We start from the raw sequence: 42,443 nt of genomic DNA, 5'->3' as shown, positions 1-42,443 counted from the left end.
GACTTCTACCCGCTGTTCGCGGCCGAGAGCGGCGGTAAGCAGTTGGTGGAGGACGGCAAGGCGCAGTTCAACTCCGACGAGGGCAAGAAGGTCGCGGCGTTCTGGCGGACCATGTACGCCGACAAGCTCGCCTCGCAGGAGAAGTACACCGGTGACGCGTTCGTCGACGGCACCGCCGCGATGGCCGTGGTCGGTCCGTGGGCGATCGCGACGTACAAGGGCAAGGTCGACTGGGGTGTCGTCCCGGTGCCGACCTCGAGCGGCAAGCCGGCCAACGAGATCCACACCTTCAGCGACGCGAAGAACGTCGCGATGTACTCGGCCTGCAAGAACCGTGGTACGGCGTGGGACGTGCTGAAGTTCGCCACCAGCCAGGAGCAGGACGGCAAGTTCCTGACCGCGACCGGGCAGATGCCGCTGCGCAAGGACGTCGCGACCGTGTACCCGGACTACTTCGCGAAGAACCCTGACTACAAGGTGTTCGCCGACCAGGCCGCCCGCACGGTCGAGGTGCCGAACGTGGCGAACTCGATCACCATCTGGCAGACCTTCCGCGACGCCTACTCCAAGTCGGTCATCTTCGGCCAGCAGGACCCGAACGAGGCCCTCGACGGCGCAGCCCAGAAGGTCGACGAACTCGCCAAACAGTCATGAGACGAGGTTCGGTCACCCGGATCCTGGGTGAGCACCCGGTCGGCACGGTGTTCGTCACGCCGTACGTCGTGTTCCTGGCCGCGGTGTTCGCCTACCCGCTCGGGTTCGCGGTGTACATGTCGTTCCACGACTACTTCTTCACGGCGCCGGGCGCGATCGTGGACCGGCCGTTCGTCGGGTTCGAAAACTACGTCACGGTGCTGACGGACCCGGCCGTCCAGCGGTCGTTCGTGAACGTGCTGATCTTCCTCGTGATCAACGTGCCGCTGACCGTCGTACTGTCGCTGGGGCTGTCGACCGCGCTGAACTCGGCGATCCGGTGGCGGACGTTCTTCCGCGTCAGCTACTACGTGCCGTACGTGACTGCGAGCGTCGCCGTGGTCGGGGTGTGGCTGTTTCTGTTCAACTCGAACGGGTTGGTCAACTCCATCCTCGGCCCGCTCGCGCCGGACCCGTCCTGGCTGGTGAACTCGAAGCTGGCCATGCCGACGATCGCGGTCTACGTGACCTGGAAACAGCTCGGGTTCTTCATCCTGCTGTATCTGGCCGCGTTGCAGAACGTCTCGAAGGATCTCTACGAGGCGGCGTCGATGGACGGCGCCGGGCGCTGGAAGTCGTTCCTCAACGTCACCGTGCCCGGCGTACGGCCGGCGACCACACTCGTCGTCCTCGTGGCCACGGTGACCGGGGCGAACCTGTTCACCGAGCCCTATCTGCTGACCGGCGGTGGCGGACCGGACGGCGCGTCCGCGTCGCCGGTGCTGATCATGTATCAACGCGGGATCGAACAGGGCAATCCGGATGTCGGCTCCGCGATCGGCGTGCTGCTGGTGATCGGCGTCCTCATCATCGCTCTGCTCGAACGGCGCTTCGTGGGGAGGGAGGAGTGATGAAGGTTCGGTTCGTCGCCTTGCTGCTGGGAGCCTTCGTGTTCCTGTTCCCCTTCTACTACATGCTGATCGGCAGCCTGCAGGCCGAGCCGGATCCGTCCGTCGCCGGGTCGATCCCGACCGGGAACGTGACCCTGCACAACTACAGCGAGATCAACAAGGCGATCAACCTCGGGAAGTCGTTGGTCAACTCCGGCATCTTCACCGGCGGGGTGATCCTGGGGACGCTGGTCTTCGGTGTGCTGGCGGGCTACGCCCTGGCCCGGTTGCAGTTCCGCGGCCGGGGGCTGGTGTTCAACCTGATGCTGCTGATCCAGGTCGTGCCGTTCCAGTTGCTGACGATCCCGCTGTACGTGCTGATCGTGCGCAGCTACGGGCTGGCGGACTCCTACGGCGGCATGATCCTGCCGTTCCTGATCAACTCGACCGCGGTGTTCGTGTTCCGGCAGTACTTCCTGCAGTTGCCGGCCGAACTCTTCGACGCGGCCCGGATCGACGGTGCGTCCGAGCTCAGCATCCTGTGGCGGATCGCCGTACCACTGGTGAAGCCCGCCCTGCTGACCGGCGTGCTGCTGACGTTCATCGGCCCGTGGAACGAGTTCCTCTGGCCGTTCCTGATCACCAAGCAGCAGGACCTGCAACCGCTGGCGGTCTCACTGTCGAACTATCTGACCACTGTGTCGGCGCGGGCGGCGAACCCGTTCGGCGCCGTACTCGCGGGGGCGTGTGTGCTGGCCGCGCCCGCGGTGGCACTGTTCCTGATCTTCCAGCGCCGTTTCATCTCGACGAACATCTCGTCCGGGGTCAAAGGCTAATCCTGAAAGGTTTTGTGGTGACTGTTCCTTACACGCTCACTCGGGTCGGCGTACTGATGACGGCCGACCCGGGCAACGAGCTGGAGGCCGAGGGCGTCCTGAATCCCGCCACCGGCCACACACCGGACGGGCAGCTCTACCTGCTGCCGCGACTGGTTGCTACGGGCAACGTATCCCGCGTCGGCCTGGCCAGGGTCGAGGTCAAGGACGGAGTACCTGTCGGTGTCGAGCGCGAGGGTGTCGTCCTCGCGCCGGACGAGGGCTGGGAGCGAGGGCTGAACAACGCCGGCGTCGAGGACCCGCGGGTGACCTTCGTCCCGTCGCTCGGCCTGCACGTGATGACGTACGTCGCCTATGGTCCGCTCGGTCCGAAGCCGGCTCTGGCGGTGTCGTCGGATCTCCGTGAGTGGCGGCGGCTGGGTCCGCTGCACTTCGAGTACCAGCCCGACCTGGACACCGACCTGAATCTGTTCCCGAACAAGGACACGGTGTTCTTCCCCGAACCCGTGGCCGGCCCGGACGGCGAACCGTCGTACGCGATGTTGCATCGGCCGATGTGGGACCTGGGCTGGTTCCGTGAGGGCGAGGGCGTGCATCTGCCCGCCGGGGTGACCGACGACCGGCCGGGCATCTGGGTGTCCTTCGTGCCGGTGTCGGCGGTGCAGGAGGACGTCCGCAACCTCGTCCACCTGCGTCAGCACCGGCTGCTGGCGATGTCGGAGTACCCGTTCGAGGAGCTGAAGATCGGGGCCGGGCCGGCGCCGCTGCGGGTGCCCGAGGGCTGGCTGGTGATCCACCACGGCGTCACCGGTGAGCAGCCGGAGGGCTTCGACCCGACGACGCAGAAGGTCTGCTACGCGGCCGGTGCGCTGCTGCTCGACCCGAACGACGTGACCAAGGTGATCGCCCGGACCGAGGAACCGATCCTCGTGCCGGAGACCGAGGAGGAGAAGGTCGGAACGGTCGGGAACGTGGTGTTCCCGACCGCCATCGAGGAGGTGGACGGAGTGCGGTACGTCTTCTACGGGATGGCCGACGCGGCCATCGGGGTCGCCCGGCTGGATCGCCTGCCATGACCCCGACCCGCCGAACCGTCCTCGGCGGAGCGCTCGCTCTGACCGCCGCTTCCACCGTCACGCTGCCGGCTGTTGCTTCCAGCAACAAGCTGAGCAACCTCGCCCATCTCGACTTCCTCCGTACGTCGGTGACACCACCTGCTGTTGCCGGCCACAGCACCTTCGGCTCCGGCCCGATCGGGGTGCTGTGGACCTATGCGGACCGTCAGTCCGACGGCTCGTACAAGCGCATCGGCGGTGGCACGTACGACGCCGCCACCAACACCTACGGGCAGGGCGCGTACAACGCGGACGACATCGCCCGAGCCACAGTCGTCTACCTACGGCACTACCAGCAGTTCGGTGACGCCGCCTCCCGGAACGCTGCCCGCGACCTCCTCCGAGGCCTCACCTATCTCCAGTCCACGAACGGGAACGTCGTTCTGTGGATGCAGCCGGACGGGACGCTGAACCCCAGCGCCGACCCGGTCGAGCTCCCCGACCCCTCCGACTCCGGCCCGTCGTACTGGCTGGCCCGGACCGTGTGGGCGCTGGGGGAGGGGTACGCCGTCTTCCGGCGACTGGACCGTGGCTTCGCCGATTTCCTGAAGGACCGGCTCGAGTTGGCGGTCGCAGCGCTGGAGCGGCAGGTGCTGGTGCGCTACGGCCAGTGGAACATCGTCGACGGTCGTCGTCTCCCCGCTTGGCTGATCGTGAACGGCGCCGACGCGACGTCCGAGGCGGTTCTCGGGTTGTCGGCGTACGTCCGGGCCGGCGGGTCGGCGCGGGCACGTCGTGCGCTGACGCAGTTCGCCGAAGGTGTTGCCGCGATGAGCGCCGGCTCGACGACGCAGTGGCCGTTCCGCGCACTGATGCCGTGGGGCGAGTCGATCTCGGACTGGCACGCGTGGGGTGCCCAGATGCCGTCCGCGCTCGCCGCTGCCTCGTCAGCGCTCGAGTCCCGCCGCCTGCTCGACCCAGCCATCGGCGACACCGCCGGCTTCACACCGCTGCTCATCACGGCCGGCGGTCCCGACAACGGCTGGCTCCCTGCGCCGATCGACCGTACGCAGATCGCGTACGGCGTCGACGCCCGGCTGCAAGGCCTGCTGGCGGTCGGCCTCCCTGGCCTCAGGCAGATCGCCTCCTTCGTCGCGGCCTGGTACTTCGGCGCCAACCGTGCCGGCACCCCGATGTACGACGCGACCACCGGCCGCACGTACGACGGTCTGGCCGGTGACGGCGTGGTCAACCGCAACTCGGGAGCCGAGTCCACCATCCACGGCCAGCTCTCGATGCTCGCACTCGACGCATCACCGGCCGTCGCGCAGCTCGCACAGCAGTTGGGCAGCGCAACCCCGACGTACGACGGACTGAAGGTTGTCGAAGCAGAGGCCGCCACCGGTGGTGAGGTGGTCACCCCGCCATCCGCCTGGACCGGCGAATCCCAATGGAGCAACGGTTCCTACCTCTCATTGGCTGCCGGTACGTCGGCGCAGTGGACCCTGCCGTCGTCGTCTCAGGCACGCCTGGTGCTCCCGATCGTGAACCTCGTCGACACCCCGGACGCGGGTCACACCACGTGGACCAGTGGCTCCCGGCGGCTCGGCACCATCGACCACGGGGCGGGCGGCCCACAAGGCATCTCCGCCGCCCCGGGCGCTCTGCTGCCGATGACGTTGGCCACGCCGCTCCCGCCGAATGCGACCCAGCTCGCCGCCTCAGCCACCGGACCGGCCCAGGTGGACGCACTCCTCCTGATCCCCAGCATCAGCACTCTCCGGCTGGGGACCGCCACGTTGCTGACCAGCGTCGACTCGCACCCCCGTAAGGTCAACGCGACAGGCAGAATCGCCTACTCGTACACGTCGACGGGCAAGCTGCACTCGCAGGGCACGCCATCCCACGTTTCGGTGCAGCCCGGTGGCTTCACCGTCGTCCTCGGGTAAGAGCCTCGGCACACCAGGCTGCGACGAAGGCGAGGGCCTGACCGCGCTGGTGGTAGAGGCGCCGGCTGTCGGTCTGCTGGTGGTAGGCGTTGTGGGATGCGGCGGAGGCGCGGCCCAGCAGGCCCGGGAGGAACCAGGCGTACTTGACGCCTGAGGCCATCACGGCGAGGCGGACCTGGTCGGGGTCCCCTCGCCAGCCGGCCTCGTGCAAGCCGTCGAGGTAGTTGCCGATGCAGGTCTCGGCCAGTTCGCGCATCCGTTCAGCCGGCCAGAACAGGTCGAAGACCGCGTCCGGGATGTGGTTGCCGATGTCCTCGCCGAGGGCGCCGTCGCCGGTGAACGCCCAGTCCAGCAAGGCGATCTCGCCGGTCGGCCGCTGAATCACGTTGCACACCCACAGGTCGAGGTGACAGCGCGCCCGCGGCAGGCCCGCGACCAGGTCGAGCAGATCGTCGCGGTGCGTGAGCAGGTGCAGCCACGCCGACCGCAGTCCCGGCGGCCAGGTCTCGGCGATCAACGGCTGCTGCCAGGCCGCGTCATCGTCGGCCAGATGCCACGGCACGTCGCGACTCGTCGAGTAGTCGCGCAGAAAGCCGGTCGAGGTCCACGGTCGCCCGGCGGCGGGTCGCGCCTGCCACCGCCCGCAGGCCCGTGCCAGCGCGGCGTGCTCGGCCAGGCTGAACTCGGTCCCGGGCGTGCCGCCGATGTCCTCGAGCATCAGTACGGCGTGGTCGTCGTGCTCGGCGATCTGCGCGGCCGGTAACACCAGGCCGGCATCGGCGACCTGCTTGCGGAGTTCGTCGTCGGCGTACACCTCGAGCTCGCGGCGCCAGTAGTTCCAGTGCCGCGGATCGGTGGATGCGGCCCAGGGGCCGGTCGACTGGACCGGTTTCCGCAGTTGCTTGCGGATCACGGTGCTGCCGTCGGGATAGGTGAGGCGCTCGACCGTCGCCGTCACCGCGTTCAAGGGGTTGTGCCGCAATGTCGTCGTTCTGACATCGGCGTCAGCGGTCATGAACAGCAATGCTGACACGCCATCCGGCTCAGCGCAGCAGAAGAGTTCCCGGTGGGAGGCCGGTCAGTGCCTTCACGTCGCGGCTGAGGTGAGCCTGGTCGGCGTACCCATGCAGGGCGGCGACGTCGGCGAGGGCGGCACCGGTGCGGGCGTGGTCGAGGGCGACGTTCATGCGCAGGACCCGGTCGAGCATCTTCGGCCCGTAGCCGAACGCGTTCAGGCAGCGCCTGTGCAGCTGGCGCTCGCTCAGGCCGACGCTGCTCGCGAGGCTGATGACGCCGGCTCCACCGCGCAGCATTCCGGCGCGGATGCTCCGCAGTACGTGCGTGATCAGTCGGTCCGGCGGCTCCTCCGCCAGACTCGCGACCGCCTGGTCCAGCGCAAGGGCGGGCGCGGGCGCCGACCGCACCTGGTCCAGCATGCGCCGGCTTCGCGCAGGCGACCAGAGCTCGCGGAGCGGGACCCGCTCGTTGAGCAGTTCCCTTGCGGGTACGCCGAAGAAGTCCGGCGCGGCTCCGGGTGAGAACCGGATCCCCGCATACCTCGTCCCGGCGTCCGCGATACCGGTGTAAGCGCGACTGTCCGGCCCGGACACGACCAAGTCGTCATTCATGAACAACAGGTCCATGCAGCCGTCGGGCAGAATCCGGTACTCGCCACCCGCTGCCGTCCGGGTCCACAAGGCAGCCCCGGGCAGCAGCGCAGGACGCTCCCGGTACGGCTCACCAAGCTCACTCACCCCACCAGTCTGCAACGCCCCACCGACAGTTTTCAGTCGGGCGTGTTCCAGTTGGTGTCCGCAACTACCCGTAGCCGGTGGGCGAGCGGAACGGACGTGTCCTCGGGCTTGACGCTGCTGAGCGTGACCTGCCACCCGCCGACGTACGCCGAATGGAACTGCCCGTCGCGATGCTGTTCGGCCCATCGTGCGAGTTCGTCGCCCGCCTCGGTCTCGCCGGAGCCGAGCGCCGCGTTGCGCACGATCAGTACGGCGGCCGCTCCGACGACCACGACGATCACCGCAGTGATCAGCAGCCCTGCTCTGCGTGGGCGCGTCGTACCGGACCTGCGGATCCTTCCCGTGGGGCGAGGGGATCCAGGACACTAGCCCGCCCGGGTGTCACCCCGGTGGTACGACGTCCAGGACCTGCCCGCCCGTCGGGACATACTTGACCAGGGCAACGTTCTCGCGAAGACGCTCCTCGCGGAGGGTCGTGCCGGTGCGGCGATCGATCACCGTGCGCCAGATCTCGTTGCGGCGGAAGTAGTCCGCGCCGACCCGCAGGAAGCGCTCGCCACGGGCGAACACCCGGTACGACGAATCGTTCGGTGCGTCAGCGAGGATGTCGCCCTCGAGATAGCGCTCGCCGACGCCGACGCGCAGCTGGAACGTCCGGTCGGTGTCGTTGCGGAACTGCAGATCCACGTAGTTGTAGACGATGCTGCAACCCACGCCCCACGGCAGCACCCGGCCGTTGTCCGGGAATGGGTCGAAGCTGTGCGTCGACCGCTGCGTGACCGTCAGCGGCGAGTGCAGCACCATCCAGTGCAGCAGGTTCGCGAGCTGGCAGATCCCGCCGCCGATGCCGGGCCGCGCCTGCCCGTTCGACAACCGCATGCCTTTCACATATCCCTTGCGGCGCGTCGCGTTCCCCACCAGCTTGTTGAACGAGAACGTCTCACCGGGCCGGATCAGCAGCCCGTCCACCTGAGCACAGGCGAGCTTGAGGTTCGTCACCTTGTTGTGCTGCATCCACATCTCGGTCTCGCCGAGTTCCCGCAACAGCAGCGACTTGTGCCGCTTCACCCGCACCGGCAGGTCGTCCACCTGCCGCGTCTGCGCGTACGGCGTACTGGACCGCAGCCACTCGATCCGCCGCAGCACCCGGTGGTAGCGCACCGCCACCGGGTACAGCACCGGGATCCGCTCGGCCCATCGTTGCCGCCGCATCGCGGGCAGCACCCGCGCCCGCTCGGCGTCGCTGAGCTCCGCCAACCCGATCCGCCACGGCACACCCGGAGTCACCCCAGTGGACCCTGGGTCTGCCGAGTGGGCCCGAGAATTCGGCGTCCTGCTGAGAGTCGTGTCAGACATTCGTTCCCCCGAACGACGAAGACCGATCGTTCGACCGATCCGGTTAACGTACGCCGCGCCTGCGGCAACCACGTGACGGCAACACCACGATCCGATTGCGCTCGGTGAGACGTTCGTACTTCCACGAGAGTTCGCCTGATCACTCAGTCAGCCGAGCTCGAGCGCCGTACAGATCCATCGGTTGCGGCGGACCTCCATCCGCAATGCGATGGCGCGCGACCGGTCGCCGCGCCGTACGTGTGCCGCGACCTCGGCCACCCGATGGGCCGGCGTACACACCCGGATCGAACGGATCACACTGCGCTCGTGTGCTCCGCGCCCGGTGGCCGTCGTCGTCAACCCCAGCAGCCGCACCCGTCGGTTCAACTCCGCGAACACCTCCTCGTCCGCGAACCGCACCAGCTGCGAGATCGGCCGATCGCCGGCGATCACCTCCGACACCGCCTGCACCAACCGGGACGCCCACGCCACCGCATCCGGCATCCCGGGCCGGACCGTGGGGCGCTGGTGCTCAGGGTTCGGTACGGATCGCAGCAGCCGCACGTTCGACCGCGTTTCGGCGATGGAGTCCGGCCGGCTGACCGTTGACAGGTTGTTCATGTCAGTTCTCCTGGGAGGTGGGCGGCGTGTGAAGGACCTGGCCGGGGTGGATGAGGTCGGGGTCGGAGCCGATCAGCCGGCGGTTCGCGCCGTACCAATCCGGCCAGCGCTCTGCGATCTCCGCGTCCGTCGCGTGGGGTCCGAGCTCGTCGGCGGTGATGCGCCACAGCGATTCGCCAGGCCGGACGACTCGCACCGGCCGACCTGAGCGGACCGTCGTGTAGCGCGTGGGCGCTCCAGCGGTAGGGCGATCCGGTACGCCGACGCGTGCCGGCGACTCGGCCTCGGGCTGGATGGTGGAGCGCGGCTCCACCTGGGTCCAGGGGCGCGCCGTGCCCTCGACAGGGTCGGCGTGGGCTGTGGTGAGCGTGAGCGGAGCGACCGCAGCCACGCCCAGGGCGGACCGCAGGAGAGTGCGGGCGGTCGTCGAGGTGATCCGGCCGGCGATCGCGGACGCGGCGGCCCCGGCGACGCCGGGGAGCTGCTCGAGGATCGTCGCGAGCATCGCGAGGGCGAGCCACCCGTACGCGACCCAAGCGACCGTGCCGACCGCGAGGACCGCCATCGAGTCGAGATCGCGGCTGCTCGCCGCGCCGATCGAACCTGCGGTCGCCCAGCGCAGACCCAGGCCGACGCCGGCCAGCGTCGTCAGCGTGAACGCGCCCTTCACTCCCCGTGTCATCGCTTCCCTCGTGATCTATGAGTTTGCTTGAGTTTGCCTTGGTTAGATCACTATAGATCCCGGATCATGGCAGTTGGCAAGTGCTGCGGTAGGTTCGGGGGATGCGATGGGACGCGTTGTTCCAGGACCTGGAGTCGCAGTTCGAGGCGCTGCAGGAGGGAGACCTGTACGGCGAGGTCGCGGACCGGATCCGGACCGAGGTCGGCAAGATCACCGTGCTCGACCGCCTCCGCGGCGCCGTGGACACCGTCGTACGAGTCGAGGTGGCCGACGCCGAGCCCGTGCAAGGGCTGCTCACGCGAGTGGGGAAGGACTGCCTGCTGATCGAGGCGGAGCGGGCCGAGGAGTGGCTGATCCCGGTCGGCGCGCTGGTCGCGGTGCATCGGCTCGGTCCGTGGGCGGAGCCGGCGGTCGGGGCGGTGGCGGGGAAGCTGGGCCTGGCCCACCTGTTGCGCGGGATCGCGCGGGACCGGTCACCGGTCACGTTGTTCTGCGGGGGAGTCCCGGTCACCGGGACGATCGATCGGGTCGGCGCGGACTTCGTGGAGATCGCCGAGCATCCGCTCGACGCGCCGCGACGGCGCAGCGAGGTCTACAACGTCAGGCTGGTCCCGACGGCGGCCTTGTGCGCGCTGCGTCGCCGCTGACGTCGCCGCTGACTCAGTGCAGGTCCTCGGCCTGCTCGGCTTCCTCGCCGAACGGGTGGGCGTCGATGAACTCGCGGGTCTCGGTGTACAGCCGCTCGATGTACTTCTCCAGCTCGGTCGCCTCGACCCGCCACTGGCCGCGGCCGCCGATCTTGACCGCCGGGATGTCGCCGCGACGCACCAGCGCGTAGACCTGGTTCGCGGAGATGTTGAGCACCTCGGCGACGTCGGCGAGCTGGAGGAAACGCGGACCCGGCATCCGTCCTACTCCTTCACATCGTGGCTGGTTCCGTCAGTTTGCCATGGTTGGCGCCCGGATGACCGGGTTTGTCCCCAGCCTGTGACTGCCTGTGGATGACCGTGCACGGTGCGCCGCTGGACACGGCAGAATGTCCGCGCAGACGGATCGAGTGACTGGGGAGCCCGACGTGGTCGACACAGCAGTGCGGAGTGGGTTCGGAGCGCCGTCCGCGCCCGCCCAGCGCAACCGACGGGCCCGGTGGAAGGACGGCCGACTGCTCCTGGGCGTTCTGCTCGTCGCTGTCACCGGTCTGGCCGGCGCGAAGCTGCTCTCGTCCGCCGACGACACCACCACGATCTGGGCCGCCAAGCATGACCTCCCAGCCGGCACCAAGCTGACCGGCGACGACCTCACCACCGTGCGGGTGCGCTTCACCAGCAGCGACGACGCGAACAAGTACGTCGCCGCCGATGCTGACCTCAAGGGTCTCGTCGTCGCGCGGCCCGTCGACGCAGGGGAGTTCGTTCCACGCGAAGCCGCCGTACCGGAGGCTGAGAGCAACCGCACGGAGCTGCCGTTGTCGGTGGCGACCGGGCGGCTGCCGTCGGATGCGGCGGGCGGTGACCAGGTCGACATCTGGGTCGTCCCGAAGGCTCAGGACCAGGCGTCCAAGTTGATGTGGAGCGACGTCCGCGTGTTGCAGGTCGACGCGGTGAAGGGGGTCGCTGGTGGCTCGGCCCGCCGGCAGGTCCTGGTCGGCCTCGATCAGGACGATCTGCGACGACTCCCGGTGGCTCTGACCGCGATGAACTCGGGTGAGCCGGTGCTGGTCAGGCGGGGCAGCTGATGTCGGTCCCAGTGCTGCTCGCGGTGACCGGAGCACCGTGGGAGGCAGACGTCGTACGCCGGGCAGAGGGTGCACCAGGGATCCGGGTCGTACGGCGCTGCGTGGACATCGCGGATGTGATGGCGGCAGCCGCGAGCGGGCAGGCGCGCGCGGTGCTGCTCGCGGACGACCTGCCACGGCTCACGTCCGATGCGGTGGCCGCGCTGCATGCTCGTCGGATCGCCGTCGTCGCGCTTGTTGATCCGTCGGAGAACGGCGAACCGTTCGGCACCGAGGACCGGCTCAGCCGGATGGGCATCGAGCGGATCCTGCCGGCCGACGTCAGCCCGGAGGATCTCGGCCGCGCAGTCACCGACGCGGTGGACGCCGGACCGCCCATCACGGCTTCGCACTTCTCGGGCGGATTCGTGCCGGTGACGCCGGAGACGGCCGGCAACCCACCACCCGAGTACAGCAACGGCAGCGGCCGGATGATCGCGGTCTGGGGCCCGACGGGCGCTCCCGGACGAACGACGGTCGCAGTCGGACTGGCCAGCGAGCTTGCAGCCAAGGGCGTACCAACGCTGCTGGCCGATGCCGACGTGTACGGCGGGACCATCGCACAGCAGCTCGGAATGCTCGACGAGACGTCCGGACTGGCGGCTGCAGCACGGTCGGCGGCGAGCGGCGCCCTCGACATGCCGATGCTGGCGAAGCACGCGCGGCAGGTGGAGCCACGGTTGCTGGTGCTGACCGGGCTCAGCCGGGCGGACCGGTGGACGGAGTTACGGCCGGCGGCGGTCGAGTCGATCTGGTCGACCGCGCGGATGCTCGCGCCGTGCACCGTGGTCGACGTCGGGTTCTGCATCGAGAGCGACGAGGAGATCTCGTTCGACTCGCTGGCGCCGCGGCGCAACGGTGCGACGCTCGCAACGCTGGAGGAGGCCGACGAGGTGATCGTCGTCGGTGCGGCCGACCCGGTCGGGCTGACCCGGCTGATCCGCGCGATCCACGAGCTGCGGGCGGTGGTGCCGTCGGCGGACATCAGGGTCGTGGTCAACCGCGTCCGCTCCGGTTCACTCGGCAGTTCGCCTGCCGACGCGGTCACCGAGGCCCTCGATCGGTACGCCGGGGTCCCGGTCACCGCCCTGCTCCCGAACGACCAGAACGCCGTCGATGCGGCGATGGCCGCGGGCCGCACCCTGGCCGAGGCGGCCCGGTCCAGCAAGGTCCGCAAGGCACTCCAGCAGCTCGCTGCCGTGGTCGCCGAGGGGTTCCCGAGCCGGGCTCACCAAGACCCAAGACTCAGGGTCGGGTAGGTGGCGATCCGGGGGAAAACCCCACCGACACCGGTGCGGGGATGTGTCAGGGTGAGCAGGTAGGTGTCACACCCTGAGGGGGAAGCATGTCCCAGGTCCAAGGCCGGCCGACGAGCACGATGAGTCCCGAGCGGCGGTACGGGATCGCCATCTCCGTCGCGCTGATCCTGGGCGGGGTGTACTGGGCCCTGACCGGGCTCACCGAGGACACCAAGACGAGCCAGACCGGCTACCCCGTGCAGGGTGACTCACTGCTGGTCGAGGCCAAGTCGACGAACGTCGAGGTTCGCGTCGGTGACGTCTCCGACGTGCGGGTCGAGCGGCAGTTCGAGCGGAATCTGTTCGGCTCCGACCCGAAGGAGCAGTACGACGACGGCAAGCTGGAGCTGAAGGACACCGGCTGCGGGTTCCTGTCGTTCGGCTGCGAGACGCACTACATCCTCACTGTGCCGAAGGACCTCAAGGTGACGCTGGAGAGCTCCAGCGGCGACATCAAGGCCTCCGGGCTGCTGGACGGGGCGAACCTGAAGACCAGCTCCGGCGACATCGAGGTGCAGGACGTCGGCGGCTCGCTCTGGCTGGAGTCCAGTTCCGGCGACCTGGAGGCGAGCGGCCTGACCGCGACGTCGGTGACGACGAAGAGCAGCTCGGGCAGCGCCGAGCTCGAGTTCGCCAAGGCGCCGCAGTCGGTGGAGTCGGAGGCGAGCTCGGGTGACGTGACGATCCGGGTCCCGAACGACACCGTGGCGTACAAGCTGGACACCGAGACCTCGTCAGGCGACGAGTCCGCCACCGTCACGGCCGACCCGGCTGCCACCCGCACCATCGACGCCAAGACCTCCTCTGGCGACGTCACGGTCGAGTACACCCACTGACCTGACGACGCGTGTACGGCGAGTGACCGACAGGACCGGCAGCGTGAGGCCGCTCATGTGCTGAGTAGGCTTGCGCGCATGTCGGACGGGAAGGTCGAGCTGCGCGGGCTACTGGTGGATTGGGGTGGGGTGCTGACCTCCGGGCTGGAGGACGCGCTGCGCCGGTGGGCCGAGCTCGACGGATTCGACTTCGATTCCTACCTCCAGGCGGTGCTGGCCTGGCTGCCGGCCGAGAACCCGGCCGACGCCACGGCGGAGGCCGAGCTGAACCCCGTTCACGCGCTCGAACGCGGACAGATCGCCGTACCGGACTTCGAGCGCAAGCTGGCCTCGATCCTGCTCCGCGGCGACGGTACGCCGGTGCCCGCGGAGGGGCTGATCGAGCGGATGTTCGCGCACTTCGAGCATCAGCCGGCGATGTCCGCGCTGGTCCGCCGCGCCCGGTCGCTCGGGATCCGCACAGCGTTGCTGTCGAACTCCTGGGGCAACACCTACCCGCGGGACACCTGGGACGGGATGTTCGACGACATCGTCATCTCCGGTGAGGTGGGGATGCGCAAACCGGACCCGGAGATCTTCCTGCTGGCCGCCCGCCGGCTCGACCTGAAGCCGGAGGAGTGCGTGTTCGTGGACGACCTGGAGCTGAACGTCGAGGGCGCCCGCGCGCTCGGCATGACCGGCCTCCTGCACACCTCGTACGACGAGACCCGCCGCGCCCTGGAATCCCTGTTCGGAGCCGACCTGACGTGACCGTGACGACCACCACCTCCTCACCCCGCCCGCTCGCTGCACGCCGGGTCCTGATCGTGATCGCGGTCTGCGCGGTCCTGGTCGCGCTCGGCGCGTGGATCGCCGGTCTGTTCGACGGCATGATCGACCTCCGGGTGTACCGGATGGGCGGTTCGGTGCTCCTGCACGGCGACGCCCTGTACGACGCGCAACTGGCCGGATCCGGGCTGCCGTTCACCTACCCGCCGTTCGCCGCGATCGCCATGGTCCCGCTGGCCGCCGTGCCATGGGGCGTCGCGCTGGTCGTCTGGACCACCATCTCGGTGCTGTGCATCACCTTGCTGTGGCGGACCAGCCTGACCAAGACGTTCTGGTCGTTCGTCACCCAGCGCAAACGCACCGCCGTGCTGGCCGCGCTCACGGTGCTGTCGCTGCTGCTCGAGCCGGTCTGGCAGACGCTGCAGTTCGGCCAGATCAACCTGTTGCTGACGGCAATGATCCTGCTGGACCTGGTCCGGCCGGCCGACGCCAAGCTGCGCGGCTTCTGGCTCGGTGTGGCCATCGGAGTGAAGCTGACGCCGCTGCCGTTCCTCGCGCTGCTGATCGTCACCAAGCAGTGGCGGGCGCTCCGCAACGCGGTGTTCGGCCTGCTGGCCACAATGGCGGTCGGGTTCGCGATCGTGCCGCACCAGTCCTGGCGGTACTGGACCGACGTCATCCTCGATGCGAACCGGGTCGGCGGACTGGCCTACACCGGTAACCAGTCGTTCAACGGCTTCCTGCACCGGCTCGGCAACGACGCGAGCTGGGTACAGCCGGCGTGGTTCGTGCTCTCGGCCGTGTTCGGTCTGCTGGTGCTCTGGCTGTCCCGGCGCTACTGGCTGGCCGACGAGCGGGTCACCGCGATCTCCGTGATGGCGCTGGCCGTGCTGTACGCGTCACCGGTCTCGTGGAGTCACCACTGGGTGTGGATCATCCCGCTCGGCGTGAGCCTCATCCGAGCCGTGAACCGGGTCTGGGGTCTCAACCCCGCGGTGGTCGCCGGCGTGCTCTGGTACGGCCTGTTCGTGCTGCGTTCGATCTGGTGGGTCCCCTACCGTGACGACCGCGAACTCAACTGGACCTTCTGGCAGTCGATCCCGGGCAACTCGCACCTGATCCTCGGCATGCTCGCCTTCATCCTGCTCGCCGTCACCAGCCGCTCCCTCACGCGTCAGGACGAGAACAAGAGCAGCAAGCCACCCGCGGTGTAGCCGACCATCACGACCAGCAACGGGATCTGACCGGCCAGAGCCTTCTGCCGGGGGAACAGAGCGACGGCGCGGTCGTGGGCCGAGATGACACCTGCCAGGTGGCCGCCCACCACCGCAAGCACCTGGAGCACGGCAATCGCCGTGCTGTGGTTGGTGATGCCGGTGTTCACGGCCAGCAGTCCCGTGCCGAAGATGTTGGCGCCGTTGCTGAGCGGGTCACTCAGGTAGATGAGCGTCCGCTGCCCCTCGAGGATGAACAGCGTCAGGTAGTGCGCGACGACGTACCCGAGGGCGATCGGTATGACGGAGTGCGCGAACAGACGCGGCAGTGACGTCCGGGAGCTGTCCGACAGGCGCCCGGCCAGCAGAGTGGCGCCGGAGTACGTCACCAGCACGAACAGGATGAACACGATCAGCGCACAGGTGCCGAGCACGGTCATCGACACGTCCTGGTTCTGTGCCCAGCCGATCCACGCCGTCGAGTTCGAGAACCCGTCGTACGCCGTGGAGCCGAGCAGAGCGGAGACCATGCCGACGAGGCCAGGTAGCGGCTTGAGGCCGTCCAGGTTCTCCAGCGGCCGGCGGACCACCAGCGCTCCGTCGGTACGACGGCCCCACGGTGACAGCCGGGACATCAGGGTCGCGTAGACCTCGAACGGGTCGGCGGTCGAGAACCACCGGTCGCCGAACAGGATCGCGCCGAACATCGTGATGACGACGTACAGCGCCATCCACGCCTGCAGGACCGGGATGGTGGCCCGGTCCGGTGCGACCAGCTCGAGCCAGGTGAACGCGAAGATGCCCAGTGCGGCCGGCCAGAGCCCGAGCCGCGGCGAGAGCTCCAGCAGGCCCTTCGAGGGCGGCTGCCGCAACGCCTTGCAGAGCAGGAGGTGCAGGGTTCGCAGCGGGTTCAGCGTCCGCCAGACCGGGCCGAACACGAGCGAGATCGGCACCAGCCCGACCCAGACCAGGATGTAGATGAACCCGAAGATGGGATTGGTCAGCCGGTCCACGCCGAACACCAGCGACGTCATCGCGTAGAGGAAGGTCGCCAGCCCGACCACTCGGACCACCCAGCGGAACCAGCTGGCGTCGACGGTCCGGGTGATTGCGGCAGGCAACGGCTTGCCGGAGGCGTTGCCGCGGTACTTCGGGCTCCGCCAGGCCAGTGCGAGGACGACGAACGAGACCGCGACCGCGACCGCGGCGCCGCCGACCGCGAGGCCGAACGGGATCGGCAGGTCCTGCCTGCCACCGATCCCGTGCAGCGGGAGAAGAAGCGTGATCACGAGACGACGAGTTTGGCGACCAGCTTGCCGCTCTTGTGCGTCTCGATCTCGAACGTGCCCTTCATGTTCGCGGTGAACTTGACCGAGGCGGGCTTGCCGGGCGTCAGCTCCAGTTCCTTGTCGTAGCCGTGGATGTGCAGCTCCTCGTCGGCGTCGCTGACCGCGGTCACCAGCACGGTCTGGCCGGCCTTCGCCTTGACGCTCGCGCCACTCGGGTTCACCTTGCCGTTGGCAACGGTGACGTTGATGGTCACGTCGGCCTGCTCGCCGGACGGGTCCGCAGTGTTCGACGGGGTGGAGGTATTCGGCTTGCCCGGCGTCGCGGTCATGGTCGGCAGGTCGCTCGGCGTACTGGCCGGGGTGCTCGGCGGGGTGCTCGGACTCGCGCCGCTGTCGGAGTCACCGCCGCCGCAGCCGGCCAGGACCAGCAGGCCGAGGGTGGGGAGAAGAGCGGCGGCGGTACCGCGAGTGAGCGTCGAACGCATGGGTCGAGGGGCCTTTCAAGGGGTCTCTTCGGTTTCTCAGGACGCGGGACACGCCCTCTTGCCTGACGAACACAGATAGCTCAGTGTTCCCAGAGAGCTCTCTACGGCCAGTGTCGCAGCCGACTGTCGGAACCGGCCGCTAGGGTGACGAGACAAGCTTCGACTGCGAGAGGAAGGTGATCGGATGCCGGATCGGCTGACGTCGCTGGACCTCACCTTCCTCAAGGCCGAGTCGCCGGCCACCCCGATGCACGTCGGGACGGTCGACATCTTCGAGCCGCCGGTGCACTCCGGTGACGGGTTCGACTACGAGAGCCTGGTCGCGCTGATCCGGGACCGGATCGCGTTCGTGCCGCGGTACCGGCAGCGGGTGCAGCAGGTGCCCGGCCGGTTCGCCGGCCCGGTGTGGGTGGACGACGAAGAGTTCGACATCACCTTCCATGTACGGCGCTCCGCTCTGCCCCGGCCGGGGACCCACGCGCAGCTACTCGAGCTGGTCGCCCGGATCATGTCCCGGCGGCTGGACCGGGCCCGCCCACTCTGGGAGATGTACCTGGTCGAGGGCCTGCAGGGCGACCGGTTCGCGATCATCGCCAAGTCCCACCAGGCCCTTGTCGACGGCAACAGTACGGTCGACATCGGCCAGGTCGTGCTGGACGCGACCGCACATCCGCGGGAGACACCGACCGACACCTGGCAGCCGGACCATCCGCCGTCGGCTCTGGAGCTGCTGGCCGGCGTGTTCGCCGACGCCACCCGCCACCCGACCGCCGTGCTGGAGCTGGCCCGGGCCGAGATGGCCAGCCTGACCGGCTCCACGTCGGTCCGCGAGGTGCTCGGCGACGTGGTCGGCTCGCTGGCAGCGCAACGGCACGCGCAGGAGAGCTCACTGCACGTGAAGACGTCCGGTCAGCGCCGGTTCACCACTGTGCAGACCGATCTCGAGGACTACCGGACCGTCCGGGCGATGCACGGCGGCACGGTCAACGACGTGGTCCTCGCGGTCGTCGCGGGTGCGTTCCGGGCCTGGATGATGACGCGGGGTGAGGGCGTCGGACCGACCCGCAGCGTACGGGCGGTGGTCCCGGTGAGCATCCGCGACGACGAGGACGACGAGCCGACCTCGCTCGGTTCCCGGGTGATCGCCTCGACGGTGAACCTCCCGGTCGGCGAGAACTCCCCGGTCATGCGGCTGCACCAGATCTCGTACCAGACCAAGGTGCACAAGGACACCGGCCGCGCGGTCAGCGCCCGGTCCCTGGTCGGCATCGCCGGGTTCGCGCCGACCACCCTGCACGCGCTGGCCGCCCGGGTCGCGACCACCACGGTCCGGCCGATCGACGACGTGGTGATCACCAACGTGCCCGGACCGCAGTTCCCGCTGTACGCCAAGGGTGCGCCGATGCTCGCGTCGTACCCGGTGGTGCCGTTGATGCCCGGTCAGGGGCTGTCCGTCGGCGTCACGTCGTACGACGGGAAGGTCTCCTTCGGGCTGAACGCGGACCGCACCGCGATGCCCGACCTCGCTGTTTTCGGCCAATGTGTGACCGATGCGCTGGACGAGTTGCTCGACACGACCAAGGGCAGCCACAACCGGGCCTCCCGGGGCCGGAAGAAACCCCGCGGCACGACCAAGAAGGCGGGTACATGAGGGTCTACATCCCATCCACACTGCGGTTGCTGGGCGTCGCGTGCACTGCCGGCGAGATCGGCCCGGCGCCGCTGACCGCGTACGCCGTCACACCGGCGCTGCGGGAGTGGTACGCCGAGGGCGACAACGAAGAGCTCGAGTACGCCGCGATGACGCAGGCTGCTCGTGCCTCGGTCGGACTGCTCGCGGCCGACCCGGGCCCGGCCCGGCGCCGCGTCGTGGTGGCGGCCGAGGTGAGCGCCGTACCGCCGGCCGATGGTTCGGTCGAGCTGGGGGACGCCCGGCTGGAGCTGCACGTCGTGATCCCGTGGACGACGGTCGCGGCCGTGCACCTGGACGCCGCGGGTGCGGAGGCGGTGGTCGGGAAGGCCGCCGACCTGTGGGACGCGGCCCAGAACGGTGACGACGACGCACTTTTCGCCCTCGATTCATGCGAGGGTGAAGATCTGCTGTGGTATGCGACACAGGAGGTCCCCGATCTGCTCGCCGCGGAGAGATCCCGCGGCGGCGTGACGGGCCTGAGCTGACAGGGAGCTGATGGCGATGCAGGCGATCTGGAAGGGTGCCATCTCGTTCGGGATGGTGACGATCCCCATCAAGGTGTTCTCCGCGACCGAGGAGAAGGACATCTCGTTCCGCCAGGTGCACGTCGCCGACGGGGGCCGGATCAAGTACAAGCGGGTCTGTTCGATCGACGGCGAGGAAGTGCCGTACTCCGACATCGGCAAGGGCTACGAGATGGCCGACGGCCGGATGGTGGTGCTCGAACCGGACGACTTCGCCGACCTGCCGCTGTCCAGCAAGAAGGTCATCGACGTCCTCGAGTTCGTGCCCTCGGACCAGGTCGACCCGCTGTACCTGGGCAAGTCCTACTACCTGCAGGCCGACGGCGGGCCGGGCGCCAAGCCGTACGTGCTGCTCCGGGACGCCCTCGACGGCTCCGAGCTCTACGCGCTGGTCAAGGTGGCGCTGCGGTCGCGGGAGAGCCTGGGCCTGCTGCGGACGGTCGACGACATCATGGTGCTGCAGGTGATGCTGTGGCCGGACGAGGTCCGCGACGCGTCCTTCGCGGCTCCGCCCGAGGACGTGGAGATCCGCTCCCAGGAGAAGGCGATGGCGTCGTCGTACATCGACACGCTGCGGGGCGAGTTCGACCCGGACCAGTACCACGACGAGTACCGGTCGGCGCTGGAGAAGGTGGTCGAGGCGAAGGCGGCGGGCGTGCCGTTGCCGGAGACCGAGGAAGAGGAGACCGAGGGCGCCGAGGTCGTCGACCTGGTCGCCGCCCTGCGTGCCTCCGTCGAGGCCGCCAAGGCTCGCCGTGCGGGCGGATCCGGGGACGCCGAGCCGGCCACGAAGGCTCCGGCGAAGAAGGCGGCCGCGAAGAAGGCACCCGCCAAGAAGGCAGCAGCGGCCAAGAAGGCGCCGGCGAAGAAGGCCGCCAAGAAGACCGCGAAGAAGTCCGCATGACCGAGCAGCCCGGGATCCCGAACTCGCCGACCGGGGTCCCGGCGCCGCCGCCGACACAGACCGAGATCCCGAAGGACGCCTCGGAGATCCCGGACGATCCCAATGCGCCGCTGGTGAAGCCAGGCGCGTTCCTGCTCGAACTCATCCCAGTGCCGGTGACCGACATCGACCGCGCGAAGCGGTTCTACTCCGAGCAGGCCGGGTTCCACGTCGACGTCGACGTGTCACCCGCCGACGGCGTACGCGTCGTGCAGTTGACCCCGCCCGGGTCGTTCTGCTCGATCACTCTCCTGCAGGGGCTGCCGATGATGGACATGGAGCCGGGCAGCCTGCGTGGTCTTCACCTGGTCGTGAAGGACATCGAGGCCGCTCGCCAGGAACTGATCGGCCGTGGCGTCGAAGTCGGCGAGACCGAAGACCTCGGCGGCGTCTTCTACGCCTGGTTCCAAGATCCCGACGGCAACACCTGGACCCTCCAGCACATGCCCTGGCGGCCCTAGCGCACGCTCCGTTCGGCGACGAACTTCAGCAGCCGTGCGTTGAACTCCTCCGGGAACTCGGCCGGCAGACCGTGCCCGGCGTCCGGCCAGAGCTCTGTCTGGTTGTCGGGCAGCAAGGTCTGCGCCCGCCGCGCCGCCTCGAGCGGATTGTGAACGACGCTGCGCCCGCCGAGCAGCGCCAGTACCGGCAACCGGATGCGGCGCAACGCGTCATCGTTCCCGTACGTCGGCATCGGCAACTTCATCCGGTAGTCGCGCAACCCAGCCATCACCAGCCGCCCGGCCGGCTGCTCGATCGGCACCCCTCCGGCGACCCACTGCAGGTACCGCGTCCCAACGCCGTCCGGCAGACCGGGCACCAGCGCGAACCCGCCGAGCAGGAACCGCCAGGCGAACCGCGCGAACACGTTCGCCGGCTCGACCAGTGCGAGTGAGGCGATCCGCTCGGGCGCATGCAACGCCAGGTTGAACGCGAGCCAGGCACCACCAGAGACCCCTGCAACGTGTGCCTTCTCCAGCCCGAGCCCGGCGAGCGTCTCGTTCAACCACACCGCCTGCTCCGCGGATGACCTGATCGGCACGGTCTGCGCTCTCCGGCCCGGCTCCCCGAGTACATCGATCGCGTAGACCGGATGGCTCGAGGCCAACTCCGGGATGTTCTGCTCCCACATCACCGTCGTCCCGGCCCGCCCGTGCAGCAACACGATCGGCTCCCCGTCGTCGGGCCCGTACCGATAGACCCGCACCCGGCCGTACGTCGTACTGACGTCGAGAGACTCGCGCAGTCCAGGAATCCCCATGACCGTCACGTCGTACAGGCGCAGGTAGATCTCCTGAGCCTCAGCACTCACGAAATGCCCGACACCAGTCACATCCGCGAACTTACCGTCCCAGCGGACGGCGGCGGGGAATCACCTGCCGGTGGCTGATGCGCCAGCCGGCGGGGGTGCGAACGACGACGTCTTTGTACGTGAGGCTCGCGCAGCTGCCGTCGGCCATGATCCCGATGGCCTTCGAGAGGCCCACGACCTCATCCTGGCCCACCTCGGTCAGCACGATGTTGGTGATGTGGTGGCCGACCGGGTTGCCGTCGCCGAGAGTCAGCCCGGCCTCCCACAGTGCCGCGGTCCCGACGATCACGCCGCCGCCGAGGTCCGAGACGTCGTACCTCACGTCCGGGGTGAACAGCCGATCCGGCGGCTCGCCCGCGTCGACCAGGTGGCCGTGCATCGAGATCAGGTCGGTGATCGCGATCCGGTCGTCGAGATCCATGCGGTGCTCCTAACTGGGGAGATCCCCGGTTCTGGTTCGTCGGCTAGTCTAACCAGGGATGTCCCCACTTAAGCCATTGCGTGCCGATGCCCAGCGCAACCGCGACCAGCTCGTCGCGGTCGCGCAGGCCGTCTTCGTCGAGCTCGGCACCCAGGCGCCCCTCGACGAGATCGCTCGGCGGGCCCGGATCGGCAACGCGACGCTGTACCGCCACTTCCCGACCCGTGACGATCTGATCGTGGCCGTGTACGCCGAGGAGGTCGCCGAACTGTGTGCGGTCGACGACGGCGTCGACCTGTTCGACTGGCTGGAGCGGTTCGTCCAGCACGTGGCCGAGAAGGGGGATCTGGCGCGCAGCCTGGAGCCGTCGGCGCGGCGGTCGGAGCTCCACGAGGGGTGGCATGCGGCCATGGTCGAGACAGTTGGCCGGCTGGTCGGGCAAGCCCAGCGAGAGGGGCGACTGAGGGCCGACGTGGACCCGGTCGACCTGCTGGTCATTGCGGCCGGAATGGCGACGGCGGAGCCTGCTCGAGTGAAACGTATGCTACAAATGTTGAGGCGCGGGGCGGGTGCTTCCTCACCTGACCAGTAGAGCTCCTGGTCGGGTCTGTGGTCAGGTTCGTTCCAGGTGGTCGGTCGTGGCACCATGCTCGTATCACCAGCGAGCGCGCCGCCCACCCGCACGGCGTACCCGCACGATCCACACCACCAGATCGAGGAGCCCGCAGCATGGATGCCGTCACCGTCGTTCCGACGCCCGCCAACGAGAAAGTGTTGGGGTATGCCCCCGGATCGGCCGAGCGCGCGAGCCTGGAGGCGAAGCTCAAGGAGTTCACCTCGGCGGGGGCGATCGACCTGACCTGCACCATCGGCGGTGAGCAGCGGCTCGGTGGCGGTACGTCGATCCAGGTGGTCCAGCCGCACAAGCACGCGCACGTGCTCGGCACTCTCGGCAACGCGACCGAGGCCGATGGCCGATCGGCCGTGGTGGCGGCGCTCGCGGCTGCCCCGTCGTGGCGGTCGCTGTCCTTCGACGACCGCGCCGCGATCTTCCTGAAGGCGGCCGACCTGCTGTCCGGTCCCTGGCGCGACACCCTGAACGCGGCCACCATGCTCGGCCAGTCGAAGACGGTGCAGCAGGCCGAGATCGACGCCGCCTGTGAGCTGATCGACTTCCTCCGCTTCAATGTCGCGTTCGCGCGGCAGATCGTCAGCGACCAGCCGATCTCGTCGCCGGGGGTGTGGAACCGGGTCGACTACCGGCCGCTGGAGGGCTTCGTCTACGCGATCACGCCGTTCAACTTCACCGCGATCGCCGGCAATCTGCCGACCGCGCCCGCGCTGATGGGCAACACCGTGGTCTGGAAGCCGTCGCCGACGCAGCAGTTCGCGGCGCACTGGACGATGCGGCTGCTGGAGGCCGCTGGGCTGCCGGCCGGGGTGATCAACCTGGTCACCGGTGACGGCCTCGAGGTGAGCAAGGCCGCGCTGACCCACCCGGATCTGGCCGGTGTCCACTTCACCGGCTCGACCAAGACGTTCCAGTCGCTGTGGGGCACGGTCGGCACGAACATCGCGTCGTACAAGACCTATCCGCGGCTGGTCGGCGAGACCGGTGGCAAGGACTTCATCCTGGCGCACCCGTCGGCGGACCCAGCGGTGCTCAAGACCGCGATGGTGCGCGGCGCGTTCGAGTACCAGGGCCAGAAGTGCTCCGCCGCCAGCCGCGCGTACGTCGCCCGCTCGGTGTGGGACCGGATCCGCGACGACCTGGTCGCCGAGACCGAGTCGCTGACCATGGGTGACGTCACCGACCTGTCGAACTTCATCGGCGCGGTGATCGACGACCGGGCCTTCGCCAAGCACAAGGCGGCGCTGGACCGGGCCGCGGCGACCGATTCGATCGAGGTCGTTGCCGGTGGCACCTATGACGACAGCGAGGGGTACTTCGTCCGGCCGACGCTGCTGGTGTCGGCCGACCCGACCGACGAGATCTTCAGCACCGAGTACTTCGGCCCGATCCTCGGCGTGCACGTGTACGACGACGCCGACTACGACAGCGTGATGCGGGGGATGGAGCACTCGGCGCCGTACGGGCTGACCGGTGCCGTGATCGCGCAGGACCGGCACGCGGTCGCCGAGGCTGCCGAGTACCTGCGGTTCGCGGCCGGGAACTTCTACGTGAACGACAAGCCGACCGGTGCGGTGGTCGGGCAGCAGCCGTTCGGTGGCGCGCGCGCGTCCGGGACGAACGACAAGGCCGGCTCGATGTGGAACCTGATCCGCTGGGCCAGCCCGCGGTCGATGAAGGAGACCTTCGCGCCGCCCACGGACTACCGGTACCCCCACCAGGGCTGAGGGAAGGAAAGCAAAGACAGTAGTGGTGGGCCGCACCAGGGCTGAGGGAAAGTAGTGGTGGGGCCGCACCTGGGTTAAGTCACCAGGCCTCGGCGGACGGTGATGTAGAAGGTGGTCAGGTCGTCGATCAGGGTCTCGATCTGGCGCTGGTTCCTGAGGTTCGCATCCACCAGCCAGTCCGAGATCAGGTCGAACAGGCCGCCGACGAGGCCGATCGCAACGCTGTGACGAACCGCCCGCTGGTCGGAGGCATCCCGGCCGGTGGGCGGTCCGTCGTACCGGTCCCAGAGCTGCTCGAGGAAGCCGGCCGCCCAGCGCCGGTTCGCCCGCCGCTGCCGCTCGACCAGCTCGGAGATCCCGGACGCCATCCCGAAGGTGACCTTGGTGACGCGCGGGTCGTCGACGAGCTCGTGCACGAAGGTGGCGAGCAGCCGCGGTGCCTCCTGCCGCTCGTTACCGGCCGCCTGTGCGGCGACGCCGACCATCCGCTCCTCGAGCCGTTCCGAGGTCCGCCGCAGTAAGGCGACGTAGCACTCCTCGCGGCTGGAGAACAGCTCGTAGAAGCTCTTCGTCCCGATGTACGCCGTACTGCAGATCTGCTCGATGGACGTACCGAGATAGCCGTTGGCGGCGAACAGATTGAGCGCCGCATCCAGCAGCTGCTCACGTCGTTCGGCCCGCCGTTGCCCGGCGTCCAGTCCCCGTATGGTGCGACTCATGCGCTGGACGTTACCCCGCGTACTCGACTCGTAACCGAGGGAACATGTTCCGAACATGAGCACTTGTTTGTAACCAAGGGACCATGCTCTACTGCCCGTGATCCGACAACTACTGAACGATACAACCACGGGGAAAGCACCATGCCAAATCGACTGCGTCGCGCCGCCGCCGGCCTGCTCGCCGCCGTCCTGCTCACCGCGTCCGCCACCACCGCCACGACTGCTAACGCCGCGCCTTCCTCCGGCTTCGACAACTGGTCCTGCAAGCCGTCCGCCGCTCATCCGAACCCGCTCGTCCTCCTGCACGGCCTCGGCGGCAACGGCCCCGGCAACTACTCCTTCCTCGGCCCGTTCCTCGCCGAGAAGGGGTACTGCGCGTTCACGCTCACCTACGGCCAGGCCACGTCCGCGATCCCGGTCGGTGGCACGGTTTCGATCGCGCAGTCGTCGGCCGAGATCCAGGCCTTCGTGCAGCAGGTCCGCCAGGCGACAGGCGCCGCGAAGGTCGACATCGTCGGGCATTCCGAGGGCGCCTTCCAGAGCATCTACGGCCCCAAGGTCCGCGGGTACGCCGGCCAGGTGGGCCAGGTGGTCGCGCTGGCTCCACCGACACACGGTACGACGTTCGGTGGTCTGGTCAGCGTGGGCGACTACTTGGGCCTCAGGCCGCTCGTCGACCAGGTGCTGCAGCAGTTCGGCTGCCCGGCCTGTGACGAACTCATCGTCGGCGGTGCCGCGGTGGCCAAGCTGACCACGGGCCCGATCGCCCAGCCCGGTGTGAAGTACACGGTGATCGCGTCGCGGTTCGACGCGCTGGTGACCCCGCACGAGACGTCGTTCATCCGCGAGCCCGGGGTGACGAACAAGTACGTCCAGGACACCTGCCCGCTCGACCCCGTCGGACATGTCGGTCTGGCCTTCGACCCGACGGTGGCGCAACTGGTTGCGAACGCGCTGGATCCCGCCCACGCGTCCCGAGTGGTCTGCGCGTTCGGCCCGCCGCTGTAAGCAGGGTCAGGCGCTGCGGTGATACTCCTGCAGCGGTGGATCAACGAGCAGCGCGGATCCACACTTCACGCAGATCCACTCGTCGGGCTCCTCGACCAGGTGATCGGGTGCCTCGATCTGCTCGAACGGCATCACCGTGGCGCAGAAGACGCAGAACTGCGATTCCTCGCCCGGCTCCGTGCGCTGACCCTTCTGACGAAAGACTTGCTTCCGCATGACTGGCTCACCTCCGAAGAGCACCCCGCCCTCCTCAGACTGCCACCGCGCGTAACCCACCCCGCGTAGCGACACACACCCGAGCGGCCCGGAGCCAGCAACCGGCGCCCAGACACAGCAACCGGGGGTGCGGACAGGAGCCGGGGCCCGGGGACAGCAACCGGGGGCCGGGGACAGCAACCGGGGGCCGGGGACAGGAACCGGCGTCCGGGGACGGCCACCGGGGGTGCGGACAGGAGCTGGGGGCTGGGGACAGGTCCTGTGCTGTCCGCAGCCCCCGGGAGGTGTTCCTGGCCGCGCGGTCTGGTAGTTAGTTGATGTCGTTGTGCCAGTCGCGGCTAGGGACAGGAACTGGGGTCCGGGGACACCAACCGGGGTCCGGGGACACCAACCGGGGTCCGGGGACACCAACCGGGGTCCGGGGACACCAACCGGCGTCCGGGGACAGGAACCGGGGTCCGGGGACGGCAACCGGGGTCCGGGGACGGCAACCGGGGGTGCGGACAGGAGCTGGGGGCTGGGGACAGGTCCTGTGTTGTCCGCAGCCCCCGGGAGGTGTTCCTGGTCCCGTGGTCTGGCGGTTGGCTGGTGCCGTTGTGCCAGTCGCGGCTGGGGACAGCAACCAGGGGCCGGGGACAGCAACTGGGGGCCGGGGACAGGAGCCGGGGGTGTGGACAGGAACCGGGGGCTGGGGACAGCAACTGGGGGCTGGGGACAGCAACTGGGGGGCCGGGGACGGGAGCCGGGGGTGTGGACAGGAGCTGGGGGCTGGGGACAGGTCTTGTGCTGTCCGGAGCCCCCGGGAGGTGTTCCTGGTCGCGTGGGCTGGTGGTTAGTTGGTGCCGTTGTGCCAGTCGCGGCCGAGTTCGTGCTCTTTCTGCAGGCCGGAGCGGATCGCGTCCACCACGAACGGCTCCATCTTCTTGCCGATCAGCGGGACGGCGACCTTCACGTCCAGGTCGATCGCCTGCACGGCCTGACCGCCGCTGCCGGTGATGCTCGCGGTGCCCTTGAGCGTGACCGGGGTGTTGACGATCTCGCCGGAGACGTCGGCGTCGCGGGACCCGTCCGCCTTGGCCGCGTGCCAGGTCTCGGTCTGGACCAGGGTCAGCGTCTCACCGACGAACTTCTTGGCGAAGTCCGGGACGCCGTCCGACGGCATCTCCCGGCGGACCTTGACGACCGTGTCGCTCCCGGACTTGGTCACCTCGACGTTGTACGACAGCGCCTTGGTCTTCTCGCAGGCCTGCTCGCGGAAGGTGGCGTCCGTGACGATCGCGAACACTTCCTCGGGGGTGGCGTCGTACGACGCCGACAGCTTGAGCTCCATGCCGCACATCATGGCACCACCGATCGGTCACGGAACCCCTCCGCCGCGTCAGGCACCGAGGATGGTTACGCTCGCCCGATGGACAGCGGATCTGTAGCTGTGCCCGGCGGGGCCCTCTATTTCGAACGCACCGGCCACGGATCGCCGATCGTCTTCGTGCACGCGGGAATCGCGGACCTGACCATGTGGGAACAGCAGGTCGCCGAGTTCGCGAAGGACCACACCGTGGTCTGTTTCGACAGCCGCGGTTTCGGGCGATCGAGGACCGAGGCGGTCGAGTTCTCCCCGGTCGACGACCTGCGCGCTGTGCTCGACCACCTGGAGATCGGGCAGGCGGTGGTTGTCGGCTGCTCGCGCGGCGGTCAGCACAGCCTCGACTTCACGGTGGAGGAGCCGGATCGAGTCGCCGGCCTGGTCTGGGTGTGCGGTGGTGTCAGCGGCTCGTCGCACGAAGCGCCGCCGGCGCAGACCGCGGTCTTCGACCGCATCGAGGAGCTGTGGAAGGCGAAGGACTTGGACGCCCTGGTCGATCTGGAGACTCACGTCTGGACCGACGGTCCGTTGCAGCCCGAAGGGCGGGCACCGCGTCCGGTCCGCGAACACGTCCGACGGATGATCTATGCGATCGAGACGAGGACCGAAGAAGAGCCACAGGTCCTGCCGCTGTCTCGTCCAGCCGCAGGCAGGCTCCAGGACATCGCCTGCCCGGTACTCGTCGTCATCGGTGCGCTCGACACCACCGGTACGCAGGCGTCCGCCGACTTACTCACCGCCGGAGTCGCCGGTGCCGAGCGCGTGGACTTCCCCGACGCCGCGCACGTTCCCAACATGGAGCACCCTGAACGGTTCAACACCGCCCTTCGCGGCTTCCTCGCCCGCCACAGCCTCTGAGCTAGCGAGGGGTCAGGGTGAGGGCGACCGTACGGTTCTGAGCCGCATTCCGGAATGGCGGCCGGCCCTGATCACTCGTGTCCACACTCGGCGTCGACGTCGGCTGGAACTGCTGTGTCTGCTGAGCAACTGGCTGATCGTCTCCGCCGAGTACGGCGATCCCGCCGACCAGGACCGCGACCACCGCAACGCCCGCGACCACTCCCGCCAGCGGCAGGACCGGACGCTATGCGCGACGATGAGCGAGGATCGCCGCGACCGTCTTGCGGCCGCCTGCGGCAGCCGGATCCTCGGGTGCGGTCTCCTGCACTGCCTGTTCGTTGCCTGGGACAACCTGAGGGCGTCAGGACAGCAGCAGGGACGCGAGGATGCCGAGGGTGAGGGGGAGCGTGACGGCGATCGCCAGCCGGCGGCCGCGACGGTTGCGCCGGCGGATCGTGGTGCGGTCGATCGTCGTCGCGCAGGGCTCGAAGCCCAGCGAGTCGGCCGGCGCGAAGAGACCGCCGAGCCGATCGAGCATCGACTGAGCCGACGCCTGCCGGCCGGCTTCCTGGACGACGCGACGCCGGAGGAACTCCCGTGGGTCGCCGCTCGGGAGGTTCAGCCCGGGCGGCAGGGCGCGCTGTACGACGGCGTGGGCGGCGGCGGTCCGCCGTGACCTGCTGATCGAAGGCGGGAGGATCAGATAGGCCAGGTGGACCAGGGACGCGTAGTCCCCGAGCAGCAGCGCCTCGATCTGCGGTTCTTCCCGGGTCGGTCCCTGGATCGGTCCCGGGATCAGCGGCGTCTCGACCGTGGCGGACATGCAACTCCTCGTTTCGGCGTACCCCACCTCCAACGAGCCAATCCCTGACCGGTCACGCACCGGTCAGCTACGCTCGGGCGCATGAGTGGTGACGGGGTGGCGGGGCGGTGGGATGGCGTTGACGTGCATTTCGGCGAGGCGGGCGGACGGCTCACGTACGGGAGCTATCTGCGGCTGGGCGAGCTGCTCGACCAGCAGCGGCTGGAGTCGGATCCGCCGGCGCACGACGAGTTGCTGTTCATCACCATCCACCAGGTCTACGAGCTGTGGTTCAAGCAGGTCCTGCACGAGCTGACCGCCTCCCGGGACGCGATGCTGTCCGGCGAACTGTGGCTGGCCGAGCATCTGCTCCGCCGCGTGCACACGATCGAGCGCACGCTCACCCAGCAGGTCGACATCCTGGAGACGATGACCCCGCAGGACTTCGGTGAGTTCCGGCATCGGTTGTCGCCGGCCAGCGGGTTCCAGTCGGTGCAGTTCCGCGAGATCGAGTTCCTGTCCGGGGCGAAGGATCCGTCGTTCGTCCGCCGGTTCCGCGGCCTGACCGAGGTGGAGAAGGAGCGCCTCGGCCGGCGGCTGGAGGAGCCGACGCTGTGGGACGCGTACCTCGTCGTCCTCGAGAAGGCCGGCTTCGGCACCGACACCGAGGACTCCGTCCGGGACGCGCTGCGCAAGGTCGCCGGTGACCGCAGCCACTACGCCGCGGTCTGGGAGCTCGCCGAGGTCCTGCTCCAGCACGACGAGTTGGCAGCCGCCTGGCGTGCCCGGCACGTGGTCATGGTCGAGCGCATGATTGGCACGAAACCAGGCACCGGTGGCTCCTCCGGCGCGGGCTACCTGCGCAGCCGGTTGGATCTTCGTTACTATCCGTTGCTTTGGGATCTGCGTACGACCCTCTAGTCTCACCGCGCACGGAGCCGATGAACGGCCCGATGAAGGGATGGCGCGGTGAAGGTCTACTCCGACGTGGGGACGCAGCGGTTCCGGCAGGTGCTCGGCGATCTGCTGCTGGTGGGCTGGGTCTGGTTGTGGGTCGAGGCCGGTCTGCTGGTGTTCCGGATCACGAACGCCCTCGGGGCTCCCGGACGGAAGGCGGCGGAGGCGGGCGACGGGCTCGCGGGGGACCTGCGCCGGTTGTCGGAGCCGATGGGCAAAGTGCCGGTGGTCGGCGACCAGTTGCGGTCGCCGGTCGACGGCGCTGCGGCGGCTGCGGGCAAGTTGGCCGAGGCCGGCCGGGACCAGGCGCACGCCGTGGAGCAGTTGGCGTACGTCCTGGCCGCCGTGACGATCGCGATGCCGGTGTTGCTGGCGTTGCTGATCTGGCTGCCGCCGCGGATCCGGTTCTCCCGGCGGGCGACCGCGGCGCAGAAGTTCATCGACAGCGATGCGGACCTGCAGTTGTTCGCGCTGCGGGCGATGGCCAACCAGCCGATGCACAAGCTCGCGAAGATCTCCGACGATCCGGTCACGGCGTGGCGCGACGGCGACACCACGGTGATCGGTCAGCTCGCCGGCCTCGAACTCCGCAGCACCGGCCTCCGAGCGCCAGCGCAGCTCCAAGTGGAGTGACAAAGCTAGGCTCAACGCATGGCGCGGGTGTTGCTGGTCGAGGACGATGACGCGATCCGGACGTCGCTGGGCAAGTCCCTGACGGCGGCCGGTCATGTCGTCACGGCCGTTGCCGCCGGTGCCGATGGCGTCGCCGCGGTCGCCCGCGATCGGCCCGACGTACTGCTGCTGGATCTTGGTCTGCCGGACCTGGACGGCCGGGACGTGCTGGCCATGGTTCGCGCGGTGAGCGACGTACCGGTGATCGTGGCCACGGCCCGAGACGACGACGCGAGCGTGGTCAGGCTGCTCGACGCGGGTGCGGACGACTACGTGATCAAGCCGTTCAGTTCGGCGCAGATCGACGCGCGGATCCGGGCAGTACTGCGGCGCCTCGGCCAGGGCGAGCAAGGCGAGTCGACGGTCGAGCTGGGCGCGTTGCGGATCGATCCGCGCAGTCGCGAGGTCACGGTGGACGGTTCGCCGGTCGACCTGACGCGTAAGGAGTTCGACCTGTTGCTGGCGCTGTCCCGCCGGCCGGGTGCCGTGGTGAGCAAGCGCGAACTCCTGGCCGAGGTCTGGGGTCTGCCGTGGGGCGGTGGCGACCGCACGGTCGACGTTCACCTGTCCTGGTTGCGGCGCAAGCTCGGTGAGACGGCCGCGGAGCCGCGGTTCCTGCACAGCGTCCGGGGCGTCGGGATCAAGCTGGCGTCGGGGGGCTGACCATGCGCCGCCGGATCCTGTTCCTCTCGGTCGGCATGACCACGCTGGTCGTGCTGGCCTTCGCCGTACCGCTGGTGTTGCTGATGCGCAGTACGACGGCCAACGAGTCGAAGGAGCGGGCGCGGTACCGGGCCGAGGCGGTCGCGTACTACGTCGGCGACAGGGGCAACAGCGCCGACGACATCACGGCGTACATCCAAGGGCTCAGCAAGGACGAGCCGGGCACGATCTCGGTCCGCCTTCCCGACGGTACGACGCTGGGCGACCCGCCACCGGGTGGAGTGCCGGCCCCGAAGCCGCTGCCGGCCGACTACGACGACGACCGGAAGGGTCCGCCGCAGCTCGGTGATGTGGACTATCGCTCGATCGACGGCGGGATGGCGGTCGAGGTCGCCGTCGGCACCCGGGAGGGCCCGGCCTCGGTCTGCCTGTTCCTGACCGCCGACGAGTTGTACGACGGTCTCACCCCGCGCCTGCTGATCTTGATCGGCGGAAGCATGGCCGTACTCCTGCTCAGCATCGTCGGCGCCGAACTCGTCTCCCGCCGGCTCGCCCGCCCACTCGAGGAGACGGCCAGTACGGCGGAACGCCTGGCGATGGGCGACATCGACGCCCGTGCTCCGACCACCGGCCCGGCCGAGGTCGCCAAGGTAGGTGCCGCGCTCAACGGTCTGGCCGACCGCATCGACGAGGTGATCGCGGTCGAACGCGAGGCCGTCGCCGACCTGTCCCACCGGCTGCGTACGCCGTTGACCGCGCTCCGGCTCCAGGTCGAGGCCTTGCCGGACCGCGAGCGTGCCGAGGAACTGAACACCCAGGTGACCAGCCTGGAACGGACGCTCACTGCCGTGATCAGCGCGGCCCGGCGTCCGCAACGCGAAGGCCGGGTCCCGCACTGCGATGCGGTCGAGGTGACCCGCAACCGGGCCGCGTTCTGGGAACCACTGTTCGAGGACCAGGGCCGGGAGCTCGCCCTGGATCTTCCGGAGCCACCCGCCATGGTGCGCTCATCGGCCGAGGACCTCGGCGCCGCGCTCGACGCGTTGGTGGAGAACGTCGTCGCCCATACCCCGGACGGTACGCCGGCCAGGATCACGCTGACCCGGGAGCAGAACGTCGTACGGATCGCCGTCGCGGACAAGGGACCGGGCATCCCGCTCGGAGCCGGTGAGCGTGGCCGCAGCGACCGGGGATCCACCGGGCTCGGGCTCGACATCGCCCGGCGGTACGCCGAAGCCACCGGCGGCCACCTCACCATTCACGCCAACGAGGTCGTCCTGACCCTCGCCGTCCCGTGATCAGGCCTGCTGGCACCTTCAGGACAACAGGAAGCGGGGCGGCTCGCCCTTCAGGGCGTTGTCGGAGCTGAGCCAGGCAGCGGTCTCGGCCGGGCGCCGGCGCGCGATCTCGGACAGCAGGAGGTCACGGGCCCGGGCCGCGGTCTCGGTGTAGCCGGACTGGCTTTCGCGGACCACTTCGGCGTCGGTCGCGACCCAGACGGCGTACAACTCGGCGTCCGACCACCTGGCCAGGTCGGCGTCGATGATCTGCTGCTCCGAGGGCGTCGTGATCCGCCGTCGCGACCTGACCAGGCCGATCGCCAGGATCCCGGCCGCGATCGCGACCGACCCGAACACGATGAGCGCGACCGAGAGCGACGCCTTGACCAGGGCCAGCGCGATTCCGGCCACCGCGACCACACCGATCGCGACCGACCAGGTCACCATCGGTGCGGCTGTCCTGGGCGCGGACGGACGCTCAGCCACGACCTTCTCTCCTCCTCGGGCACCGCTGACGGTCCTGTGTATCCCGCTCACGGGGCGTAGCGGGGGCTCGGAGGACGAACGACACACGATCTCAAAGTTTCCTCAGCATGCTCGTCAAAACCTGGCCCGCTCACTGCGACCGCAACGCCTCGTAGTCCTTGGCGGTGAGCGGCTTCGTCGTCAGCGCGCCGTCCGCCAGCAGCGCCTCCACCGGTACCCCGTTGTGCGAGAACGTCACCTCGTCGACGGCCGGCAACGCGGTCACGGACAAGACGATCTGCCCGACGGCCAGGACATTCTCGGCCGCGGACCGGCCGCCGGTCTCCCCGGACAGTTCGAGTACGACGCTCCTCGCCTGAACGTGGATCACGCTCAACGTCAGTCCCGGCTGCAGGGCGGACGTGAGGCCTCCGGCCCGCTCGGTCGCGGTCGGTCCGTCCTGCAGCCCCTGGAGTACGGCGTTCATCAACTCGGTCGACGTCGTGCTCGGCGCCTCCCGGTTCAGCGCGACCAGCCGGTCCCGACGGACGAAGTTCACCTGAATCGTCGCCTGTCCGGACGTCGCCGGGGCCGGTCCCGTCGTCGGTCTGCTGGAGGTGCGCAACCGGGACGGGATCGCCCCGGGGTCGATCGGTGCCGGGTCCTCCTGGACCGGAACCCCACAGCCCACCAGTACCAGGGCCGCTGCAACGGCCACGGCGATCGCCTTCACGACCGCACCTCCGGCAGCCGTACGACGAATCGCGCGCCGCCGGTCGGAGACGCCGAACACCAGACCGAACCACCATGGATCGCGACGGTCTCCGCAACGAGTGCCAGACCGAGACCTGTCCCCGACGACGATCCGCGTTTGGTCGCGCCGGTGGCGAACCGCTCGAACACGCGCTCCCGATCGTGCGGCGGGATCCCCGGGCCGCCGTCGTCGACCAGCACCAGGACATCCTCGTCGACCCGGGCGACCTCGACAGCGGTCAGCCCACCGCCATGCGTCTCGGCGTTCTCGAACAGGTTGCGGAACAGCCTGCCCAAGCGAGGCTTGTCGGCCTTCACGACGACGTCCGTCCCGCCGCGCAGCAGGGCGGGTTCGCGGCCGACCTCGCCGAGGACCTGGCGGAGCAGTTCGCCCAGATCGACGGGCGTGCTGGGCCGCTGGTCGAGACCGCCGTCGGACCTGGCCAGCTCGAGCAGGTCGTCGAGCAGCCGCCGGAACCGTTGCAGGTCGGCGGTGACCAGGTCCAGGGCCCGCTGCGACCGCTCCGGCAGCTCGTCGCGTCGCGCGTTCAGGAGGTCGACGCTGCCGACGAGCGTGGTCAAAGGGGAGCGGAGTTCATGGCTGACGTCGGCGGCCAGCCGGGCGTCGCGGTTGATCCGCTGCTGCAACGTGTCGACCATGCTGTTGAAGGACCCGACGATCGTGGCCAGCTCCGGGTCCTCTGTCGCGGGCAGCCGGGTGTCGAGCTCGCCGCCGGCGATCGACGCGGCCGTGACCGCGACCCGGTTCAGCGGGGTGACGACGGATCGGCTCGCCCAGAGCCCCAGGCCGGCACCCGCGGCGGTCGCCAGCGCCGCGCCACCCATCAGGATCCCGCTGAGCAGCCGCAGGTTCCCGTCGAGTTCACTGAGTGGAGCGATCTCGTAGAACTGCCCGTTGACCGACGGCAGCGGCACCCCGACCACCATGTACGCCTCGTCGTCCGACCGGAACCGCTGACTGGCCGGACGGCCGTTCGCGATCTCTTCCAGCACCCCACCCGGTACGGCGTCCCGTCCCTCGTCGAGCGCGGACGCGTACCACTGGTCCCGCCACCGCAGGATGATCGAGTGACCTGCCGGAGTCCCGGCCGCGGTCAGGACCGCGGACACATCGGCGCCCGCACTCGACAGCCGGCGCTGGACGTACGCCGCATCCGCGAACGTCTGGTGCTGGACGACGTTCTCCCGCTGGGCGAGCAGGTAGCCGCGGGCGAGGAGATAGGTGCTGATGGCAAACACAGCGGAGACGAGCAGCGCCACCACGGCGAAGGCGAGCACCAGCCGGTGCCGCAGCCCCAGGGCGGGCACGCCGAATCTCATCGCGGATCCAGCCGGTAGCCCATTCCCCGGACCGTGGTCACGAGTTGAGGTCGTCCGGGATCACGCTCGACCTTCGTGCGCAGTCGTCTGATGTGGACGTCGACGATGCGTTCGTCGCCGTAGTACCCGTGTTCCCAGACCGAGGCCAGCAGCGCCGACCGGCTGAGCACCCGGCCCGGTGGCGAGGCGAGCTCGACCAGCAGCCGGTACTCGGTGACGGTCAGCGGGACGTCCTGGCCGTCCAGCCGGACCGCGCCCCGGGACGTGGACAGCATCAGCCGCCGGCCCGGATCGGAGTCCAGCACGATGTCGGGCTCGGCCGCCTCCGCGCTGGTCCGCAGCCGCCGGCGCAGAGCCCGCAGCCGCGCGGTGATCTCTTTCACCTGGAACGGCTTGGTGACGTAGTCGTCCGCACCGGCCTCCAGGCCGGCCACGATGTCGTGGGTGTCGGACCGCGCGCTGACGATCACGATCGGGATGTCGCTGATCCGGCGGATCTCCCGGATGCACGTGTAGCCGTCGATCTCGCCGAGCATCAGGTCGACCATCATCAGGTCCGGCATCGCGGCCCGTGCCTGTTCCAGCGCCGTCGGCGTATCCGCTGCCTCGGCGACCTGGTAGCCCTCGTCCTCGAGGGCGAGCCGCAGTACGGCCCGAATGCGATCGTCGTCCTCCACGACCAACACCTGCATCGGCACCGGCACATCCTCGCAACTCCGACCGCGGTTGTGACGGGCTGGGCGCCGCATGTCATCCGATCGTAAAGAAGGACCACCACCGATCTCAAAGTCCGAGGCGCAGGGTTGTACCAGTGCCACAACTGCATCGGAGGACCCGTCGATGACCGAGACGAGCCACGGTCCACTTCCCCAGAAGGCCATCGTCACGTTGTCCGACACCGACCTGAACGACGGCCTGACCGCGCTGCGCTGGCGACTGCGCGAGCTCGTGATGGAGGGTGTGTGCCTGGTGGTCGTCGACGTGTCCGACCTGGGCCAGATCTCGTCGACCCTGCTGGCCGAACTGCTCGACACGCACCGCACCTGCCGCCGTCGTGGCGGTGGGGTGGTCATCCGGCACGCCAGCCGGAAGATGACCGACGTACTGCGCCGTACCGGCCTCGACAAGGTCTTCGAAGTCGAGGCCGCGTGACGGCGAAGCGCTGAAATTGTTGCCGGCAGCAAGCGGAGCTCAGTAGAGGACGGGGTTCAACGGGCCGTCGGCGACGGTGCCCGGTGCGCGGTCGTCGAGGAAGGCGGCGAGATCGCCCTGCTGGAAGGGATTCGCCGGCGGCGCGATCTCGATCGCCGCGTCCATGTAGATCACGGTCAGCACCCGGCGGGGCGTCGTACTGGAGTTGCCTGGGGCGCGGTGAATCGTCCAGCCCGAGTGGAAGCTGACATCCCTGATCGCGTACGGCGAATCGTCGACGCGGAACCCGGATTCGGTCACGAAGCTGTCCAGCTTGGCCTCGGACTCGTCGCTGATCTCGAGCTCACGGCCGTACCCCGACCGGTGGCTGCCGGCCGCGAACGTGAGCGGACCGAGCTCCGTCGGAGTGTCCTGCAGCGGAACCCAGGCGGTGACGGTGCGGTCCGTCGACAGCGGCCAGTAGTGCTGGTCGACGTGCCACGGCGTGAAGCCTCCGCCGGCCTCCTTGTAGAGCGCCTGGTCGTGGTACAGCCGCACGGACGGCACACCGAGAAGCTGAGCGGCGATCCCGGCGAGGCGGCGGGAGAAGACGAACTCGCGGACCGCGTCGCTGTGCCGCCACAGGTTCTCGACCTGGAGGAACGCGCGGCTGTAGGTGTCGCGTTCGGCCAGCGGCAGATGCTGGGTGTTGATCCGGAGGACCTGCTCGGTGATCTCGGGCTCGTAATGCGTCACGACGTCGGGGCTCAGTACGCCGCGCAGCTTCACGTAGCCGTCAGCGGCGTACTGGTCGACGGCGCCCGGACTGACGGCATACGGCTGGTCGAGTTCGGTGGCGGTGGTGGTCATCGGGCCTCCCAATCGGCGAATGGTGACCAGTTTCTCCTCAGCGGCGATCGGGGTGCCACGCGTCCAGCGGCCAAAACCGGTACTCTGCTGACCAATTCACTAGGGCCGATGGCGGCCTGGCGTCGGCAGAGTACTGTTCCGGCATGCGGCCGACGTACGAGCACATCCCTGCCTCGCCGCATCAGTCGTGGCATCTCGGGCTGCGGGCGGAGCCGCGGTTCGGGTTCGACTGGCACTACCACCCGGAGTACGAACTGACGCTGATCGTCGCCGGATCGGGCCGGCGCTACGTCGGCGATCGGGTCGCCGATTACGGTCCGGGGGATCTGGTCCTGCTGGGGGCGGAGACGCCGCACACCTGGGAGTCGGAGGCGGCCGGCTGGCATGAGGCCGTGACCGTGCAGTTCCTGTACGACGCCTTCGGTACCGGCTTCTTCGATCGGCCCGAGTTCCACGGCGTACGGCGCCTGCTGGCCCGATCCGACTGTGGTTTACGCTTCGACGGCGCCGACGGTGTCCGAGAAGCCATGGTTGCCCTGAGCAACACCACCGACGCGGCGAGAGGGACACTCGCCGTCCTCGAGATCCTGGTGTCGCTGGCCGGTCAGCCGGCTGAGACCATCGCGACCCGTTCGCTCGTCACCGACGTCGACGCCGCCGCCCGAGATCGGATCGACCGCGTGATCGGCCTGGTACGTCGCGACTACGCCGAACGCCTCGCCATCGGTGCGGCGGCGGCGCTGGTCTCGATGTCACCGGACGCGTTCAGCCGCTTCTTCCGGCGGCACACCGGCCGGACGTTCACCGACTACGTCAACGACGTACGGCTGGCCGAGGCGTCCCGCCGGCTGATCGAGTCGGACACGCCGATCAGCGCGATCGCGACCGGCTGCGGCTATCCCAACCTCTCGCACTTCAACCGCCGCTTCCGCGCGCAGAACGCGATGAGCCCCCGCGACTTCCGCAATCACTTCAGCTCCGCCGCAGTACGCCGAGCGTGAGCACGATCGTGGCGGCGGTGATGGCCGCGCCGGTCCAGGCCGCGGTGGCGTAGGCCGACTCGGCGGGGAACCGGTCGGAGGTGTGTGCGGCGAGGACGAAACCGGTCAGCGCGCTGCCGATCGAGAAGCCGATGCTGCGGACGACCTGGTTGACGCTCATCGCGCTGGCGGTCTCGGACTTCGGCGTCACGGCCAGGATCACGGCCGGCATGGACGCGAAGAACGCGCCGACGCCGAGGCCGAGGACCGTCATCGCGACCACAGGTCCAGCGAGGTGGGAGCGGGTCAGCGCGAAGAGGACGAAGGCGACGAGCACTGTCGTGGCGCTCGCGGCGAGCCGGCTCCGCGGGCTGAGGCGCAGCCGCGGCAGGAACTTCCCGGCGGCGAAGCCGGCCACCGAGAAGGGGACCAGGATCAGACCGGCCTCGAAGGTGTTCAGGTCGAAGCCATAGCCGGTCCCGGCGGGCGTCTGGACGTAGCGGGTGATCAGGCTGAGCAGGAGGTACATGCCGATGCCGCCGGTGAAGATCACCAGGTTCGCGCCCGCCACAGCCGGATGCCGGAGGAGACGGATGTCGACCAGCGGATGCGCGACACGGGTCTCGACGAAGGCCCACAGCGCCAGGAGAAGCAGTGCGACGGCCAGGATCGCCGCTGACCAGGTCGCGTGGTCTCGCCAGAGCTGTGTCTGACTGATGACGACGAGGAGAGCCAGTAGACCGACGGTCAGGAGAGCCGCTCCGGGAATGTCGACTCGGCGACCCGGCCGCGGCGGCGCCTGCGGAAGCACCACGAACGCGGCGACGAAGGCCAAGGCCGTGACCACCAGCCCGAGGCCGTACGCGGCGCGGATGCCGGCGGCGTCGGTCAACGCTCCGGCCAGGGGATAGCCGACCCCGATGCCGGCGGTCGATGCCACCGACAACAATGCGATCGTGCTCGCGGCCCGCCGTTCGCCGAGGTGATCGGTGGCGGTCGCCATCATCAAGGCGGTCAGACCGAGTCCGGTCCCTTGCGCCGCACGCCCGATCAGCAGTACGGCGAACGGCAGCGGTACGACGGTCAGTGCGCTGCCGAGCACGACGATGCCCAGAGTGGTCAGGACGACGGTCCGGCGATGCGGTCCGGATCCGAGCCGGCCGAGGACCGGGGTGGCCACGGCACCCGAGAGCAGCGGGATCGTCAACGTCCATTGGGATGCCGCCAGGGACACGTCGTACTGGTCGGCGACCGCGGTGATCAGCGGCGCGCCGAGGCTTCCGACCACAGCGACGACCAGGGCCACGAACACCACAGCGGGAACCAGGAACCGGGGCTCATCGTTCATGCTGCCCACTCCACACCCGATGCATTGCCCGCCGATATGAATTCCGTCACCGGCAGCGCGAGACGCACGCCTCATCGACACCGGCGGACCGGGCCTGAGCCGTCCAGCTCAGACCCGGTCTGTGGACCTTCAGGTGGTCAGGCCCACGGGTCGAACGGGATGCCGGCGGGCTTCGAAGCGTTCAGGAGGTTGCGGAAGCGGTCGTCCTTGTCGGTGATCTTGATGGTCGCGGAACCGAAGTCCGCGGTCATCAGGGTGTCCCGCAGGCCGGTGCTGGGCCAGCCGTTCCAGTCGACCAGCGGCGGGTAGCGCCAGTTGTGGTAGTGGTTCTCCGGCGGTTCGTCGTTGCTGTTGGCCAGCCGGAAGAAGTGCGTGCTCGCGCCGTCCTTGTGGTAGACGACCTTCGGGTGCGAGCCGTCGAAGCGCACCTGCGACCTGGCGTAGGTGACCTGGCTGGAGTGCTGCGTGGTGGTCACGTACTCGACCTGGTTGGCCGACTGGTTGATCCACGAGATCACGTGTTCGAAGTCGTGCCGGTGGCCGCCGAGGCTGCTGCCGGGCACGGCCTGGTCCTTCTCGAAGTAGCTGGCGTAGATGACCGCACACCACCCGTTGTTGCACTTCGACCGGGCGTACGTCTGGGAGTTGTCGAGGTCCGACTGGTCCCGGCAATTGCCGTTGACCGCGCCGCTCGGGTTGAGGCCGGGGTTGAGCGTTCCGTCGGATCCGATCGCCGGTACGGCGTAGCACCCGTCGGTGTCGTAGTCGTACGCCGGTGAGAACGACTGCTCCCATCCACCGGCGTTCTGCGGCAGATGCGGTGGCGGAGCGGCGTACGCGGCCACCGCGGTGGTGACCATCAGCGTGGCGGTGCCGAGCACGACGCCGAGCAGTCTGCGGGTGCGCGTGCGTCGTCGAGGTGGGGGAGAATCGGGCGTCATTCTCTCTCCTTCACAGGGGCGGATGATGTTCTGGGGCGCGAACATCGGACCTGAGAATGACAGGACAAAGACGTACGTGCATATACGTAACGTGTCTACGGATTCAGGGTTTCGTCCCCGGTTCACCGTGCGGGTAGGGCCCGTTCACCGGCGTTCGGACATGACGACTCCAAGCGCATCCACTTGACGATCTGATGACGGCAGGATCAGGCGGCGCAGTGTGAGCATGTCTCTCGGATGACGAATGGTGAAGGCGTCTTGAGCCTCGCCGGACCGGGTTGTTACGTTCAACTCGCGGTCCGGCCGTTCTCCCCCGTAACGGCCGGCCGCATCTTTTGAGGCCGCCGCCAGGTCATCCGCCGCCAGCTGATCCTGGCCGGCAGCGCGGCCCCCACCAGCATCGTGAGCGCCAGTACGACGTGCAGCCACACGTCAGCCGGCCCGATCGGCACCAGATCCGCGACCACCGGAGCCGGGCCCAACTGTCCGTAGGCCAGCAGCACGACCATCAGCAGTCCAGCGCCCGCCAGGAACGCACGGCAATGCCGCGCGGATCCCGCCATCACCACAGCGGTGACACCGAGAGCCAGCTGCAGGATCGCTCCCACCACGGACACGTGAAAGACCCCGAACAACAGCCCTTCGGTACCGATACTCATCCGCGCGATCCCGAAACAAGCCAGCGAAATGAACGCTCCCGCCACCCACAGCGCAACCCCCTGGGTCGCGGTCGGAATCGAGTGCTGAGCCGATCTGTACTCCATGCGCTCTCCTCACACCGGGCGACCGTGCGGAATGTCAATCCTACGAACCCGCGCGCCACTCCGCTCGCCTCTCCGGAGAGTCGTCACGCACTCTCCGACCCGGCTCACCCTGCGGTTCACCTGGACATTGCCGCAGGCAACAAGTCCTGAGCGCTACTCGGGGGCGACGACGCGCCGTTATGATCCGGACGTGTCGGCTCCTGTGCTCGCCACCAAGTTGTTTCCGCCGGCCCGGCGGTCGGAACTGGTGGCGCGCCCACGGCTTGCCGGCCGGTTGGACAGCACCCTGGACCGCGGCCACCGACTCACCCTCGTCTCGGCGCCGGCCGGCTTCGGCAAGACCACGCTCCTCAGCGACTGGGCCGCGGGCCAGGAGCGGGTGGGGTGGCTGTCCCTGGACGAGGGCGACAACGCGGTGCCGCGCTTCTTCGCCCACCTCTGGGCGGCGCTCGCCGGCATCGGTCTCGACCTGGATCCAGCGGCGCTGGACGACGCGCCGATGATCGCGGTGGTCAACGAACTCGTGCGCGCCGGACGGCAGGCGCCGGACAGCCACTGGCTGCTCGTGCTGGACGACTACCACGTCATCCACGCGCCCGAGGTGCACGAGGCCATGACCTTCCTCCTCGACCACTCGCCGGATCAGCTGCATCTGCTGGT

Annotated in this window: 49 protein-coding genes (1 of these 49 running past the window's edge); 26 read left to right on the top strand and 23 right to left on the bottom strand. The window is 68.9% G+C overall.

Translation table 11 applies throughout. The annotated features are described in order from the left end of the window. From AB0I34_RS15930 to AB0I34_RS15910, 5 genes are all read left to right on the top strand, one after another. Positions 1-654, top strand: a 654-nt coding sequence (locus AB0I34_RS15930) for an extracellular solute-binding protein (RefSeq protein ID WP_360445549.1), incomplete at its 5' end; no start/stop codon positions are given. After that, positions 651-1,544, top strand: coding sequence for a sugar ABC transporter permease (locus AB0I34_RS15925; RefSeq protein WP_360445547.1), 894 nt, complete (start codon positions 651-653; stop codon positions 1,542-1,544). The genes AB0I34_RS15930 and AB0I34_RS15925, both read left to right, overlap by 4 nt. Next, positions 1,544-2,359: a carbohydrate ABC transporter permease gene (locus AB0I34_RS15920; protein WP_360445545.1), complete on the top strand. Its 816-nt coding sequence runs from the start codon at positions 1,544-1,546 to the stop codon at positions 2,357-2,359. The genes AB0I34_RS15925 and AB0I34_RS15920 overlap by 1 nt, the downstream gene beginning before the upstream one ends. 17 nt (positions 2,360-2,376) lie before the next feature. Continuing rightward, on the top strand, positions 2,377-3,435 hold the full coding sequence (locus AB0I34_RS15915) for a glycosidase (RefSeq protein WP_360445543.1): 1,059 nt from the start codon (positions 2,377-2,379) through the stop codon (positions 3,433-3,435). After that, on the top strand, positions 3,432-5,363 hold the full coding sequence (locus AB0I34_RS15910; RefSeq protein ID WP_360445541.1) for a hypothetical protein: 1,932 nt from the start codon (positions 3,432-3,434) through the stop codon (positions 5,361-5,363). The genes AB0I34_RS15915 and AB0I34_RS15910 overlap by 4 nt, the downstream gene beginning before the upstream one ends. Here AB0I34_RS15910 and AB0I34_RS15905 read toward each other — a convergent pair. The 6 genes from AB0I34_RS15905 to AB0I34_RS15880 all read right to left on the bottom strand — a co-directional run bounded on the left by AB0I34_RS15905 (position 5,344) and on the right by AB0I34_RS15880 (position 9,755). Continuing rightward, positions 5,344-6,378 (bottom strand): aminoglycoside phosphotransferase, encoded by a 1,035-nt coding sequence (locus AB0I34_RS15905; protein ID WP_360445539.1) that lies wholly within the window; start codon positions 6,376-6,378, stop codon positions 5,344-5,346. The two genes, AB0I34_RS15910 and AB0I34_RS15905, sit on opposite strands and share 20 nt — an antisense overlap. A 28-nt stretch (positions 6,379-6,406) precedes the next feature. Further along, on the bottom strand, positions 6,407-7,117 hold the full coding sequence (locus AB0I34_RS15900) for a helix-turn-helix domain-containing protein (RefSeq protein ID WP_360445537.1): 711 nt from the start codon (positions 7,115-7,117) through the stop codon (positions 6,407-6,409). A 32-nt stretch (positions 7,118-7,149) separates the two neighbouring features. Then, the gene (locus AB0I34_RS15895) at positions 7,150-7,398 is read right to left on the bottom strand and encodes a hypothetical protein (RefSeq protein ID WP_360445535.1); all 249 of its coding nucleotides are present in this window, start codon (positions 7,396-7,398) and stop codon (positions 7,150-7,152) included. 100 nt (positions 7,399-7,498) lie between these two features. Then, positions 7,499-8,404, bottom strand: a complete 906-nt coding sequence (locus tag AB0I34_RS15890; protein ID WP_360445533.1) for a VanW family protein — start codon at positions 8,402-8,404, stop codon at positions 7,499-7,501. 216 nt (positions 8,405-8,620) lie between these two features. Next, a complete protein-coding gene (locus AB0I34_RS15885) occupies positions 8,621-9,073 on the bottom strand; it encodes an Rv3235 family protein (protein ID WP_360445531.1) in 453 nt (150 codons plus the stop codon). A gap of 1 nt (position 9,074) precedes the next feature. After that, positions 9,075-9,755 (bottom strand): hypothetical protein, encoded by a 681-nt coding sequence (locus tag AB0I34_RS15880; protein ID WP_360445529.1) that lies wholly within the window; start codon positions 9,753-9,755, stop codon positions 9,075-9,077. A gap of 101 nt (positions 9,756-9,856) precedes the next feature. On the opposite strand from AB0I34_RS15880, the gene AB0I34_RS15875 reads away from it, so the two are divergent. Next, positions 9,857-10,402, top strand: a complete 546-nt coding sequence (locus AB0I34_RS15875) for a hypothetical protein (protein WP_360445527.1) — start codon at positions 9,857-9,859, stop codon at positions 10,400-10,402. A 13-nt stretch (positions 10,403-10,415) separates the two neighbouring features. Here AB0I34_RS15875 and AB0I34_RS15870 read toward each other — a convergent pair whose 3' ends face one another. Continuing rightward, on the bottom strand, positions 10,416-10,661 hold the full coding sequence (locus AB0I34_RS15870; RefSeq protein ID WP_131352629.1) for a helix-turn-helix domain-containing protein: 246 nt from the start codon (positions 10,659-10,661) through the stop codon (positions 10,416-10,418). Positions 10,662-10,830: 169 nt separating this feature from the next. Here AB0I34_RS15870 and AB0I34_RS15865 point away from each other — a divergent pair, with 169 nt between their 5' ends. The 5 genes from AB0I34_RS15865 to AB0I34_RS15845 all read left to right on the top strand — a co-directional run bounded on the left by AB0I34_RS15865 (position 10,831) and on the right by AB0I34_RS15845 (position 15,645). Next, positions 10,831-11,490 carry an SAF domain-containing protein gene (locus AB0I34_RS15865; RefSeq protein WP_360445525.1) on the top strand — a complete coding sequence of 220 codons (660 nt, stop codon included), beginning with the start codon at positions 10,831-10,833 and terminating at the stop codon, positions 11,488-11,490. Further along, positions 11,490-12,788, top strand: a complete 1,299-nt coding sequence (locus tag AB0I34_RS15860) for a hypothetical protein (protein ID WP_360445523.1) — start codon at positions 11,490-11,492, stop codon at positions 12,786-12,788. The genes AB0I34_RS15865 and AB0I34_RS15860 overlap by 1 nt, the downstream gene beginning before the upstream one ends. An 86-nt stretch (positions 12,789-12,874) precedes the next feature. Next, positions 12,875-13,663 carry a DUF4097 family beta strand repeat-containing protein gene (locus AB0I34_RS15855; RefSeq protein ID WP_360445521.1) on the top strand — a complete coding sequence of 263 codons (789 nt, stop codon included), beginning with the start codon at positions 12,875-12,877 and terminating at the stop codon, positions 13,661-13,663. Between the two features lie 78 nt (positions 13,664-13,741). Beyond that, positions 13,742-14,413 (top strand): HAD family phosphatase, encoded by a 672-nt coding sequence (locus tag AB0I34_RS15850; RefSeq protein WP_360445519.1) that lies wholly within the window; start codon positions 13,742-13,744, stop codon positions 14,411-14,413. Then, a complete protein-coding gene (locus tag AB0I34_RS15845) occupies positions 14,410-15,645 on the top strand; it encodes a glycosyltransferase 87 family protein (RefSeq protein ID WP_360445517.1) in 1,236 nt (411 codons plus the stop codon). The genes AB0I34_RS15850 and AB0I34_RS15845 overlap by 4 nt, the downstream gene beginning before the upstream one ends. Here AB0I34_RS15845 and AB0I34_RS15840 read toward each other — a convergent pair. Continuing rightward, positions 15,606-16,934 (bottom strand): hypothetical protein, encoded by a 1,329-nt coding sequence (locus AB0I34_RS15840; protein ID WP_360445515.1) that lies wholly within the window; start codon positions 16,932-16,934, stop codon positions 15,606-15,608. The genes AB0I34_RS15845 and AB0I34_RS15840 overlap by 40 nt on opposite strands. Then, positions 16,931-17,419: a cupredoxin domain-containing protein gene (locus AB0I34_RS15835; RefSeq protein ID WP_360445513.1), complete on the bottom strand. Its 489-nt coding sequence runs from the start codon at positions 17,417-17,419 to the stop codon at positions 16,931-16,933. The genes AB0I34_RS15840 and AB0I34_RS15835 overlap by 4 nt, the downstream gene beginning before the upstream one ends. Before the next feature lie 184 nt (positions 17,420-17,603). On the opposite strand from AB0I34_RS15835, the gene AB0I34_RS15830 reads away from it, so the two are divergent. Genes AB0I34_RS15830 through AB0I34_RS15815 form a run of 4 tightly spaced genes read left to right on the top strand, consistent with a single transcriptional unit; the run spans position 17,604 to position 21,040 of the window. After that, entirely contained in the window at positions 17,604-19,070 is a 1,467-nt protein-coding gene (locus AB0I34_RS15830; protein WP_360445511.1) for a wax ester/triacylglycerol synthase family O-acyltransferase, read from the top strand. Next, positions 19,067-19,597, top strand: coding sequence for a hypothetical protein (locus AB0I34_RS15825; RefSeq protein ID WP_360445509.1), 531 nt, complete (start codon positions 19,067-19,069; stop codon positions 19,595-19,597). Before AB0I34_RS15830 ends, AB0I34_RS15825 begins: the two co-directional genes overlap by 4 nt. A gap of 16 nt (positions 19,598-19,613) precedes the next feature. Next, positions 19,614-20,540, top strand: a complete 927-nt coding sequence (locus AB0I34_RS15820) for a Ku protein (protein ID WP_360445507.1) — start codon at positions 19,614-19,616, stop codon at positions 20,538-20,540. Then, positions 20,537-21,040: a VOC family protein gene (locus tag AB0I34_RS15815; protein ID WP_360445506.1), complete on the top strand. Its 504-nt coding sequence runs from the start codon at positions 20,537-20,539 to the stop codon at positions 21,038-21,040. Before AB0I34_RS15820 ends, AB0I34_RS15815 begins: the two co-directional genes overlap by 4 nt. Here AB0I34_RS15815 and AB0I34_RS15810 read toward each other — a convergent pair. Next, positions 21,037-21,891: an alpha/beta hydrolase gene (locus AB0I34_RS15810; protein WP_360445504.1), complete on the bottom strand. Its 855-nt coding sequence runs from the start codon at positions 21,889-21,891 to the stop codon at positions 21,037-21,039. The two genes, AB0I34_RS15815 and AB0I34_RS15810, sit on opposite strands and share 4 nt — an antisense overlap. Positions 21,892-21,922: 31 nt before the next feature. After that, positions 21,923-22,312 carry a nuclear transport factor 2 family protein gene (locus AB0I34_RS15805; RefSeq protein ID WP_360445502.1) on the bottom strand — a complete coding sequence of 130 codons (390 nt, stop codon included), beginning with the start codon at positions 22,310-22,312 and terminating at the stop codon, positions 21,923-21,925. Positions 22,313-22,370: 58 nt separating this feature from the next. On the opposite strand from AB0I34_RS15805, the gene AB0I34_RS15800 reads away from it, so the two are divergent. Together AB0I34_RS15800 and pruA are read left to right on the top strand one after the other, a co-directional pair. Then, positions 22,371-22,904 (top strand): TetR family transcriptional regulator, encoded by a 534-nt coding sequence (locus AB0I34_RS15800; protein ID WP_360445500.1) that lies wholly within the window; start codon positions 22,371-22,373, stop codon positions 22,902-22,904. Positions 22,905-23,041: 137 nt separating this feature from the next. Beyond that, positions 23,042-24,670 carry an L-glutamate gamma-semialdehyde dehydrogenase gene (gene pruA, locus AB0I34_RS15795; protein ID WP_360445498.1) on the top strand — a complete coding sequence of 543 codons (1,629 nt, stop codon included), beginning with the start codon at positions 23,042-23,044 and terminating at the stop codon, positions 24,668-24,670. A gap of 74 nt (positions 24,671-24,744) precedes the next feature. Here the strand turns inward: pruA and AB0I34_RS15790 are convergent, their stop codons facing one another. Next, positions 24,745-25,389: a TetR/AcrR family transcriptional regulator gene (locus AB0I34_RS15790; protein ID WP_360445496.1), complete on the bottom strand. Its 645-nt coding sequence runs from the start codon at positions 25,387-25,389 to the stop codon at positions 24,745-24,747. A gap of 141 nt (positions 25,390-25,530) precedes the next feature. On the opposite strand from AB0I34_RS15790, the gene AB0I34_RS15785 reads away from it, so the two are divergent. Beyond that, a complete protein-coding gene (locus AB0I34_RS15785) occupies positions 25,531-26,397 on the top strand; it encodes an alpha/beta fold hydrolase (protein WP_360445494.1) in 867 nt (288 codons plus the stop codon). A 6-nt stretch (positions 26,398-26,403) separates the two neighbouring features. Here the strand turns inward: AB0I34_RS15785 and AB0I34_RS15780 are convergent, their stop codons facing one another. Both AB0I34_RS15780 and AB0I34_RS15775 read right to left on the bottom strand, forming a co-directional pair. Continuing rightward, positions 26,404-26,613, bottom strand: coding sequence for a hypothetical protein (locus tag AB0I34_RS15780; protein WP_360445492.1), 210 nt, complete (start codon positions 26,611-26,613; stop codon positions 26,404-26,406). Between the two features lie 832 nt (positions 26,614-27,445). Further along, on the bottom strand, positions 27,446-27,943 hold the full coding sequence (locus tag AB0I34_RS15775) for a DUF2505 domain-containing protein (RefSeq protein ID WP_360445490.1): 498 nt from the start codon (positions 27,941-27,943) through the stop codon (positions 27,446-27,448). A 78-nt stretch (positions 27,944-28,021) separates the two neighbouring features. Here AB0I34_RS15775 and AB0I34_RS15770 point away from each other — a divergent pair, with 78 nt between their 5' ends. Continuing rightward, positions 28,022-28,834, top strand: coding sequence for an alpha/beta hydrolase (locus AB0I34_RS15770; RefSeq protein WP_360445488.1), 813 nt, complete (start codon positions 28,022-28,024; stop codon positions 28,832-28,834). Positions 28,835-29,177: 343 nt separating this feature from the next. Here AB0I34_RS15770 and AB0I34_RS15765 read toward each other — a convergent pair whose 3' ends face one another. After that, entirely contained in the window at positions 29,178-29,639 is a 462-nt protein-coding gene (locus tag AB0I34_RS15765; RefSeq protein ID WP_360445486.1) for a hypothetical protein, read from the bottom strand. A gap of 81 nt (positions 29,640-29,720) precedes the next feature. Here AB0I34_RS15765 and AB0I34_RS15760 point away from each other — a divergent pair, with 81 nt between their 5' ends. Genes AB0I34_RS15760 through AB0I34_RS15745 form a run of 4 tightly spaced genes read left to right on the top strand, consistent with a single transcriptional unit; the run spans position 29,721 to position 33,208 of the window. After that, complete coding sequence (locus tag AB0I34_RS15760) at positions 29,721-30,539, top strand: tryptophan 2,3-dioxygenase family protein (RefSeq protein ID WP_360445484.1); 819 nt, start codon at positions 29,721-29,723, stop codon at positions 30,537-30,539. Between the two features lie 48 nt (positions 30,540-30,587). Beyond that, positions 30,588-31,208, top strand: coding sequence for a hypothetical protein (locus tag AB0I34_RS15755; RefSeq protein ID WP_360445483.1), 621 nt, complete (start codon positions 30,588-30,590; stop codon positions 31,206-31,208). Between the two features lie 18 nt (positions 31,209-31,226). Further along, positions 31,227-31,910: a response regulator transcription factor gene (locus AB0I34_RS15750; RefSeq protein WP_360445481.1), complete on the top strand. Its 684-nt coding sequence runs from the start codon at positions 31,227-31,229 to the stop codon at positions 31,908-31,910. Between the two features lie 2 nt (positions 31,911-31,912). Next, positions 31,913-33,208: a HAMP domain-containing sensor histidine kinase gene (locus AB0I34_RS15745; protein ID WP_360445479.1), complete on the top strand. Its 1,296-nt coding sequence runs from the start codon at positions 31,913-31,915 to the stop codon at positions 33,206-33,208. Positions 33,209-33,226: 18 nt separating this feature from the next. Here AB0I34_RS15745 and AB0I34_RS15740 read toward each other — a convergent pair whose 3' ends face one another. From AB0I34_RS15740 to AB0I34_RS15725, 4 genes are all read right to left on the bottom strand, one after another. Next, a complete protein-coding gene (locus AB0I34_RS15740) occupies positions 33,227-33,676 on the bottom strand; it encodes a hypothetical protein (RefSeq protein WP_360445477.1) in 450 nt (149 codons plus the stop codon). Between the two features lie 130 nt (positions 33,677-33,806). Further along, positions 33,807-34,388, bottom strand: coding sequence for a GerMN domain-containing protein (locus AB0I34_RS15735; RefSeq protein ID WP_360445475.1), 582 nt, complete (start codon positions 34,386-34,388; stop codon positions 33,807-33,809). Further along, on the bottom strand, positions 34,385-35,749 hold the full coding sequence (locus AB0I34_RS15730) for a HAMP domain-containing sensor histidine kinase (RefSeq protein WP_360445473.1): 1,365 nt from the start codon (positions 35,747-35,749) through the stop codon (positions 34,385-34,387). Before AB0I34_RS15730 ends, AB0I34_RS15735 begins: the two co-directional genes overlap by 4 nt. Beyond that, a complete protein-coding gene (locus AB0I34_RS15725; protein WP_360445471.1) occupies positions 35,746-36,447 on the bottom strand; it encodes a response regulator transcription factor in 702 nt (233 codons plus the stop codon). The genes AB0I34_RS15730 and AB0I34_RS15725 overlap by 4 nt, the downstream gene beginning before the upstream one ends. A gap of 142 nt (positions 36,448-36,589) precedes the next feature. On the opposite strand from AB0I34_RS15725, the gene AB0I34_RS15720 reads away from it, so the two are divergent. Continuing rightward, positions 36,590-36,901: an STAS domain-containing protein gene (locus AB0I34_RS15720; protein ID WP_360445470.1), complete on the top strand. Its 312-nt coding sequence runs from the start codon at positions 36,590-36,592 to the stop codon at positions 36,899-36,901. Between the two features lie 39 nt (positions 36,902-36,940). Here AB0I34_RS15720 and AB0I34_RS15715 read toward each other — a convergent pair whose 3' ends face one another. Further along, positions 36,941-37,750, bottom strand: a complete 810-nt coding sequence (locus tag AB0I34_RS15715; RefSeq protein ID WP_360445468.1) for a phytanoyl-CoA dioxygenase family protein — start codon at positions 37,748-37,750, stop codon at positions 36,941-36,943. A 143-nt stretch (positions 37,751-37,893) separates the two neighbouring features. Here AB0I34_RS15715 and AB0I34_RS15710 point away from each other — a divergent pair, with 143 nt between their 5' ends. Continuing rightward, positions 37,894-38,751: an AraC family transcriptional regulator gene (locus AB0I34_RS15710; RefSeq protein ID WP_360445466.1), complete on the top strand. Its 858-nt coding sequence runs from the start codon at positions 37,894-37,896 to the stop codon at positions 38,749-38,751. Here the strand turns inward: AB0I34_RS15710 and AB0I34_RS15705 are convergent. The 3 genes from AB0I34_RS15705 to AB0I34_RS15695 all read right to left on the bottom strand — a co-directional run bounded on the left by AB0I34_RS15705 (position 38,723) and on the right by AB0I34_RS15695 (position 41,783). Continuing rightward, a complete protein-coding gene (locus tag AB0I34_RS15705; RefSeq protein WP_360445464.1) occupies positions 38,723-40,078 on the bottom strand; it encodes an MFS transporter in 1,356 nt (451 codons plus the stop codon). The genes AB0I34_RS15710 and AB0I34_RS15705 overlap by 29 nt on opposite strands. A 137-nt stretch (positions 40,079-40,215) precedes the next feature. After that, on the bottom strand, positions 40,216-41,019 hold the full coding sequence (locus AB0I34_RS15700; RefSeq protein ID WP_360445462.1) for an NPP1 family protein: 804 nt from the start codon (positions 41,017-41,019) through the stop codon (positions 40,216-40,218). A 287-nt stretch (positions 41,020-41,306) separates the two neighbouring features. Then, complete coding sequence (locus tag AB0I34_RS15695; protein ID WP_360445460.1) at positions 41,307-41,783, bottom strand: DUF4383 domain-containing protein; 477 nt, start codon at positions 41,781-41,783, stop codon at positions 41,307-41,309. 190 nt (positions 41,784-41,973) lie between these two features. Between AB0I34_RS15695 and AB0I34_RS15690 the strand changes: the two genes are divergently transcribed. Then, positions 41,974-42,443, top strand: partial view of a LuxR C-terminal-related transcriptional regulator gene (locus tag AB0I34_RS15690; protein WP_360445458.1) — the 5' end (the start) only. It continues 2,218 nt past the right edge of the window; only the first 470 of its 2,688 coding nucleotides appear in the window; the start codon lies at positions 41,974-41,976; its stop codon lies off the right edge, out of view.

It is taken from the genome of Kribbella sp. NPDC050281 (assembly GCF_040655855.1).
Classification (GTDB): domain Bacteria; phylum Actinomycetota; class Actinomycetes; order Propionibacteriales; family Kribbellaceae; genus Kribbella.
The sequence above is the reverse complement of the archived record's forward strand: the minus strand, read 5'-3'. Positions and strand labels throughout refer to the sequence as shown.

Excerpts from the sequence above, each read along its gene's own strand:
- AB0I34_RS15925 (WP_360445547.1), top strand. The coding sequence starts at position 651 with ATGAGACGAGGTTCGGTCACCCGGATCCTGGGTGAGCACCCGGTCGGC.
- AB0I34_RS15920 (WP_360445545.1), top strand. The coding sequence starts at position 1,544 with ATGAAGGTTCGGTTCGTCGCCTTGCTGCTGGGAGCCTTCGTGTTCCTG.
- AB0I34_RS15910 (WP_360445541.1), top strand. The coding sequence starts at position 3,432 with ATGACCCCGACCCGCCGAACCGTCCTCGGCGGAGCGCTCGCTCTGACC.
- AB0I34_RS15905 (WP_360445539.1), bottom strand. The coding sequence starts at position 6,378 with ATGACCGCTGACGCCGATGTCAGAACGACGACATTGCGGCACAACCCC.
- AB0I34_RS15885 (WP_360445531.1), bottom strand. The coding sequence starts at position 9,073 with ATGAACAACCTGTCAACGGTCAGCCGGCCGGACTCCATCGCCGAAACG.
- AB0I34_RS15880 (WP_360445529.1), bottom strand. The coding sequence starts at position 9,755 with ATGACACGGGGAGTGAAGGGCGCGTTCACGCTGACGACGCTGGCCGGC.
- AB0I34_RS15875 (WP_360445527.1), top strand. The coding sequence starts at position 9,857 with ATGCGATGGGACGCGTTGTTCCAGGACCTGGAGTCGCAGTTCGAGGCG.
- AB0I34_RS15870 (WP_131352629.1), bottom strand. The coding sequence starts at position 10,661 with ATGCCGGGTCCGCGTTTCCTCCAGCTCGCCGACGTCGCCGAGGTGCTC.
- AB0I34_RS15860 (WP_360445523.1), top strand. The coding sequence starts at position 11,490 with ATGTCGGTCCCAGTGCTGCTCGCGGTGACCGGAGCACCGTGGGAGGCA.
- AB0I34_RS15855 (WP_360445521.1), top strand. The coding sequence starts at position 12,875 with ATGTCCCAGGTCCAAGGCCGGCCGACGAGCACGATGAGTCCCGAGCGG.
- AB0I34_RS15850 (WP_360445519.1), top strand. The coding sequence starts at position 13,742 with ATGTCGGACGGGAAGGTCGAGCTGCGCGGGCTACTGGTGGATTGGGGT.
- AB0I34_RS15835 (WP_360445513.1), bottom strand. The coding sequence starts at position 17,419 with ATGCGTTCGACGCTCACTCGCGGTACCGCCGCCGCTCTTCTCCCCACC.
- AB0I34_RS15830 (WP_360445511.1), top strand. The coding sequence starts at position 17,604 with ATGCCGGATCGGCTGACGTCGCTGGACCTCACCTTCCTCAAGGCCGAG.
- AB0I34_RS15825 (WP_360445509.1), top strand. The coding sequence starts at position 19,067 with ATGAGGGTCTACATCCCATCCACACTGCGGTTGCTGGGCGTCGCGTGC.
- AB0I34_RS15820 (WP_360445507.1), top strand. The coding sequence starts at position 19,614 with ATGCAGGCGATCTGGAAGGGTGCCATCTCGTTCGGGATGGTGACGATC.
- AB0I34_RS15815 (WP_360445506.1), top strand. The coding sequence starts at position 20,537 with ATGACCGAGCAGCCCGGGATCCCGAACTCGCCGACCGGGGTCCCGGCG.
- AB0I34_RS15805 (WP_360445502.1), bottom strand. The coding sequence starts at position 22,312 with ATGGATCTCGACGACCGGATCGCGATCACCGACCTGATCTCGATGCAC.
- AB0I34_RS15800 (WP_360445500.1), top strand. The coding sequence starts at position 22,371 with ATGTCCCCACTTAAGCCATTGCGTGCCGATGCCCAGCGCAACCGCGAC.
- pruA (WP_360445498.1), top strand. The coding sequence starts at position 23,042 with ATGGATGCCGTCACCGTCGTTCCGACGCCCGCCAACGAGAAAGTGTTG.
- AB0I34_RS15790 (WP_360445496.1), bottom strand. The coding sequence starts at position 25,389 with ATGAGTCGCACCATACGGGGACTGGACGCCGGGCAACGGCGGGCCGAA.
- AB0I34_RS15785 (WP_360445494.1), top strand. The coding sequence starts at position 25,531 with ATGCCAAATCGACTGCGTCGCGCCGCCGCCGGCCTGCTCGCCGCCGTC.
- AB0I34_RS15780 (WP_360445492.1), bottom strand. The coding sequence starts at position 26,613 with ATGCGGAAGCAAGTCTTTCGTCAGAAGGGTCAGCGCACGGAGCCGGGC.
- AB0I34_RS15775 (WP_360445490.1), bottom strand. The coding sequence starts at position 27,943 with ATGGAGCTCAAGCTGTCGGCGTCGTACGACGCCACCCCCGAGGAAGTG.
- AB0I34_RS15770 (WP_360445488.1), top strand. The coding sequence starts at position 28,022 with ATGGACAGCGGATCTGTAGCTGTGCCCGGCGGGGCCCTCTATTTCGAA.
- AB0I34_RS15765 (WP_360445486.1), bottom strand. The coding sequence starts at position 29,639 with ATGTCCGCCACGGTCGAGACGCCGCTGATCCCGGGACCGATCCAGGGA.
- AB0I34_RS15760 (WP_360445484.1), top strand. The coding sequence starts at position 29,721 with ATGAGTGGTGACGGGGTGGCGGGGCGGTGGGATGGCGTTGACGTGCAT.
- AB0I34_RS15750 (WP_360445481.1), top strand. The coding sequence starts at position 31,227 with ATGGCGCGGGTGTTGCTGGTCGAGGACGATGACGCGATCCGGACGTCG.
- AB0I34_RS15745 (WP_360445479.1), top strand. The coding sequence starts at position 31,913 with ATGCGCCGCCGGATCCTGTTCCTCTCGGTCGGCATGACCACGCTGGTC.
- AB0I34_RS15730 (WP_360445473.1), bottom strand. The coding sequence starts at position 35,749 with ATGAGATTCGGCGTGCCCGCCCTGGGGCTGCGGCACCGGCTGGTGCTC.
- AB0I34_RS15720 (WP_360445470.1), top strand. The coding sequence starts at position 36,590 with ATGACCGAGACGAGCCACGGTCCACTTCCCCAGAAGGCCATCGTCACG.
- AB0I34_RS15715 (WP_360445468.1), bottom strand. The coding sequence starts at position 37,750 with ATGACCACCACCGCCACCGAACTCGACCAGCCGTATGCCGTCAGTCCG.
- AB0I34_RS15710 (WP_360445466.1), top strand. The coding sequence starts at position 37,894 with ATGCGGCCGACGTACGAGCACATCCCTGCCTCGCCGCATCAGTCGTGG.
- AB0I34_RS15705 (WP_360445464.1), bottom strand. The coding sequence starts at position 40,078 with ATGAACGATGAGCCCCGGTTCCTGGTTCCCGCTGTGGTGTTCGTGGCC.
- AB0I34_RS15700 (WP_360445462.1), bottom strand. The coding sequence starts at position 41,019 with ATGACGCCCGATTCTCCCCCACCTCGACGACGCACGCGCACCCGCAGA.
- AB0I34_RS15695 (WP_360445460.1), bottom strand. The coding sequence starts at position 41,783 with ATGGAGTACAGATCGGCTCAGCACTCGATTCCGACCGCGACCCAGGGG.